At 42.8% G+C, this 56,884-nt stretch carries 52 protein-coding genes, 2 tRNA genes, 1 other RNA gene and 10 pseudogenes (1 of these 65 only partly in view); 46 read left to right on the top strand and 19 right to left on the bottom strand.

Annotated elements, in window-relative coordinates; translation table 11 throughout:
* A protein-coding gene (locus tag BscR1v2_RS06715) for a disulfide bond formation protein B (protein ID WP_078690165.1) crosses the window boundary here: on the bottom strand, positions 1-43 show its beginning. The gene continues 527 nt to the left of window position 1, outside the view; only the first 43 of its 570 coding nucleotides appear in the window; its start codon is at positions 41-43; its stop codon lies beyond the left edge, outside the window.
* A gap of 35 nt (positions 44-78) precedes the next feature.
* A pseudogene (locus tag BscR1v2_RS06710) lies at positions 79-680 on the bottom strand (YqaA family protein).
* Between the two features lie 235 nt (positions 681-915).
* Here BscR1v2_RS06710 and BscR1v2_RS06705 point away from each other — a divergent pair.
* Positions 916-1,000: transfer RNA gene (locus BscR1v2_RS06705), tRNA-Leu, on the top strand.
* 196 nt (positions 1,001-1,196) lie between these two features.
* On the opposite strand, the gene BscR1v2_RS06700 is transcribed toward BscR1v2_RS06705, so the two are convergent.
* From BscR1v2_RS06700 to BscR1v2_RS06685, 3 genes and pseudogenes are all read right to left on the bottom strand, one after another.
* Positions 1,197-1,772, bottom strand: a complete 576-nt coding sequence (locus tag BscR1v2_RS06700; protein WP_078690164.1) for a hypothetical protein — start codon at positions 1,770-1,772, stop codon at positions 1,197-1,199.
* A gap of 486 nt (positions 1,773-2,258) precedes the next feature.
* Positions 2,259-4,215: pseudogene (locus BscR1v2_RS06695) on the bottom strand (toprim domain-containing protein).
* A 1,232-nt stretch (positions 4,216-5,447) separates the two neighbouring features.
* Positions 5,448-5,934 (bottom strand): annotated as a pseudogene (locus tag BscR1v2_RS06685) (YdaU family protein); the annotation flags it as partial.
* Between the two features lie 516 nt (positions 5,935-6,450).
* Here BscR1v2_RS06685 and BscR1v2_RS06680 point away from each other — a divergent pair.
* The 8 genes from BscR1v2_RS06680 to BscR1v2_RS08060 all read left to right on the top strand — a co-directional run bounded on the left by BscR1v2_RS06680 (position 6,451) and on the right by BscR1v2_RS08060 (position 9,336).
* Entirely contained in the window at positions 6,451-6,768 is a 318-nt protein-coding gene (locus BscR1v2_RS06680) for a transcriptional regulator (RefSeq protein WP_010704308.1), read from the top strand.
* Between the two features lie 350 nt (positions 6,769-7,118).
* Positions 7,119-7,508 (top strand): hypothetical protein, encoded by a 390-nt coding sequence (locus tag BscR1v2_RS06675; protein WP_010704307.1) that lies wholly within the window; start codon positions 7,119-7,121, stop codon positions 7,506-7,508.
* A gap of 6 nt (positions 7,509-7,514) precedes the next feature.
* Positions 7,515-7,703: a hypothetical protein gene (locus tag BscR1v2_RS06670; protein ID WP_010704306.1), complete on the top strand. Its 189-nt coding sequence runs from the start codon at positions 7,515-7,517 to the stop codon at positions 7,701-7,703.
* A 59-nt stretch (positions 7,704-7,762) separates the two neighbouring features.
* Positions 7,763-7,945 (top strand): hypothetical protein, encoded by a 183-nt coding sequence (locus BscR1v2_RS06665; RefSeq protein WP_078690163.1) that lies wholly within the window; start codon positions 7,763-7,765, stop codon positions 7,943-7,945.
* A gap of 93 nt (positions 7,946-8,038) precedes the next feature.
* Complete coding sequence (locus BscR1v2_RS06660; protein ID WP_078690162.1) at positions 8,039-8,224, top strand: hypothetical protein; 186 nt, start codon at positions 8,039-8,041, stop codon at positions 8,222-8,224.
* Positions 8,225-8,372: 148 nt separating this feature from the next.
* The gene (locus BscR1v2_RS06655; protein WP_078690161.1) at positions 8,373-9,035 is read left to right on the top strand and encodes a lambda exonuclease family protein; all 663 of its coding nucleotides are present in this window, start codon (positions 8,373-8,375) and stop codon (positions 9,033-9,035) included.
* Between the two features lie 45 nt (positions 9,036-9,080).
* Complete coding sequence (locus BscR1v2_RS08435; protein WP_257787976.1) at positions 9,081-9,206, top strand: hypothetical protein; 126 nt, start codon at positions 9,081-9,083, stop codon at positions 9,204-9,206.
* Positions 9,199-9,336, top strand: a complete 138-nt coding sequence (locus BscR1v2_RS08060; protein WP_153302011.1) for a hypothetical protein — start codon at positions 9,199-9,201, stop codon at positions 9,334-9,336. Before BscR1v2_RS08435 ends, BscR1v2_RS08060 begins: the two co-directional genes overlap by 8 nt.
* On the opposite strand, the gene BscR1v2_RS06650 is transcribed toward BscR1v2_RS08060, so the two are convergent.
* Positions 9,315-9,389, bottom strand: a tRNA-Thr gene (locus BscR1v2_RS06650). The genes BscR1v2_RS08060 and BscR1v2_RS06650 overlap by 22 nt on opposite strands.
* 224 nt (positions 9,390-9,613) lie before the next feature.
* On the opposite strand from BscR1v2_RS06650, the gene BscR1v2_RS06645 reads away from it, so the two are divergent.
* On the top strand, positions 9,614-9,799 hold the full coding sequence (locus BscR1v2_RS06645) for a hypothetical protein (RefSeq protein WP_034990206.1): 186 nt from the start codon (positions 9,614-9,616) through the stop codon (positions 9,797-9,799).
* Between the two features lie 201 nt (positions 9,800-10,000).
* Positions 10,001-11,296 (top strand): UDP-N-acetylglucosamine 1-carboxyvinyltransferase, encoded by a 1,296-nt coding sequence (murA, locus tag BscR1v2_RS06640; RefSeq protein ID WP_010704304.1) that lies wholly within the window; start codon positions 10,001-10,003, stop codon positions 11,294-11,296.
* A gap of 716 nt (positions 11,297-12,012) precedes the next feature.
* Here the strand turns inward: murA and BscR1v2_RS06635 are convergent.
* Positions 12,013-12,876, bottom strand: coding sequence for a TIGR00282 family metallophosphoesterase (locus BscR1v2_RS06635; protein WP_194284943.1), 864 nt, complete (start codon positions 12,874-12,876; stop codon positions 12,013-12,015).
* A gap of 3 nt (positions 12,877-12,879) precedes the next feature.
* On the bottom strand, positions 12,880-13,488 hold the full coding sequence (locus BscR1v2_RS06630) for a 5-formyltetrahydrofolate cyclo-ligase (protein ID WP_078690160.1): 609 nt from the start codon (positions 13,486-13,488) through the stop codon (positions 12,880-12,882).
* 242 nt (positions 13,489-13,730) lie between these two features.
* Here BscR1v2_RS06630 and BscR1v2_RS08055 point away from each other — a divergent pair, with 242 nt between their 5' ends.
* The 4 genes from BscR1v2_RS08055 (at position 13,731) to BscR1v2_RS06615 (ending at position 14,819) form a co-directional block, all read left to right on the top strand.
* Positions 13,731-13,946 (top strand): hypothetical protein, encoded by a 216-nt coding sequence (locus tag BscR1v2_RS08055; protein ID WP_153302010.1) that lies wholly within the window; start codon positions 13,731-13,733, stop codon positions 13,944-13,946.
* Between the two features lie 216 nt (positions 13,947-14,162).
* The gene (locus tag BscR1v2_RS06625; RefSeq protein ID WP_078690159.1) at positions 14,163-14,399 is read left to right on the top strand and encodes a hypothetical protein; all 237 of its coding nucleotides are present in this window, start codon (positions 14,163-14,165) and stop codon (positions 14,397-14,399) included.
* A gap of 40 nt (positions 14,400-14,439) precedes the next feature.
* A complete protein-coding gene (locus BscR1v2_RS06620) occupies positions 14,440-14,643 on the top strand; it encodes a hypothetical protein (protein WP_078690158.1) in 204 nt (67 codons plus the stop codon).
* Positions 14,640-14,819: a hypothetical protein gene (locus BscR1v2_RS06615; RefSeq protein WP_078690157.1), complete on the top strand. Its 180-nt coding sequence runs from the start codon at positions 14,640-14,642 to the stop codon at positions 14,817-14,819. Before BscR1v2_RS06620 ends, BscR1v2_RS06615 begins: the two co-directional genes overlap by 4 nt.
* 59 nt (positions 14,820-14,878) lie before the next feature.
* Here BscR1v2_RS06615 and ssrS read toward each other — a convergent pair.
* Both ssrS and BscR1v2_RS08375 read right to left on the bottom strand, forming a co-directional pair.
* Positions 14,879-15,039, bottom strand: a non-coding RNA gene (gene ssrS, locus BscR1v2_RS06610) — 6S RNA.
* A 68-nt stretch (positions 15,040-15,107) separates the two neighbouring features.
* Positions 15,108-15,761 (bottom strand): annotated as a pseudogene (locus BscR1v2_RS08375) (tetratricopeptide repeat protein); the annotation flags it as partial.
* Between BscR1v2_RS08375 and BscR1v2_RS08370 the strand changes: the two are divergent.
* Entirely contained in the window at positions 15,697-16,035 is a 339-nt protein-coding gene (locus tag BscR1v2_RS08370) for a hypothetical protein (protein ID WP_236829028.1), read from the top strand. The pseudogene BscR1v2_RS08375 and the gene BscR1v2_RS08370 overlap by 65 nt on opposite strands.
* Before the next feature lie 168 nt (positions 16,036-16,203).
* Here BscR1v2_RS08370 and ykgO read toward each other — a convergent pair whose 3' ends face one another.
* A complete protein-coding gene (ykgO, locus tag BscR1v2_RS06600) occupies positions 16,204-16,329 on the bottom strand; it encodes a type B 50S ribosomal protein L36 (RefSeq protein ID WP_034990194.1) in 126 nt (41 codons plus the stop codon).
* 297 nt (positions 16,330-16,626) lie between these two features.
* Between ykgO and BscR1v2_RS08430 the strand changes: the two genes are divergently transcribed.
* Together BscR1v2_RS08430 and BscR1v2_RS08425 are read left to right on the top strand one after the other, a co-directional pair.
* Positions 16,627-16,761: a hypothetical protein gene (locus tag BscR1v2_RS08430; protein WP_257787975.1), complete on the top strand. Its 135-nt coding sequence runs from the start codon at positions 16,627-16,629 to the stop codon at positions 16,759-16,761.
* Between the two features lie 219 nt (positions 16,762-16,980).
* Positions 16,981-17,106, top strand: coding sequence for a hypothetical protein (locus BscR1v2_RS08425; protein WP_257787974.1), 126 nt, complete (start codon positions 16,981-16,983; stop codon positions 17,104-17,106).
* A gap of 749 nt (positions 17,107-17,855) precedes the next feature.
* On the opposite strand, the gene BscR1v2_RS06595 is transcribed toward BscR1v2_RS08425, so the two are convergent.
* Together BscR1v2_RS06595 and purE are read right to left on the bottom strand one after the other, a co-directional pair.
* The gene (locus tag BscR1v2_RS06595) at positions 17,856-18,968 is read right to left on the bottom strand and encodes a 5-(carboxyamino)imidazole ribonucleotide synthase (RefSeq protein ID WP_078690156.1); all 1,113 of its coding nucleotides are present in this window, start codon (positions 18,966-18,968) and stop codon (positions 17,856-17,858) included.
* Positions 18,952-19,467, bottom strand: a complete 516-nt coding sequence (purE, locus tag BscR1v2_RS06590) for a 5-(carboxyamino)imidazole ribonucleotide mutase (RefSeq protein ID WP_078690155.1) — start codon at positions 19,465-19,467, stop codon at positions 18,952-18,954. The genes BscR1v2_RS06595 and purE overlap by 17 nt, the downstream gene beginning before the upstream one ends.
* A gap of 850 nt (positions 19,468-20,317) precedes the next feature.
* Here purE and BscR1v2_RS06580 point away from each other — a divergent pair.
* From BscR1v2_RS06580 to BscR1v2_RS06485, 22 genes and pseudogenes are all read left to right on the top strand, one after another.
* Positions 20,318-20,539 carry a hypothetical protein gene (locus BscR1v2_RS06580; RefSeq protein ID WP_153302009.1) on the top strand — a complete coding sequence of 74 codons (222 nt, stop codon included), beginning with the start codon at positions 20,318-20,320 and terminating at the stop codon, positions 20,537-20,539.
* Positions 20,540-20,814: 275 nt separating this feature from the next.
* Complete coding sequence (gene infA / locus BscR1v2_RS06575; RefSeq protein WP_004857577.1) at positions 20,815-21,033, top strand: translation initiation factor IF-1; 219 nt, start codon at positions 20,815-20,817, stop codon at positions 21,031-21,033.
* 299 nt (positions 21,034-21,332) lie between these two features.
* Complete coding sequence (locus BscR1v2_RS06570; protein ID WP_078690152.1) at positions 21,333-21,962, top strand: Maf family protein; 630 nt, start codon at positions 21,333-21,335, stop codon at positions 21,960-21,962.
* 1,060 nt (positions 21,963-23,022) lie between these two features.
* Positions 23,023-23,187 (top strand): hypothetical protein, encoded by a 165-nt coding sequence (locus BscR1v2_RS08050; protein WP_153302008.1) that lies wholly within the window; start codon positions 23,023-23,025, stop codon positions 23,185-23,187.
* Positions 23,188-23,610: 423 nt separating this feature from the next.
* Complete coding sequence (gene yacG, locus BscR1v2_RS06560; protein ID WP_010704294.1) at positions 23,611-23,790, top strand: DNA gyrase inhibitor YacG; 180 nt, start codon at positions 23,611-23,613, stop codon at positions 23,788-23,790.
* Between the two features lie 601 nt (positions 23,791-24,391).
* A pseudogene (clpB, locus tag BscR1v2_RS06555) lies at positions 24,392-26,973 on the top strand (ATP-dependent chaperone ClpB).
* Between the two features lie 1,564 nt (positions 26,974-28,537).
* Entirely contained in the window at positions 28,538-28,867 is a 330-nt protein-coding gene (locus tag BscR1v2_RS06550) for a hypothetical protein (protein WP_078690150.1), read from the top strand.
* 136 nt (positions 28,868-29,003) lie between these two features.
* On the top strand, positions 29,004-29,189 hold the full coding sequence (locus BscR1v2_RS08045; RefSeq protein WP_153302007.1) for a hypothetical protein: 186 nt from the start codon (positions 29,004-29,006) through the stop codon (positions 29,187-29,189).
* On the top strand, positions 29,179-29,325 hold the full coding sequence (locus BscR1v2_RS08040) for a hypothetical protein (RefSeq protein WP_153302006.1): 147 nt from the start codon (positions 29,179-29,181) through the stop codon (positions 29,323-29,325). Before BscR1v2_RS08045 ends, BscR1v2_RS08040 begins: the two co-directional genes overlap by 11 nt.
* A gap of 291 nt (positions 29,326-29,616) precedes the next feature.
* The gene (locus BscR1v2_RS06545) at positions 29,617-30,942 is read left to right on the top strand and encodes a PBSX family phage terminase large subunit (protein WP_078690149.1); all 1,326 of its coding nucleotides are present in this window, start codon (positions 29,617-29,619) and stop codon (positions 30,940-30,942) included.
* Between the two features lie 517 nt (positions 30,943-31,459).
* Positions 31,460-31,603: a hypothetical protein gene (locus BscR1v2_RS08035; protein WP_153302005.1), complete on the top strand. Its 144-nt coding sequence runs from the start codon at positions 31,460-31,462 to the stop codon at positions 31,601-31,603.
* 78 nt (positions 31,604-31,681) lie between these two features.
* Positions 31,682-33,535, top strand: a complete 1,854-nt coding sequence (locus BscR1v2_RS06540) for a portal protein (protein ID WP_418214931.1) — start codon at positions 31,682-31,684, stop codon at positions 33,533-33,535.
* 587 nt (positions 33,536-34,122) lie between these two features.
* On the top strand, positions 34,123-34,926 hold the full coding sequence (locus tag BscR1v2_RS06535; RefSeq protein WP_078690148.1) for a hypothetical protein: 804 nt from the start codon (positions 34,123-34,125) through the stop codon (positions 34,924-34,926).
* 149 nt (positions 34,927-35,075) lie between these two features.
* Positions 35,076-36,194, top strand: coding sequence for a N4-gp56 family major capsid protein (locus BscR1v2_RS06530; protein ID WP_078690147.1), 1,119 nt, complete (start codon positions 35,076-35,078; stop codon positions 36,192-36,194).
* 270 nt (positions 36,195-36,464) lie between these two features.
* Positions 36,465-37,178: a phage adaptor protein gene (locus BscR1v2_RS06525; RefSeq protein ID WP_078690336.1), complete on the top strand. Its 714-nt coding sequence runs from the start codon at positions 36,465-36,467 to the stop codon at positions 37,176-37,178.
* Positions 37,179-37,367: 189 nt separating this feature from the next.
* Positions 37,368-38,831: a hypothetical protein gene (locus BscR1v2_RS06520; protein ID WP_078690146.1), complete on the top strand. Its 1,464-nt coding sequence runs from the start codon at positions 37,368-37,370 to the stop codon at positions 38,829-38,831.
* 333 nt (positions 38,832-39,164) lie between these two features.
* Complete coding sequence (locus tag BscR1v2_RS06515) at positions 39,165-39,623, top strand: hypothetical protein (RefSeq protein WP_078690335.1); 459 nt, start codon at positions 39,165-39,167, stop codon at positions 39,621-39,623.
* Entirely contained in the window at positions 39,620-40,744 is a 1,125-nt protein-coding gene (locus BscR1v2_RS06510) for a tail fiber domain-containing protein (protein WP_078690145.1), read from the top strand. Before BscR1v2_RS06515 ends, BscR1v2_RS06510 begins: the two co-directional genes overlap by 4 nt.
* Positions 40,741-41,724: a phage tail protein gene (locus tag BscR1v2_RS06505; protein WP_078690144.1), complete on the top strand. Its 984-nt coding sequence runs from the start codon at positions 40,741-40,743 to the stop codon at positions 41,722-41,724. The genes BscR1v2_RS06510 and BscR1v2_RS06505 overlap by 4 nt, the downstream gene beginning before the upstream one ends.
* Positions 41,725-42,088: 364 nt before the next feature.
* Positions 42,089-42,355 (top strand): hypothetical protein, encoded by a 267-nt coding sequence (locus BscR1v2_RS06495; RefSeq protein ID WP_078690142.1) that lies wholly within the window; start codon positions 42,089-42,091, stop codon positions 42,353-42,355.
* Positions 42,356-42,426: 71 nt separating this feature from the next.
* The gene (locus BscR1v2_RS06490) at positions 42,427-43,089 is read left to right on the top strand and encodes a lysozyme (RefSeq protein ID WP_078690141.1); all 663 of its coding nucleotides are present in this window, start codon (positions 42,427-42,429) and stop codon (positions 43,087-43,089) included.
* Positions 43,090-43,898: 809 nt separating this feature from the next.
* The gene (locus tag BscR1v2_RS06485) at positions 43,899-44,345 is read left to right on the top strand and encodes a hypothetical protein (RefSeq protein WP_078690140.1); all 447 of its coding nucleotides are present in this window, start codon (positions 43,899-43,901) and stop codon (positions 44,343-44,345) included.
* 492 nt (positions 44,346-44,837) lie between these two features.
* Here BscR1v2_RS06485 and fdhE read toward each other — a convergent pair whose 3' ends face one another.
* Positions 44,838-45,743 (bottom strand): formate dehydrogenase accessory protein FdhE domain-containing protein, encoded by a 906-nt coding sequence (gene fdhE / locus BscR1v2_RS06480; protein WP_078690139.1) that lies wholly within the window; start codon positions 45,741-45,743, stop codon positions 44,838-44,840.
* Positions 45,744-46,220: 477 nt separating this feature from the next.
* Between fdhE and BscR1v2_RS06475 the strand changes: the two genes are divergently transcribed.
* The 3 genes and pseudogenes from BscR1v2_RS06475 (at position 46,221) to BscR1v2_RS08575 (ending at position 48,696) form a co-directional block, all read left to right on the top strand.
* Positions 46,221-46,709, top strand: coding sequence for an enterotoxin A family protein (locus BscR1v2_RS06475; protein WP_078690138.1), 489 nt, complete (start codon positions 46,221-46,223; stop codon positions 46,707-46,709).
* A gap of 204 nt (positions 46,710-46,913) precedes the next feature.
* Positions 46,914-47,129 carry a hypothetical protein gene (locus BscR1v2_RS06470; protein WP_078690137.1) on the top strand — a complete coding sequence of 72 codons (216 nt, stop codon included), beginning with the start codon at positions 46,914-46,916 and terminating at the stop codon, positions 47,127-47,129.
* 858 nt (positions 47,130-47,987) lie between these two features.
* A pseudogene (locus BscR1v2_RS08575) lies at positions 47,988-48,696 on the top strand (DUF4167 domain-containing protein).
* Between the two features lie 12 nt (positions 48,697-48,708).
* On the opposite strand, the gene BscR1v2_RS06455 reads toward BscR1v2_RS08575, so the two are convergent.
* The 4 genes and pseudogenes from BscR1v2_RS06455 to BscR1v2_RS06440 all read right to left on the bottom strand — a co-directional run bounded on the left by BscR1v2_RS06455 (position 48,709) and on the right by BscR1v2_RS06440 (position 51,727).
* On the bottom strand, positions 48,709-49,179 hold the full coding sequence (locus tag BscR1v2_RS06455) for a hypothetical protein (protein WP_418214930.1): 471 nt from the start codon (positions 49,177-49,179) through the stop codon (positions 48,709-48,711).
* Between the two features lie 82 nt (positions 49,180-49,261).
* Entirely contained in the window at positions 49,262-49,567 is a 306-nt protein-coding gene (locus BscR1v2_RS08355) for a hypothetical protein (protein WP_078690134.1), read from the bottom strand.
* 328 nt (positions 49,568-49,895) lie between these two features.
* Positions 49,896-50,914, bottom strand: a pseudogene (locus tag BscR1v2_RS06445) (sensor histidine kinase).
* A 20-nt stretch (positions 50,915-50,934) separates the two neighbouring features.
* Positions 50,935-51,727, bottom strand: a pseudogene (locus BscR1v2_RS06440) (response regulator).
* 163 nt (positions 51,728-51,890) lie between these two features.
* On the opposite strand from BscR1v2_RS06440, the pseudogene BscR1v2_RS08520 reads away from it, so the two are divergent.
* The 3 genes and pseudogenes from BscR1v2_RS08520 (at position 51,891) to BscR1v2_RS06420 (ending at position 54,311) form a co-directional block, all read left to right on the top strand.
* Positions 51,891-52,093, top strand: a pseudogene (locus tag BscR1v2_RS08520) (NepR family anti-sigma factor).
* 6 nt (positions 52,094-52,099) lie between these two features.
* On the top strand, positions 52,100-52,654 hold the full coding sequence (locus BscR1v2_RS06430) for an RNA polymerase sigma factor (RefSeq protein WP_010704272.1): 555 nt from the start codon (positions 52,100-52,102) through the stop codon (positions 52,652-52,654).
* A gap of 226 nt (positions 52,655-52,880) precedes the next feature.
* Positions 52,881-54,311, top strand: a complete 1,431-nt coding sequence (locus tag BscR1v2_RS06420) for a sensor histidine kinase (RefSeq protein ID WP_078690334.1) — start codon at positions 52,881-52,883, stop codon at positions 54,309-54,311.
* A gap of 322 nt (positions 54,312-54,633) precedes the next feature.
* On the opposite strand, the pseudogene BscR1v2_RS06415 reads toward BscR1v2_RS06420, so the two are convergent.
* Positions 54,634-56,651: pseudogene (locus tag BscR1v2_RS06415) on the bottom strand (M23 family metallopeptidase).
* Positions 56,652-56,884 lie beyond the last annotated feature (233 nt).

Below are 56,884 nucleotides of genomic sequence, written 5' to 3'. Positions count from 1 at the left end.
GATGTTTCTTTATAAAGCATTGGCAAGGCAAAGAGGCATTCATTTTAACAATTCCTTCAAATGGACGAGGAAATGATTTTAAAAAGCAGAGTATAATTTATAAACTAAGAGGTTATAGACTAACAAGAGAAGAATCAAACCAATGGGCACAAACCATGTAAAGTGACGAAGGAGCAGATCGATCGCTTTTTGACCAAAACGTCGGATAAACCAGGCAAAAAGATAAAAACGAGCCCCACGCGCTAAGAGACAGATGACAATAAAAAGCGAGAGAGGTACGCCCATGACCCTGATAAAAGCGTGACAAGCTTGATGGGTGGAAAATGGAAAAGCCCTGATGTGATCAGTAAAATTATGAGAAATTTTAGTGTTGCGCCATTTTGAAATGTCTGAAAACTTTCATATTTACCGTAGAATTCTAAGATTGGTTTGGCGATGGTGTCGTAAGCATAAAAACCTATGATCCAGCCAAATGCCCCGCCTAAAGTGGAACACAATGTGCCAATTAATGCATAGTGATAGGCTTTTTGCGGGCGAACAAGCGCCATTGGAATGCACAAGACATCAGCCGGAACCGGAAAAAAGGAACTTTCAAAAAAAGCAATAAACCCAAGCCAATGTGGCGCTGTGCGACGCTGTGCTAATGATACAACCCATGCTTTTAATTTGTTTAACATCATGGTTTTAAAGCCCCTATAGTATAGTTTCCCCTATAGTTTTTTGCACATACTTTCAAAATTAAAGCAGGTCAATTCAATGGGTTAAACATGATGCATAGACTTAAAAAAACAAAAGTCCAGTTAAAAAATGAAAGTCCAGTGTTGACGAATCTCTACTTCTTCATATAGTGCAAGAGAAAAGGGCACAAGCTTACCTTATGTCTTGATAAATACAGTGTAATAAAAGCTGCAGTGTGCGGGTGTGGTGGAACTGGTAGACGCGCCAGACTCAAAATCTGGTTCCGAGAGGAGTGTCGGTTCGAGTCCGACCACCCGCACCATAGACAAATTTCTTCCAGAGATGGATGTTTACTTGGGTAAATGAACGGGCGCGTTTGCTTAGGGAGCCCGAGGGCGTGTGCTGTTTTTTCAATTTAAGTGAGTGGGGATAGGGGGTAGGGATTTCGCCTCCTTGGTTGAGTAAGGGGGCTGTTTTGGTTGGAGTGGGGGAGTTTTTATGCGTTTATTTAAGGCTATTTAAGTTTTCGCATAACCCCAATAGGTTGCCATTAGGTCTAGACAGTCGCGCAAATGATCGGCAAGAGAATTTTGCCTGCGTTTTACAGGGCTTAAGTCTTTGATTGATTGGTTATAGCCGATTACTTGCTCAACAAGTTGATAGCCAAGAACACCCAGTTGAATCTTAATCGTTTGTAATTGATCTGTTGCTTCCATTTGGCGTTCAAGGGTATCTGTATAATAATGGCCGCCATCGACTTTTTGACGGGTGTAATCGATGCCCATGTGTGTGTTACCTTGTTGTATGTTCCAATAATAATAAAAACGTTCTGCTGCTTTATATTGTGCTTTGCTGATGTGTCCTTTTGCATATAAAAGGGCAATGGGGCGGCTGTGGGCGTTGGCCATTGCAACAATGGTGCGTGGGTTGCTGGGGCTTTCTTGATGGGTTGGTTGAAAATAAGGATTGCTTGTTTCGATAAGCATTTCTTCTGTTTTTAGGTGGCCAATGTGCTGGTGTTTTGTATATGGGTGTGCATAATTTACAGTGTTTTTTTTGAGTGCATTGGTATTTTTATCGTGGTGATATTTCATTGCTTTCCTCCTTTAAGATGAAAAATGTGTCAGAAGATTTTCAAATGAAAATGAAAGGGATTAAATGAGAATGGGTGGGAAGGTCTTTTAAGTGGGAGGGTCTTTTAAATAAGGATGGGGGTTTTAAGAAAATGGGAGGGGATGAGTGAACATAAGAGGGTGGTTGGTAAAAATGATAGGGGGTAAATGAAAATAAGGGGGTAAATGAGGGTGATGAGCATGAGTAAAACGGGGGTGAATGAATGAGACTGAGGGGAATGAATAAAGAATGATGGGGATGGGTGGAAACGGGGTTTTAAGTGAGAAAAAATTACTGAAGTGGTGTGTTAACATGGGCTCTTTATGGTGTGAGTGTTTTTTACGCTGTGGAGTGTTTTTAAGGACGGAGGAATATTCTTTAGGGGATGGTTTTGTTTGTGGATGTTTTTTTGTTTTTAAGGGGTGATTTGTTTTAAAGGTGTGGCGTGTGTTGGGTGGTGGGTTGCTTTAAGGGGTGGGGCAAGGCTGCATTGTTGGGCAGGGTTGTAAGAGAGGGGAGGTTGTGTTTTCCTTTTGTGATTGTAGGGGTTGTGTGTTTGTGTGCTCTTGGGGTTGTGATGAAAAATGGGGTTGTGAGGGGGGATGAGGATAAGGTTGTGATGAGGGGTGTTTGTCTGTGAATTCAAGGTAATGGCGTGGTTCTTGGTGGGGTGTTGAAGAACAACGGTAGCGGTAGGTTTTAGGGTCAAACCAAAGGCCGATTTTTCCTTCAAAATCGCCTGAGCGTTGTTTGGCGATGTTCATAATTACCCCGGGGCGGGCTGCTAGTTCAGCTTTTTCTGTTGCACGTTGGGCTGAAAGAATTTTATCCTCTAAAGAGCGGTTGCGCCAGATTGTAATGATATTAAATGCATTGGCTCCAATTTCTGAGGCTCCTTTTATATCTTCAGTGCCAGGAATATCTTTCTCTATACCACTTTTGCGTGCATGGGCGACAAGGTGAACGTGCACGGCATTTAAAATTGCCCAGTCAACAATTTTATAGACTGCTTGTTCTTGCCCTGTGTAGTCATCTGCAGCGATGCCAAGGCGCATCAAACTATCGATAATAAATTGATCGCAACCATATTTTGCACGGCAATAGTCAAAGACATCAAGCAGGGTTTGGATGTCTGATTTGCCTACGTGCTCATACAAAATGAGACCATCATCTAAAAATGAAGAATTTGTTCGATCATGGTTTTTGTTGGTTGGTTATCTCCCCTGTTTGTCTGATTAAACGGCGAAGCGATTGTTCCCCTTCATTTCGAGTGAGGCTAAACAAAGACGGCTTTTTTGCGCAATCCAATGGACAATACAGTCTGATAACAATTGGCTTTTGCCGGCACCGCTTGCACCGCTCCAGAGGGTTAATTCTGCTGGGCGAAAATACAATTTGCCATTTAACTTTGGATAGGGAAGTGTATAACCAAGATGCTGTTTGGGAGTGGGCCAAAACAGCTCGATCACCTGGTTGTGATAATCAGATGCACGTCTTAATCCCTCTGGTGCAAAGCTTTGGGCTTTTGAAAAAGCGGCTTTTATGGTTGAAGCTTTAACACCTGCTTTTAAACAGTCATTGGCATCTTTACATGGCAAGTGGACACGATAACACCGGTGGCGACCAAGCCTGTGGGCAATTTCAAGGGCGGCTTCTTCACCTGGTTTATCCATGTCGGTTGCTAAGAAAATTTTCTCGAAAGGTTCTAGGTGATCAAATTCATTTTCAATCCAAGCGTGTTTACCCCCTTGCCCCTCCAAAGGGGACTGATAGGGCTGGGTACCCATAGGCTGCTAATGAAAGTGCATCAATTTCTCCTTCGGTGATAACAAGGGTGCGCTGTGTTGGGCAAAGAGCCTGCCAGCCAAATAAAATTGGTTCACAATGAGAAGCTGTGGGTTTTGCTTTTGCACCTTCTTGTGCAGCGCGCGCTTTTACCAATGCAAGCGTACCGTCGGGTTTATAAAATGGAAAAATGATCTGGTTTCCATCTTCTTGGATGCGATAACGTTTTAAGATATCCAAGGGGATATGCCGTTTTGTGTGTAAATAATTTTTCACCTCATGGCGGGGTTCGCCCCCTTTTGGAACAGGGGGAAGGCGATAGGAATGACGCGGGGCCATAAAGGGTTTTGGGCGTGAAAGATTTAAGTAAGAACGGGCTTCATCTAATGCTTGAGAAAGGCTGATTGCTTTAACAGCACACCACAGGTCTAAAAGGTCACCGCCACTTCCTTCTGCAAAATCATACCACAGACCTGCTTTGCTGCCCTTTAAACAAAGCGATAAACTTTGACCCGGTTCACCTTGTGTGCTGCCCACAATCCAATCATTGCCGCGTTTTTTCCCTTGTGGGAGAAGCATTTGTGCAACCGATTCTGCTTGAGATGCAAGCTTTTGTTTGATTTCAAAAATCGTGCTCATGTTCCCCTGCTTGTAGTCGTCTATATCGTGTTTGTGTTGTGTTTGAAGTTTATGTTTGTGTTGTATTTGTATGGCGCTTAAAGTTATGTTTGCATTGGTTTTCTTATGTTGCTTTGTTTGTCTGGTTGTATTGGCTTTGGTTTTTGATTTAGGTTTTTGTTACTTTGCTTGATAATTGATAAGGTTACGGTAAAGGGCATCTTCTTGAGTGCTGTGAGGCAGTGTGTTTGAACCAGATGATAAAGCGCAAAGCCTTTCTTGGTTTTCTCTTAATCGCTCGATTTCACGCCGATACCAATTGCGCCATGTGGCTGACCAGTCGACCTTTAGGGCCTGTTTGCCGCTTTTAGCATGCCAATAGTCGCGAAATTTCTTTTCTTGCCAGCGGGCTTGTTCTTCGCTTAGACCTTCTGAGATTGCTGCGTGAATGTCGCCCACCCAGTTGGCAGGAAGGCGGTGGCCTTTCAAGCTTTTTGCGGAGGAAGAATGCGCGCTGGATGGGCATGGAGCAGTCTGCTCGGTGGGATGCTCGGTGGAATGTTCAGCAGGGTGCTTTGTGGAGTGGGGGTTTGTTTCAGGATATGTGGTAGCAGGATCTGGTGCAAGGAGCCCAGTGGATGAGTGCTCGGTAGGGCAGTGCTCAGTGGATGATGAGAGGGCGGTGGAAGAATGCACGCTGGATGGGCATGGAGCAGTCTGCTTGGTGGGATGCTTGATGGGATGTTCAGCAGGGTGCTTTGTGGAGTGGGGGTTTGTTTCAGGATATGTGGTGGCAGGATCTGGTGCAAGGAGCCCAGTGGATGAGTGCTCGGTAGGGCAGTGCTCAGTGGATGATGAGAGGGCGGTGGAAGAATGCACGCTGGATGGGCATGGAGCAGTCTGCTTGGTGGGATGCTTGATGGGATGTTCAGCAGGGTGCTTTGTGGAGTGGGGGGGTGTTTCAGGATATGTGGTGGCAGGATCTGGTGCGAGGAGCCCAGTGGATGAGAGGGGGGTGGTGGAAGATGAGAGGGTGATGGATGATGAGGAGGAGGAAGAATGCGCAGTGGATGAGTGGGTGATAGATGAGTGGGTGATAGATGAGTGGGTGGTGGATGAGGGGGTGGTGGATGGGCATGAAGCGGTCTGCTTGGTGGGATGCTTGATGGGATGTTCAGCAGGGTGCTTTGTGGAGTGGGATTGTGTGAGGAGATGTTTTGTGGAGTGGGGTTTGGTATCAGAATAGACATCCTTCTTTTGTGAAACACCGTTAGGTGTTTCTTTTTCTTCCTTCTGAGCTTTTGAGTTAAGTTCATCATCTGTAGGGCATGTGTTGAGCAGATGTTGAATTTTTGCATTGATTTTTTTACGTTTTTGTGCCGAAGAGCGACCTGCAGAAGATTTTTGTTCAAGCAATTGTGCACGCTCACGAAACACATTTTCGCATCGCTTATTCCATAATCCACAGGTTAAATTTAAAATCTTGCCTTCTGCAATCAACATTTCTAAAACACTGGTAAAAGTTCGCTTATCACAACCGCAAAGGCGTGCTAAACGTTCTTCTGATAAATCTAAAGGACGGCCCCTTGCATAAATTTCATTAAGAAGAATTGTGTAAATTCCAATTTCGTGCGCACGCATTCCACGTACCCCACCTAAAAAGTCATTTTGATACCAGCAAACATAAGGAAGTGTAGACGATTCATAATTGGGAAATGCAGATTGTTCGGCTTGTTTCATGGGGGATAAGCTTTCTTAAATGAGGGGATAAGCCTTTTTTAAGGTTTCGTTTTTTGTTTAAAAAGTTTTGATTGAGGCGGCTTTTGTGGAAGAAAAAAACTAAAAACAGCCTTTTGCTTCCTCCTTAATGCGCGCAATCAAAATTTACGATTTTGTAAAATGTTTCTGATTTGTTTTGGTTTTGTTTCATTTTGTTCTATTATTTGTTAGAGTGTTGTATTCATTTTTGTATTTCTCTTAAATCATCTGAAAGTCAGTCGTATTTACTAGAAGGGATGGAGTTTGCAATTTGAGGTTGCATAAACTGTAAAGGATAAATAATACATACAGAAGACATACAGGCTTTGGAGGTGGGCTGTTTGTATCTTTTGGGGTGTTTCATTGTTTTTTGATAAAATGTAGAATTCACTCCCTAAATAAAATTTATTTATAATTTTATATCCTCTTTAAAGGATATTGCAAGTCAATTTTATGAAAGACTGTGTATTTTATTGAAGACAGCTAAGGGTGAGACTTATGAATATTGATGGTTGGCGTCATAGATTAAATGAAGCACTTATAAAAAGTGGACGATCAAAGCGCTCTATTTCCCTTGCAGCAGGAAAAGGAGCTGGTTATCTCCACTCTATTCTTTCTGAAGGGAAAGACCCCACGATTGAATCGCTTGCAAACGTGTGTCAGACAATTAATGTGAGTATGAGCTATATTCTTTATGGAGAAAATCCTGCCCCTGAAGATCGGGAATTTATTGATCTTCTTGCAAAGGTTTCTCCTGAGGAACGACAGGCAATTTTAACTCTCTTGCGCAGACCAACTGACGAAGTAAAACCATAACAGCTTTTTGACTTTCAGGCTCAAGATTTCCCCAATACTGTATCAATTTTAAATCACTCATTTCAGCTCTCCCAATCTGTTTGTGTTTATTGACTCATCTGTTTTTGCCTATTTATTGTGCTCTTTTGTTTGTCTTTGTGTCTATTTGGAACAAATAGAGAACAATGTGAAAATGGGATAGAAAATTAGTCAATTTTTGCGCACTGTTAGAATGTTCATAAAAATTAAAAAATATCTTCTATTAAGGATAAAACAATTGACATATCTCCCATAGAGGAGATAAGACTAACGCTATATTTGACTATGTCAAGACAGAGTTTAGCTTTATCAACTGTCTGAGGGAGAAATTTATGAAAGACATTCCATTCGTTAAAGAGGATGAAATCCTCATCATTCTTGGTGAGGATGCAGATGATGATGTTTACGTTGGGCCTATTGATTACCTTGAGGAGGTTTTGGACCTTATGGAGCAATGTGATGCTGTTCAAAGATTTTTACGGCTCGATTTAAAGACTCTCCATGCTGATGATGTGAGTGAGCAAGTTGCTGAAGTGTATATGAAATGTCACGATCTTGATGAGCAAGATGGTTACTTTCATCCCTTTATTCTCGATAGTGATGTGTATCATGAGTATTTAGAAGACAAGGCTACCCGTGTGTATCAGGATAGTGTCTATGGGTCTTATGAAGAGCAGCATCGCTTGCGCCCGTGTGATGTTTTGGACCGTTATTGGAGGTAAATTATTATGGCAAACTATCTTCAAACAATTTATCACGGTGTTCCTCTTTATTATGCTGGAACTCTTCGCAACACGATTAGGCTTGAACCACAAAAACACAAGGCAGTTCCTTTTATTTCGCGAAAGGTTGCTCAGCGTGTTGCTTATAATTTGAGCTGCCGTTCACCCCAAAACGATTTTTATGTAGTGCCATAGGTTGATTGTTTTACCCCCCTCTCTTAAGGGAGATTTTCTTATAAAGAGGGGGGATTTTTATGTATGGGGGTTTTTATAAGGGGCCGTGTTTGGGAGGGTCCTGTTCGAGAGGGTTTTTAAAAGAGCGTATGGTGTGGGGTGTTGAGGCTGGTGCGAGTGGAGAAAGGGGTATGTGGATTGTGTTGGTGAGAAGAGGGTGGCGTTTGGGGGTGAGGGCCCTGTGCATTGGTGGAGGAAGATGAGAGCCAGGTTGGGTTTGCCGCGGTGGTGGGGTGATTGTTTGAAGGTGGTGTTGGTGGGAGGATTAGGTGAAGTGTGATGGTGGCTGTGGGAGGATGGCTGGCTGGGGCATTAGTGTGAGAGGTGGGTTTGGGAGGGCTCTCTTCGAGGGGGTTTTTAAAAGAGCATATGATGTGGAGGATGAGGCTGGTGTGAATGGAGAAAGGGGTATGTGGATTGTGTTGGTGAAAAGAGGGTGGCGTTTGGGGGTGAGTGTTCTGTGCCGTGGTGAAGGAAGATGAGAGCCAGGTTGGGTTTGCCACGGTGGTGGGGTGGTTGTTTGAAGGTGGTGCTGGTGGGAGGATTAGGTGAAGTGTGATGGTGGCTGTGGGGGATGGCCCGGGGGTGTGGGAAGAGAATAGAGAATAAAGAAAGGGAGATGGAGAGACAATGCCAATTATTATTGATTGTGTTCAAGGAACAGATGAATGGCGCCAGGTGCGCAATGGTTTGATTACAGCTTCTTTGTTTGAGATGGTTATGGCGCGCAAAAGAGATGGACAAAAAACACAGAAATATCACTGTGTGATGATGAAACTTGCTGGAGAAAGAATCACAGGAAAATCTGTAGAAGAGGGGACAACACCATCTATGCGACGTGGTACACAGTTGGAACCAAGTGCGCGCCAGCTATATGGGATGTTTACGCAGACAGAGCCTGAATGTATTGGTTTTGTTTTAGCTGATGATCGCAAGAAAGGTTTTTCGCCCGATGCTTTTATTGGGGAAAATGGTTTGTTGGAAATTAAAACGAAAAAACCTGAAATTTTGATCCCTCATTTTTATCAAAATATATTTCCTGTTGAGCATAAGGCACAATGCCAGGGAGGGTTATGGATTGCTCAACGTGAATGGGTGGATTTGATGCTTTATTGGCCTGATATGCCGCCTTTAATTAAACGTGCTTATCGCGATGAACCTTATATTCGTAGGCTTGAAGCTGAAATTGATCGTTTTAATGATGCTTTGGAAAATATGGTGCATAAAATTCAACAAGCCGACAGGGGGTTCTTCACAATAGTGCGAGGAAACGGGCCTAGAGAGATGCGTTAAAAGGTGGATCTGGAAAGGTTTAGCTGTGTCGGTAGTGGGAGGTGGTTGCTTAAAAGTGTGCCAAGGAGGAGAGGGGGAGAGGTTGAGGGTTTGAGTGTAAGAGGTGAGATTGAGGGGATGGGTGTTGGGTGGCGTTTGAGGGTGATGATTGGGTATGGGGGGGATGTTTAGAAAGAGTGTGGAAAGGGGAGTGGGCGGGCAGATTGCGTTGGTAGAGAAAAGGTTGAGGGGGTGGGAAGATTGGGTTGTGCCGGTGGGGGAGAAAAGAGGCTGGTGGAATGGTGCTGCGAGAGAGGATTGAACTCTCGACCTCTCCCTTACCAAGGGAGTGCTCTACCACTGAGCTACCGCAGCACTTGTCAGTCTTTGCGCTGCCTTGTGCCATATTGTTATAAAATAGGCAAGAGAGCATTTATCTCTTCTTGCAAGAAAACGCTTCTTATGGCATGACGTAGACGTTTTTTAAAAGAAATTCTTGACTTAAAATATATTATTCTTCCAAAAGGTTATAAAAGCAAAAAGCTTGTGAAAGCTAAAGGGCTATAAGAGTTATTGCAAGGGTTGTAAAAGTTATTGCTATGACACATCAAAACCAGAATACACAAACAAAAGATGCCCAAAATGATAAGAAAAAACAACGTGAGCAAAGGCTGACAAAGCAATTGCGCGACAATCTGAGACGACGAAAAGAACAAAGTCGAAAACGCTCGCAAGAAGAGTGTACAAAAGAATTTTCAGTTTGCGAAAAAGAACGCGTGGTTTAAAAAGTGTGACGCCATTGTTTACACCATACACCAGTGTGGTTTTAATGAATGAGTGCTAAACCATGAGCAAAGAATCACTGCCCCAAAAATGACATTATTGTGAAAAGAGATCTCAAAAAGATAGAATATATGACAGGATAAGGTAGAGTAGAATAGACAGTAAGGTAGAGTAAGATAACAATAGGATAGAGTACAAATACGATGGATTCGATTAAAATTATTGGAGGAAATACACTCCAGGGGGTTATTCCTATTTCGGGCGCTAAAAATGCTGCTTTGCCTTTGATGATTGCAGCATTGCTTACCGAGGAGACATTGATTTTAGACAATATTCCTCATTTGAGCGATGTTGAGCTTTTGATCCGAATTTTGAATAATCATGGTGTCGGTTATGCTGTTGAAGGACGCAAAGTTCATAAAGATTGTGCCGATTCAAGAACAATCCATTTTACCGCAAAAACAATCACATCAACGCGTGCTCCTTATGAACTTGTGACAAAAATGCGTGCAAGCTTTTGGGTTATTGGGCCTTTGCTGGCACGGTGCCGGGAAGCAAATGTTTCATTGCCTGGGGGATGTGCTATTGGAACAAGGCCGGTTGATTTTGTTCTCGATGGGCTCAAATGTTTAGGCGCACAGATCACCATTGAAAAGGGATATGTTCATGCCACAGCACCCCAGGGATTAAAAGGGGCGCAATATCAATTCCCTAAAATCACTGTTGGGGGAACGCATATTATGCTGATGGCTGCTACCCTGGCACAGGGCACAACTGTTCTTAAAAATGCAGCTTGTGAACCTGAAGTGACAAACCTTATTCAAGCACTCAAAGCGATGGGGGCTAATATCACCGGGGAAGGGACCTCAACCCTTACAATCCATGGGGTTGAAAAATTGCACGGTGCACGGGTTGGTGTGATTGCTGATCGAATCGAGGCAGGAACCTATGCAATGGCTGTGGCAATGACCGGTGGACAAGTGTTGTTGAAACATGCAAACCCTGATCATCTTATTGAAGTGCTTGAAGTGTTGCAAAAGGCGGGGCTTACTATTGAACACAAACCAGATGGTCTTGAAGTTACCCGCGATCATACACAAACAAAGATTACGCCAGTTGATATTACAACTGCCCCTTTTCCTGCTTTCCCAACCGATCTTCAAGCACAATTTATGGCCTTGATGGTGTGTGCTCAAGGGTGTGCGAGGATTACTGAAACCGTTTTTGAAAATCGGTTCATGCATGTGCAAGAATTGGTACGGTTGGGTGCGCAGATTACGCTTGATGGAAACACAGCCATTATTCATGGAACCAATCATTTGCAAGGGGCACCAGTGATGGCTACAGATCTACGTGCTTCTGTTTCTCTTGTTATTGCTGCACTTGCTGCACAAGGAGAGACAATTGTAGGCCGTGTTTATCATCTTGATCGTGGGTTTGAACGGTTGGAAGAGAAATTGTCCAATTGTGGGGCCAATATTCAACGTATAACGGCTTGAGTAATGCTCTCTTTAGGGCGTTCTTTGAGGGGATTTTTTCTTTAATGGGGCCCCTCTTTGAGGGATATTTTTTAAAAGCATGAAAGGCAAGGGTGCAAGGCTCGTGCGAGCGAGGAAGAAGTGCGGGGTATGGGGAACCGTGTTTTGAGGATGAATCTGGCGGGGGCATGAGTGTGGGAGAGGAGCAGGTTTGAGAGGCCGTGTGGGAGAGAGAGGGAGTGAGGGGTTTTAAGTTCAGGAAAGGAGGGGGCGTGAGTGTGGGAGAGGAACAGGTTTAAGAGGCCGTGTGGGAGAGAGAGGTGAGGGATGAATTGGGGATGAGGTGAATAGGATGCTGGAGAGAGCTGGCTAGGGGTTTGAGTGGATGGATGTTGGGTGGCTTTTGAGGGGAAGATTGGTTGGTGTTGGAGGCGTTTAAGTTTAAAGGTATGAAGGGGCAGGGGCAGAGTGCAAGGTTCGTGTGAGCGAGGGAGAAGTGCGGGGTATGGGGAAGCGTGTTTTGAGGATGAATCTGGCGGGGGCGTGAGTGTGGGAGGTTGCATGAGTTGGGGAGAAAGGGAGTGAGGGGTTTTAAGTTCAGGAAAGGAGGGGGCGTGAGTGTGGGAGAGGAGCAGGTTTGAAAGGCCGTGTGGGAGAGAGAGGTGAGGGATGAATTGGGGATGAGGTGAATAGGAGGGTTGGGAGAAGCTAGAGAGGAGCTTGGGAGAAGTGTGGTCTTACAGCTGAAAATTTTCGGGGAGCGCTTCCCAGAAATCTGGAACCTCATTCTTTAAACGGGGGCCTAAGCGTATGGCTGAAACATGTTGGGCAAGGCCTGTGCGATCTGAGAGTTCAACGGCAAATCCACAAAGTGTTACTGGGCCTTGCGCGGGTTCATAACGACCCCGTTTTTTCTTATAAAGAAAACGGTATAAAGGCTCTTCCTTATCCATACCAAGAGAGGAATTGTAATTTCCGCACATTCCTGCGTCTGATAAATAAGCGCTGCCTCCTTCTAAAATCTGTGCATCAGCTGTGGGGATATGTGTATGGGTTCCTACGATGACGCTAACGCGACCGTCAAGAAAATGGCCAAAACATTGCTTTTCACTTGTGGCTTCTGCATGAAAGTCAAAGATAATAGCGTCTGCCTGTTCACGCAAAGGGCAGGCGGAAACAATCTTTTCAGCTGCTTCAAATGGGTCATCGGTGGTACACGGCATAAAGACGCCTCCTAAAACATTGGCGACGAGAACTTGCGCTCCATTTTTTGCTGTTATGAAACAAGAGCCTCTACCAGGGGTGCCTTGGATAAAATTGGCAGGACGTAAAAAACGCTCACTATAAGTGGCAAATTTCAAAGTTTCTTTATGGTGAAAAGCGTGATTGCCTGTGGTGACAACGTCAACGCCTGCTGCTAAGAGGTTTTGATATACATCTTGCGTGATGCCAAAGTCATGAGAAGCGTTTTCACCATTTACAACAACACAGTCAAGTTGCCAATGTTCAATGAGTTGGGGAAGTGTGTGACAAACAGTGGAGCAGCCTATTTCCCCCACAATGTCTCCTAAAAATAAAAATCGCATAAGGGTTTTAAGCATAATTTAGCGTTCTATAAAACCCTTTTCTGTGAAAATTTTCTGTAAAACAAGGTCATGCTTTCTTTCAGGGATAGACTCCACTTCCTGACATGAGAAGCTTAAGCCCCATAAGTGTGCACGGTGCCCATGTTTTTGAAGATGCTCAATGGCGCGATCATAGTAGCCTGCACCATAACCAAGGCGGTGGCACTGGTTGTCAAACGCGCAAAGCGGCACAATGATCACGGTGGGGGCGACAACTGCATTGTTTTCGCTGGGGCCAAATGTGTTAAACCGCATTAGCTCTAGCTGTGTTGTTGATGCAAATGTTCGAAAAACCATTGTTGTTTCATCAATAACAGCGGGCAGTGCTACATGCTCACCACGTGATGAGACAAAATCGAACAAAGGGCGTGGGTCTATTTCTGAGTGGATTGGCCAATAGCCGGCAAGAATTGTATGTGAACAATCCCCAATCATTTGTTCAAGATAATGTGCGATGTGGGAACAGGCACGATGCGAAAAGGCGGTGCGCTCATGTGCACAAAGGGCGTTACGCTGCGATATGCCAAGAGCACGCAAACGTGATCTCTCAGACGAAATGGATTGCAAACGTTGGGAGGTTGTGGGCATTGTTCAGTTTGTTATCTCTTCAATCAATAAAAAGCAATCACATTTGAAAAATGTTTTGGGTGGGGACGAGCTGGTTATTTCAATCAGTATAAAAGAAAGGCTGGGTAAAAGGAAGGTGTTACGAAGACAGATGTGTAAAAGGAAGAGTGGGTGTGGGTTCTTAGGGTGTGGGCTCTTAAGGGGAGGTTTAAGTGTGCTTGTCTGAGGGGATGTTGGCTTAACATTGGTGTGTTGGAGGTTTTGTGGGGGATGGGCGAGGCTGGTGCTGGTGCGAGCAAGGAGGGGGGCAAGATTGTGGGGTGAGGTTGATGCGAAGGGGAGGTTTTGGAAAAGAGAGCTTGAGGGAATGTTTTGGGAGAAAAATAGGCTATGCTGGTGGAGGGGTGAGGGCAAGATTGTGGGGAGGGCATGTGGGTGAGGAGTTGAAACTAGAGGTGTGCGGTGAATGCTCTGGGTGATGGGGACGGCGTTCGTTCGTGTTGTGGAAGAATGTTTGGGAGGAGAGGTGGGAGAGAGTTGTTGGTGATGGGGAGAGGGATGAGTTGGGGAAATTAAGGTTCGCATTGGTAGAAAAGGTGTAGGTTGTGGGTGTAGTGCGAGGCTGGTGCGAGTGGGGGAAGCGTAAGGATTGTGTGTTGTGTGAGGTGGTGAATCTGGTGGAGGGGTGAAGATGTGTGAGAGAAGGCCAAGAGTTTGTGGCTTGTGAGGAAAAGGTGTTGAGTAAAAAGGGAGAGGTGCGTTGTGTGAAGGGGAGAAGAGAGAGCGTGCATTTTGTGTGCTGTATGTGGGGACTTTCTCTCAAGGGTGAGGGAGATTTTGGAAAAGAGAGCTTGAGGGAATGTTTTGGGAGAAAAATAGGCTATGCTGGTGGAGGGGTGAGGGCAAGGTTGTGGGGAGGGCATTGTGGATGAGGAGTTGAAACTAGAGGTGTGCGGTGAATGCTCTGGGTGAATGGGGACGGCGTTCGTTCGTGTTGTGGAAGAATGTTTGGGAGGAGAGGTGGAGAGAGTTGTTGGTGATGGGGAGAGGGATGAGTGTGTACGTGGTGTGAGGAGAAGGCGTTGTAAGGTGAAGGGGATGTTTGGAAAGGAAATGTTGGGTGTTGTGGGGTGCTTTTCTAAAGGTGATTTGGGAGTGTTTTGGGGAGGAAGGTGAGCTACGTTGGTGGAGGTGTGAAGATGCGTGGGAGAGGGCCAAGAGTTTGTGGAAACCAAGTTGATTACACCGGTTGTATAGGAGGCTGGTGTAAAGGTATTAGGGGGGTGGGGGTGCTGGGGGGGTTGGAAGGATGGATGTGTTGGTGTGGAGGAATGCTGGAGGGGGAAAGGTAGCTAGAGGGAAAGGAAGATGGCTAGGGGGGGAGAGAAGATAGCCTGAGTGGAAAGGAAAATGGTGAACCGCAACGACCGATGGAAAAGTTTGATTCCGAGGACCTAGGCTACTAGGTGGGTGCCGTGTGAAAAAGCCCACGAGCCTTTTCAGGGACAGCTCCCTTGGGAATCAATAAGGTCTCAGGAATATGTTATTTCCTATCGAGAAGCGCAGAACACCACCTCTTATTATAAGGTAGTTTAATGATTTCTACTAGAAAAAAATTACTTTATGATTTTTAAAATGGCTCAAATATTTTGATCAAAATCTTTGCTTAAAAGCGTGTCGATACGGTTTTGGACTTGTTGCATTTGTGGGTAAAATGTTAAAGCTGTTTCGTAAGCTTTGATGGCAAGGTCTGGCCTTTCTGTTGCTTCCATGACGATTCCAAGCTCAAAAAATGCAATATAATTGCGAGGTTCAAGTTGAAGGGCGTGATGAAGGTCTAGCATTGCGAGTTTGAAGTCGCTTAATTGGATGTGTATCCATGCACGTCTGCTCCAGGCTTCAGCATAGGTGGGAGAAAGTGCAATTGCTGTGTCAAGATAATCTAAGGCAAGGCCATAATTTTCTGCGCTAATGCCTTGTTCAGCCCATGTCATCAAAAGATCAATGGTTTCGCTGCCAGATTGCGACCATAACCGTTGAATTTGCTGACTTATAGTTTTAGCTTCCTTTGCATTGGCACAGTATTTTAATTTTTTCAGTAAACGCACAATCTCTTTTTCTTTACGCTGTTTGGTTTGATGAGCGTGGCCGTGGTGTGGCGATTCTTGATCTTCTAAAAGAGTTGCGCCCGCATCTGGTTCATGAGGTGTTGTTGACGGTTGATCCGGGATGAGATCATCCAACGGTAGGAGCGATTGTGGGGAAGGTTCTTCAAATGGTGAAGATGGGGAAGATGCAGCAGAAACAAGTGGAGTAGGTGAAAATGAAGAATGCGAAAGTGAAGGCGGTGGCGGTGAAAACGCAGTGAGTAGAGATGGAGTGAGTAGAGATAGTGCGGGTAGAGGTGGAGTGGATAGAGATGATGAGAGAGAGGACGCACTGAGAGAAGATGGGGGTGAAGTTATAATTGGCAAGGAGGGTGAGGTTGTGGGTGAAGATGAGGCAGGAGTGGATGAGACAGGAGTGGATGAGGCGAATGCGAATGGAGGGATATATCCATTACCGTGAGAAAGCAAAAAAAGAGTGCTGACACAGACTGAAATAAATATCTGTTTTTTCAAAGTCTTGAAATACAGAGGGAAAAAATGTGTCATCAAAAAAGATATGTTATAAGAAAAAGCTTTGAGAGCCTTCAAAAAGCAAAGTGCCTGCAAAAAACAGCAGGCCACACCATTATTAACCTTGACGTGCTCTAAAGCGCGGATTGGTTTTATTAAGGATGTAAATACGACCTTTGCGGCGCACCAACCGATTGTGGCGGTGACGTGTTTTGAGTGCTTTGAGCGAATTTTTAATTTTCATAATAATCACCGTTTATAACGCATACTCATGATATGATACCCTTTTGGCATCATCATATAGTTTCTCTCATCACCGCTTTAAAAAAACACCGCGCTTCTCTCAAAGAGATAACACCATTCATCGCTAATGAATAAGAAGAAAGATAAATTTCTAGCAGGGTGTCTTAGTTTTGTCAACTAAGCATTTGCTGTAGAATTAAGGAAAAAGGGAAGGGTATTGAGTGTATTGTTGAGCAGGGGAGGCTGATGTGGGGTGTGAAGGCAAGGAGAGCTTGGGGACAAGTGAGGGGGGGAGGATATGGAGCGTGGGGGTGGAGAAGGTATGGGGTGTGTAGGTGGGTGTTGTGTGGGTGGAGAGGAGTGCTTGAGGGCGTTGGTGGGAGCAGGCTGGTGGGTGAGGTGCGTTGGTAGGGAAGTTTGTGCTGGGTGTTGATAGAGAGGTGCGTGCTGCAGATGTGGTGTGGGGGATAAGTTGTGGGTGCTCTGTTGGGTTAGTGTGCGTGGGAGGGATATTAGGGAAGAAGATGGGGGGAGAGATGCGGGTAAGAGGGAGGATATGGAGCGTGGGGGTGGAGAAGGTATGGGGCGTTGTGTAGGTGGGTGATGTGTAGGTGGAGAGGAGTGCTTGAGGGCGTTGGTGGGAGCATGCTGGTTGTATTGGTATAGGGGAAATGCTGGAGAAGATGTCGAGGGCTTTAGTTTGACGAAGGTGGATCTGGAGGGGAAATGGTGTGCAGATAAGGGGGTGTTGGAAGAAGAGGGCTTGAGAGCGAATTGAGGTGTGCTGAGGGGAGGATTGTTTGCTAGGTTGATAGAGTGGCGCGGGCTGCAGTGTGTGTGGGAGTTTGTGGTGGGAGCAGGCTGGTTGTATTGGTATAGGGGAAATGCTGGAGAAGATGTCGAGGGCTTTGGTTTGAGAAGGCGGGTTTGGAGGGGAATGGTGTGCGAGTGGTAAAGGGAGAGATTGAGAGTAGGTGGTGGTGGGGTGTGCTGGTGGGAAGGATTGTTTGCTAGGTTGATAGAGAGGTGCGGGCTGCGGTGTGGTGTGGGGGGAGTTTGTGGTGGGGGCTCTGTTGGGTTAGTGTAAGTGGGAAGGATATTAGGGAAAGAGGATGGGGGGGAGCGGGGGAGAGAGTGTGTGGGAGGGAGAGGATATGGAGCGTGGGGGTGAAGAAGGTATGGGGCGTTGTGTAGGTGGGTGATGTGTAGGTGGTGGAGAGGAGGGCTTGAGGGCGTTGGTGGGAGCAGGCTGGTTGTATTGGTATAGGGGAAATGCTGGAGAAGATGTCGAGGGCTTTGGTTTGAGAAGGTGGATCTGGAGGGGAATGGTGTGCGAGTGGTAAAGGGAGAGATTGAGAGCAGGTGATGGACGGGGTGTGCTGAGGGGAGGATTGTTTGCTGGGTTGATAAAGGGGTGCGGGCTGCGGTGTGGTGTGGGGCTAAGGAGTGGGAAGGATATAGGGGAAAAGGATGGAAAATGAGAGGGGAGTGCTTGGAAGGGGCTTTATGGGGGAGAAGGGTGGTAGATTATGGAAGATGAGGAGAGGGAGTGGCTGGCCCTGTTAATTGGATGACATGACCCATCTTGCGTTCTGGTTGTACAGAGTTTTTACCATATAGATGGACTGATGTGCGTTCTTGTGTGAGAAAATGTTTGAAGTCATCCAAATTATGGCCAAGAAGATTGGTCATTTCACAATTACTGTGGCGGTATGTGCTACCTAAAGGAAGGCCACAAATGGCACGGATATGCTGTTCAAACTGTGAGGTTATGCATGCTTTTTGCGTCCAATGACCAGAGTTGTGTACACGAGGGGCAAATTCATTCACAAGAAAACGGCCATCTGCTAAAACAAAAAATTCAATGCACAAGACACCAACATAATCAAGCGTGCGCATAACCATAGAGCTTACCTCTTGCGCGGCTTCTTGGATGGCATATGAAACTTTTGATGGAACAAATGTTTTATGAAGAATACCATTTTTGTGCTGATTTTCAGGGCAGTCATAGGCGGCAGAAGCTCCCTGGGGTGAGCGGGATGAGACGACTGAAATTTCCGATGAAAAGGGCACAATTTCTTCTAAAATCGAGGGTTGATAGTGAAGGGCGCTTAAAGCTGCATCAATGGCTTGTTCACTAGGGTGATGAAGGACAACCTGGTTTTTGCCATCATAGCCAAAGCGTCTTGTTTTCAAAATGCCATGTCCACCCAATGCAGACAGCCCTGAAACTAAAGAAGCACGATTATGGACTGCATACCATGAAGCTGTGAGAATGCCTTTTTCATTTAAAAAGGTTTTTTCAAGAACCCGGTCTTGCGCAATTTCCAAAGCTTTAGATGAGGGATAAAGGCGCTTTTCTTTCTCAATATAATGAGCTGTTTGGAGAGGAAGATTTTCAAATTCATATGTGACAACATCACACATTTCAATCAGACGGTCTAACGCTATCTCATCATCATAAGGAGCAACGATATGATGATTGGCTGTTTGCGCTGCTGGGCAATGTGCTTCAGGACAAAGAACAACTGTGCGATAGCCAAGTTCTGCTGCTGCCATCGCTAACATGCGAGCCAATTGCCCGCCACCAATCAGACCAATCATACTTCCTGGTTGTAAACTCTCAGGAGGATGGGGCATCTAAAACCTCATTCATAGGGTATTCAGCAATATTTTCTGTTTGTTGTTTTCGCCATTCTTCAAGGCGCTTAGCAAGGCTTTCATCATAAACAGCCATTACTGCTGCTGACAAAAGCGCTGCGTTAATGGCGCCTGCTTTGCCTATTGCCAATGTGCCAACTGGTATGCCTGCAGGCATTTGCACTATGGAAAGTAAAGAATCTTGACCCGATAAGATGCGTGATTGCACAGGAACGCCAAAAACAGGCAATGGGGTTAAGGCTGCAAGCATGCCGGGAAGATGTGCTGCCCCCCCAGCGCCTGCTATCAAAACTTTAAAGCCTGCTGCTTTTGCCCCTTTTGCAAAATGATAAAGCCGATCAGGGGTGCGGTGGGCGGAAATGATCTGTGAGACATGAGAAATGCCAAGCTGTGTTAAAATATCCGCGCTGTGGCGCATTGTTTGCCAATCTGATTGGCTGCCCATTACAATCGCGACGTCAAATGTGTGTTTGGCCATTCCACATCCTTTTTTGTTGCCAGACTTTATGTGTTGTCAAAGGGACCTGCTTTCTTGCTTGCTTGAAAGATCCACTTTCTTGCTTTTTAAAAGGTTGCTATTCTAAAAGTTTTCCATTTTTTTGCAAAGTTAATTTTTGCACGATCAAAGTAATTTTTTGCAGAGTCGAGTAATAAGCGTCAACTGTTTTTCTTTAATTGACTCATCTCAAATTGTACTTTGTGAGAGGCAAATAGAGATAATGGGGTAAGGTTATTGGGTGATGGCAGTATGCACGGTGTGTGATGGGAGTGTGGGGGTGTTTTTGGGGTGAGTTTAAGGAGATGCGTTGGTGTAGAGAAATGCTGGGGGATATGCCGGGGACTTTTGTTAGAGGGTATGAGTTGTGGGCGCTGTGTGGGGAAGGTTGGATACATTTGTGGAGGGGGAGAGTGCTGAGGGCAAGGTTGTGGAGAGGTCTGGGATATGAGGAGGTAGAGTGATGTGTGAGAGGGGGTGCTGAGTGATGAGAGGCTGGGTTTGTTGTGTTGTGGAAGAGTGTTGGAGAAAGAGGTGGGAGAGAGTTGGGTGATGAAGAGGGAAAGGGTGTGCTTTGTGGGAAAGGTTGGGTGTGTTAGTTGAAGGGGGATGCTGGGGATGAAGATGCCGAGAGCTTGGTTTGAGAGGATGGATCTGGAGGGGTGATAGGGATGTTTGGGAGAGAAATGTTGGGTGCTGTGTGGGGTAGTGCGAGTGGGAAAGTGCTGGGGGCAAGGTTATGGAGAGTGCTTATGGGATATGAGGAGGCAGAGTGATGTGTGAGGGGGGTGCTGAGTGATGAGGAGAGAAAGGGCGTGCTTTGTGGGAAAGGTTGGGTGTGTTAGTTGGAGGGGGATGCTGGGGAGAAGATGCCGAGAGCTTGGTTTTAGAGGATGGATCTGGAGGGGTGATAGGGATGTTTGGGAGAGAGGTGCTGGGCGTTGAGTGTATGCTGGGAGGCTTTGGTTGGAGGGGGTGGGTTTGCAAGGGTGGATCTGAAGGCAGAGTGATGTGCGATAGGGGGATGTTGGAAAGAGGCGGGAGAGAGCGATGAAAATAGGATTTTTAAGATCAAAACTCTTAAATTAAAACAGGCAAGAAAACCCTAAATCAACACTGTTTTGATCATGATTGTTAATAAATGCAAAGGAAAATGTTAAATCCCTGTTCACAAAACCGTAAAAATACGATATGAGTATCGTCCAATAATTTGCGATGTATAAGCAATCAATAAATTTACATTAAATTTGCGTTATAAAATCAGTAAAATAAAAATAAAGTCAGTAAAATAAAATCCAATCAATTCATTATAAAGAAAGCCTTTTATTTATGTCCAAAGAAGAAGTTTTGGAGTTTTCTGGTATTGTAACCGAGCTCTTGCCTAATGCAATGTTTCGCGTGAAACTAGAAAATGATCATGAAATTATTGCTCATACCGCTGGAAGAATGCGTAAAAACCGTATTCGTGTGTTGGCTGGTGATAAAATTATGGTTGAAATGACCCCTTATGATTTGACAAAGGGACGTATTACGTATCGCTATAAATAAAGGGATGCAGGGGCTACTTTCTCAAAACTTTTCCAATTGCTTCAATAAAAGTTCATAGAGTTCTTCAAAAATGCAGAAACTTTAAAACGATTTGGTGCATGTGTTTAAAAAAATTCCAAGTTGTTTGTGGGGGAAAAGCGGGTCGTAAGCAAAGTGGGGTGTGGCATAAAGTTCACACAATAAAGTTTGATGGTTGCTAAAAAGGTCTGGTGGTTCTAAGAGATTCCTTTTGCAGGGGAAAGAGTGTCAAAGTAAAGTCAGGTGATGCGTTTTAACGCAATCTCAAAGGGGTTTTCGCTATGGAAATCGATTTGGTACTTGCTTCTGCTTCTCCACGTCGTTTAGAACTTTTGGCGCAAATTGGTGTTAATCCAAGCCGGGTTTATGCGGCTGTGATCGATGAAACGCCAAAACCAAAAGAGCATCCCGCTCATCTGGCTAAACGCTTGGCATGTGAAAAAGCGCTCAAAGCTTATGAAAGCATGTTATGTTCTGATCATGTTAGCGAACATGCTGTGTTATCGGAAAAATGTCTGATTTTGGCTGCCGATACTGTTGTTGCTGTTGGGCGTGTTATTCTTCCTAAACCTGGTGGAAAAGAGGAAGCTTATGAATATTTGAGCTTTCTGTCTGGGCGTTCTCACAATGTATATAGTGCTGTTTGTGTTGTGAACGAATGTGGGAGGAAAACTGTTCAATTGGTCAAAAGTTGTGTTCGTTTTCGATGTTTGACCCCTTCAATGATTGAGGCTTATCTAGCTTGCCAGGAATGGGAAGGAAAAGCTGGTGGTTATGCTATTCAAGGCAAAGCTGGGGCTTTTGTTACCAATATTTCTGGTTCTTATTCCAATGTGGTTGGTTTGCCATTGGCTCAAACAATGGATCTCTTAACATCTTATCATTACCCTGTTCTCTCCAAGTGGGCTTAAAATATACTTTAAAAATGAGGAGGCTAAGGTGCTGCTTAGATAGCATAAAGAAGGGTGGTAGTGTGGGGTAAGAAGGTATTGTGTGGTGGGGAGTGGTGCACGAAAGGGAGGTGATGTGTGGGAATAAAGGGAAAAGGGAGGTGTGTGCTCTGTGGAGTGGGTTAGTTGCATCAGTGTGGAGAAATGCTGGGGGGATGCCGGGGCTTTGGTTTGAGAGGTAGGTTTGAAGGCAGATTGATGTGCGGGTGGGAAAGTGCTGAGGGCAAGGTTGTAGGGAGGGTTTGTGGATGAGAAGGGGTTGGGGGTGGTGGAAAGTGTGAGAAGAAGAGGCGTTTAGGGTGAAGGGAGTGTTTGAGGGAGAAGCGTTGAGCGCTTGTATGGGGTAGTGGCAGTGAGGGTGGGAGAGTGCTGGGGGATACTGGGGGCTTTGATTTGAGAGGTAGGTTTGAAGGCAGATTGATGTGCGAGAGGGAGAGTGCTGGGGCGGGTTGTAGGAAGGGTTTGTGGATGAGAAGGGGAATGGTGTGCCGTGAATGCTGGGTGATGAGGGTTGGGTTCGTTGTATTGTGGAAGGGTGTTGGAGGAAGGGGCGAGAGAGAGTTGGGGATGAGGAAGGAAAGGGTGCGTTTTGTGTGAGGCAGTGGTAGTGCGGGTGGGAAAGTGCTGAGGGAAAGGTTGTAGGGAGGATCTGTGGATGAGAAGGGGGGTGGTTGTATCAGTGTGTGGGGAATACTGGGGAGAATCGGGGGCTTTGGTTTGAGATGGTTGATCTAGGGGGAGAGTGCTGGGGCGGGTTGTAGGAAGGGTTTGTGGATGAGAAGGGGATCTGCGAGGGGAGGGTTTGTGGATGAAGAGGAGTTGGGGGTGGTGGACAATGTGAGAAAAGGAGGCACTGTAGGGTGAAGAGAGTATTTGTGAAAGAAGTTTTGAGTGCTTGCGTGGGATAATAGGAGTGGGGGAGAGCTGGGGACAAAGTTGTGAAGAGGGGTGTGCTCTGTAGAGTGGGTGAGTTACACCAGTGTGGAGGAATGAATGCTGAGGGGATGCTGGGGGCTTTGATTTGAGAGGTAGATTTGAAGGCAGATTGATGTGCGAGAGGGAGAGTGCTGGGGCGGGTTGTAGGAAGGGTTTTTGGATGAGAAGGGGATCTGCGAGGGGAGGATCTGTGGATGAAGAGGGGTTGGGGGTGGTGGACAATGTGAGAAGAGGAGGCACTGTAGGGTGAAGGGAGTGTTGAGAGAGAAGCGTTGAGTCCTTGTGTGGGGTAGTGGCAGTGAGGGTGGGAGAGTGCTGGGGGGATGCCGGGGGCTTTGGTTTGAGAGGTAGGTTTGAAAGGGGAATGATGCGGGGGGGTGCTTGGGGTGGTGGAAAGTGTGAGTGAGAGAGAGCTGGGGGCAAAGTTGTAAGGAGGGTTTGTGGATGAAGGGGGTGGGAGCTAGAGAAGTGTGGTGTACGTGCTGGTGGCTTTGGAAGAGGAAGCGGGAGAATGATGTGTGGGGTAGGTTTAAGCAGGGAGAAGAGAGATGTGGAGTGTGAGGGTGGTATGAGTGTGTGCTTGTGGGTTTTGATTGGAGAGGATGAATTTGAGGAGGTGAAAAGAAGGAGGATGATGTATAAGGAGAAGCGAAATTTATAAAAAGGAGAAGTGATGCAGGAACAATCAACACCACGGCGCCCATTGCGCCCTTGTCCAGAATGCGGGAAAATGTCACAGCAGGATTCTTATCCTTTCTGTTCTTCACGATGCCGGGCAATTGATTTAAATCGGTGGCTTTCAGGTGCTTATATTTTACCGCCACCGCCGCACAATACAGATGAAGAAGAATAGATGAAAAAGAATAAAAGATTGGCAAAAATTACACGGTTAATTGTTAATGAAGAAGTTGTTAATGGAGGAGTATATACATCACTATAGCGACTGTAGCGGAATTAAGTGAAAGTGATGGAGTTAAATGAAATGTTGAATGAAATAGAGTGGCGTGAAAGTGGAATAAAGTGGAATAGAATGAGAATAGAGTGGAATAGAGTAAAAATTGAATAAAATAAAAATGGAGTAGATTAAAAGAAGTATGCTGGAATAAAAGAAGCGTGTGGGAATAAAAAATATAAAAAGAAAGAACACTTAAGAAAAAGTGCGCTTCTTATGCGTGTTATCATGTTTTTCAATAATGCTATTTCTTATTCTCTTTTTGTTATACTTGTTATTTGCCCGCCTTTTGCCATGATTGGCACATTTCCCTCTTGCCATGATTATTGTGAGAACCCATATTTTAAGGTGTGATAATTTGGTTACAGTGTGTTCATTTGTTACAGTGGGTGATTGCTTAGTGTCATTGTATGTATGAACAATTGGAGTGTGGACTGAAAGAGAGTTCTTTAAGTGGTGTTTTTAGGGATAGGCATGTGAGAGTGCAAGAGAGGGAAAAACAATGAACGTGGACAAATATAGCGAACAGCTGCAGATGTTTCTACAAACAGCACAAGGTAGTGCTCTTGCTTGTGATCATCAGCAATTTATGCCTGAGCATTTGTTGAAAGCACTGTTGGAGGATAGTCAAGGTTTGGCTATTTCTTTGATCCAAAAAGCTGGGGGTAATTTGGCCGCGCTTAAAGATGCGCTTGAAGATGCGCTTAATGCTTTGCCTAAAGTGCAGGGTGGAAATGGCCAGCTCTATATGTCGCAGCCTTTGGCGAAAGTCTTAAAAATGGCTGAGGATTTGGCGCAAAAAGCCGGGGATCAGTTTGTGACTGTGGAGCGTGTATTGCAAGCGCTTGTTATGGAGAAAGCGGCTAAAACTGCCGATATTTTATCCAACGCAGGGGTGACACCACAGGCTCTTAACCAAGCGATTAATGCGATGCGAAAAGGAAAAACGGCGACAAGTGCGCATGCTGAAAGCCAGTATGATGCCTTGGAAAAATATGCGCGCGATTTGACAAAAGATGCACGCGAAGGGAAACTTGACCCTGTTATTGGTCGGGAAGAAGAAATTCGCCGGGCTATTCAGGTTTTATCACGCCGGACTAAAAATAACCCTGTTTTGATTGGGGAGCCTGGTGTTGGAAAAACTGCAATTGTTGAAGGTTTGGCACTGCGTATTGTTAATGGGGATGTCCTGAAACGTTGCGTGATAAACATCTTTATGCGCTTGATATGGGGGCACTGATTGCGGGGGCAAAATATCGCGGTGAATTTGAAGAACGTTTAAAAGCCGTTTTAGCAGATGTGCAAGCTGAAAATGGGCAGATTATTTTGTTTATTGATGAATTGCATAATCTTGTTGGTGCTGGGAAATCTGACGGACCTATGGATGCTTCTAATTTGCTTAAGCCTGCTTTAGCCCGGGGGGAGCTCCACTGTATTGGGGCGACTACGCTTGAGGAGTATCGCAAATATGTGGAAAAGGATGCGGCTTTAGCACGCCGTTTTCAGCCTGTTTTTGTGCCTGAGCCCACACTTGATGATACGATTTCTATTTTACGTGGGATTAAAGAAAAATACGAACAACACCACAAAGTGCGCTTGGCTGATAGTGCTTTGATTGCTGCTGCACGCCTTTCAAACCGGTATATTACGGATCGTTTCCTGCCTGATAAGGCGATTGACCTTATTGATGAGGCTGCGGCGCGGTTGCGTATGCAGGTTGATTCCAAGCCAGAAGAGCTTGATCATATTGATCGGCGAATTTTGCAGTTAAAGATTGAGCGAGAAGCTTTGAAAACGGAAGTTGACCTTACGGCAAAAGAGCGTTTGCAAACGGTGCAAGCTGAGCTTGATACATTAGAAAAACAGTCTTTTGAAATGACGCGGGCTTGGCAGGCTGAAAAGCAAAAATTGGGGCATGCTGCTGATTTGAAAAAAAGGCTTGAAGAGGCGCGAAATGCTTTGGCTATTGCACAGCGCAATGGGCAATTTCAACAAGCTGGGGAATTGGCCTATAGTGTGATTCCTGATCTTGAAAAGCAACTAAGTGCTGCTGAAAATGATGAGCAACGCAACAATTTGATTGAAGAAATTGTGATGGCTGAACATGTGGCACAGATTGTTTCACGCTGGACGGGGGTTCCTGTTGATCGGATGCTTGAGGCAGAACGTGAGCGATTGTTACGTATGGAAGATGAGATCGGCCAACGTGTTGTGGGGCAAAAAGATGCTGTTCAGGCTGTGGCCCGTGCTGTGCGCCGTGCCCGTGCTGGATTGCAAGATCCCAACCGGCCTATTGGGTCTTTCATGTTCTTAGGGCCAACGGGTGTTGGAAAAACCGAATTAACAAAAGCACTTGCGGCTTTTTTATTCCAAGACTCTAATGCAATGCTGCGCATTGATATGTCTGAATATATGGAAAAACATGCCGGTGCACGGCTGATTGGTGCGCCCCCTGGATATGTTGGATATGAAGAAGGCGGTGTATTGACAGAAGCTGTAAGACGCAGACCTTATCAGGTTATTCTTTTTGATGAAATTGAAAAAGCGCATCCTGATATTTTTAATCTCTTATTGCAAGTGCTTGATGAAGGGCGTTTAACCGATAGCCAAGGGCGCACAGTTGATTTTCGTAATACTTTGCTCATTATGACTTCTAACCTTGGGGCTGATATTTTAACGGCTCTACCTGAAGGACAAACAACTGATGCGGCTAGAGATGATGTTATGCGTATTGTTAAAGCAGCGTTTCGGCCTGAGTTTTTAAACCGAGTTGATGAGATTATTCTCTTTGAGCGATTGCAACGTAAAGATATGGAAGCGATCGTTGATATTCAGATCAAACATTTGCAAAATTTGCTTGGTGAGCGCAAAATTACAGTCCAGATCGAGCAAGAAGCAAAAGAATTTTTAGCAAATAAGGGTTATGACCCGCTTTATGGGGCACGGCCTTTAAAGCGCATTATTCAAAAGGAAATTCAAGATCCTTTGGCTGAAGATATTTTGCTTGGGGTTATTGGTGATGAAACAACAGTTGCTATTACAAAAACTGGTGATCGTTTGGCTTTTTCCCCTATTACGGGTTAGCCCACAAGTGTTTAGAATCAAAAGAGAAAAAGTTAATAAGAGTTGACAAGGTGAACGTAAACTGATATTATTATAGCATAATCATAATTGTATCTCTCATCCATAAGTGTTTGAAAATAGGTTTTCGTGGGGATGTATCTGCTGTGTTATCTGCCGCGCAGGGGTGTTGTGTGGTGTGATTGTGGTGCCCTATTATAGGCGAGATTTCATAAGACATGATGATTTATGACAAATGTCTGTCGGTTGAACAAGTGAACACGGTGAATCAGTAAACAAATGTCGGTGAAATGTTGATAATGTAAGAGTTATCGCGAGTGTGGAAACTACCGGCGATATAGGGGTGTTGACGATGGAGGGGAGGAGGTAAGTTTTGTGCCTTTCTTGTGAGAAGGGGCTGAGGGGTGAATTGTGAGGGAGAAGTTGCTTGCAATTGCTTGTTACTTGGGTGAGAGTTTTTAAAGTGAGAGCTTTTTTAAATAAGTTAAGAGCTTTTTGAAGGTGTTTGGGGCGTAGGCGGGCCAGAGAGGTTTTAGTGGCTTATGTCTGGGGTTTGTGCCTTGTGTTTTGTGCGTGGTGTGTTTAGAGCTTTTCTCGCTTATTTCAGATTTATCGTGTTTTTATAATTTGCGTGTCATTTTTTGATTAGGTTTTGCGCTTTTCTTGTTATTTGAGTGGGGTTTTGCTCACGGTTTTATGTGTGATTGAGCTTACGGTTTTCTCAAGCTTTTCTATGATGTGTTGATAGTTTTGCGCCCTGATGGGAGTGCTTTTTGCTTGTTATTTAAGTGGGGTTTTGCTCACGGTTTTATGTGTGATTGAGCTTACGGTTTTCTCAAGCTTTCTTGTGATGGGTTGATAGTTTTGCGCCCTGATGGGAGTGTTGTTTGCTTGTCATTTAAGTGGGGTTTTGCTCACGGTTTTATGTGTGATTGAGATTACAGTTTTCTCAAGCTTTCTTGTGATGGGTTGATAGTTTTGCGCCCTGATGGGAGTGTTGTTTGCTTGTTATTTGAGTGGGGTTTTGCTCACGGTTTTATGTGTGATTGAGATTACAGTTTTCTCAAGCTTTCTTGTGATGGGTTGATGGTTTTGCGCCCTGATGGGGTGTTGTTTGCTTGTCATTTAAGTGTATCTTGTGTGGATTTATGGGGGAGATTATTGTCGTGGTGGGATTGATGAGGAGGAGTGACTGAGGTGGTTTTACAGGTCTTTGGACGTAAGATGCTTTGAGAGGGGAGATTTTTTTACTTTTTCATGCGCGGTTATTTCTTTGTGGGGAAATCGTATTGTTATTAGTGGCGCGTGTGGTTGATACGATGTGTTTGGCAGCATGAAAGAGAGGGGCTTTTTTGTGATTGGGTGGTGCCCATTCTTTATTGTGGGAAGTTCTTATTGTTAGAGGTTATGGAGTTCTTCTTGTTTGGAGACATTAGAACGTTTACTGATTTTTGATTGGTGTTTAGTTTCGAGCTTTTTTACATAAAACAGGTGAATGAGTGGCTTTGTGTTAAGGTTTATGAGGGGCTGCGATAAATTTATTTATAGCCGATAAAGGAATGTTAATGTGACGAAAGAACAGTCTGTTCCTGTGCGTGGAAGAGGGCGGCCTAAAGGCTCATTGAATAAAAACACAAAATTACTCAAAGATGCTCTTTTGGCGGCTGCTACGCAAGCAGGAGATCACTATGGCCGTGATGGCTTGGTGTCTTATCTTGAATATCATGCGATTAATAATCCAGTGTCTTTTTTCTCGCTTTTAGCAAAGGTTTTGCCTTTGCAAGTAAGTGGGGAAGGAGGTAGTGATGTTAAGACAGTGTCGCGTGTTGAAATTGTGCCGGTGACTCCTAAAGCTGCAGTAACGGATGATCGTAAGACATCTGTTTTTGATGTATGACATTCTAAAAATTTTGCTCTGTTGGTTGTGGGTATTTTTGTTGGCTGTGGGTTTGTGTTCAATTTCTCGTGCATTTTAGCACTGAGTTCTGTTTTTTTATGTGGACTCTTGTTGATAGTTGGGCAGTGATTTTTCGGTGCAGCCAGTTTGGCTGGTTGGGATGGTGAGAAACTTTAGTGAAGAAGGCTATGTGTGGCGGGGGGAGTTTTGTGTAGTTGTTGAGGGATTGTGTGTGGTGTTGGAGGAAGCGTGCGTGCAGTGGAGAGGGGCTGTATGGCATAGTGAGGAAGGCCATGTGGTGAGGGGGCTGTGTGATAGCTAGAGAGCTTGTGTGGCAAAAAGGCTCTGGTGTGGCTGATGAAGGTTTGTGCGGTGGAAAGGTTTGTGTGGTGAGGAGAGACCCCCCGTGTGGTGAGGACGCTCACCATGATGGGGGAAGTGTTGCTGTAAGTTGGTGAGGGGTTGTGTGTGGTGTTGGAGGAAGCATGCGTGCAGTGGAGAGGACTGCATGCAGTAGAAAGGGGCTGTATGGCATAGTGAGGAAGGCCACGTGATGAGGGGGCTCTGGTGTGGCTGATGCAGGTCTGTGCGGTGGAAAGGTTTGTGTGGTGAGGAGAGATCCCCGTGTGGTGAGGACGCTCACCATGATGGGGGAAGTGTTGCTGTAAGTTGGTGAGGGGATGGATGGTATTGTGCTTAATCTACTGTGGGGTTGGCTTATTCTCATAATGTTACAATGATATCTCGTAATGACGACTGTTCAAATTGCTCTTATTCCGAAATTGATTCCTGTTTTTTCTGGTCAGGCTGATGTGCGTGCTGCTTGGGGAGGACGTGGATCTGGTAAAACACGCTCTTTTGCCCTGATGTCGGCTGTGGTTGGGTATCGGCATGGAAAGGCAGGGGAGAGAGGTATTATTTTATGTGCAAGACAGTTCCAAAATTCGCTGAATGAAAGTTCGCTAGAGGAAATTAAACGCGCTATTGAATCTTACAGTTTCTTGAGAGACTATTATGAGATTGGTGATAAATACGTTAGATCAAAAGATGGACGTATTATTTATGCATTTGCTGGTTTGGATCGCAATATTGCAAGCATTAAATCAATGGGGCGCATTCTGCTTTGTTGGGTTGATGAGGCTGAGCCTGTTACTGAGACTGCTTGGCAAACATTGATTCCAACTTTGCGGGAAGAAGGGGAAAATTGGCATTGTGAATTATGGGTTACGTGGAACCCTTTACGCGAGAATGCCCCTGTTGAAAAGCGATTTCGTGCTGTGAAGGACCCCCATATCAAGGGAGTTGAAATCAATTGGAGGGATAATCCTCAATTTCCTGATAGGCTCAATCGTGCTAGGGAAGCTGATTTTACACAAAGGCCTGAGCAGTACAATCATATTTGGGAAGGAGAATATTTACAGGCTGTGCAAGGGGCATATTATCAAAAATTATTGCTTGAGGCTGAGCAGGAAGGACGCATTACTCATGTGCCGCGTGACCCGCTCATTCAGATTAAGATCTTTTGGGATATTGGTGGAACGGGAGCAAAGGCTGATGCGACGGCTTTGTGGGTTGCGCAATTTATTGGGCGCGAGATCCGTGTTCTCGATTATTATGAAGCACAAGGGCAACCTTTATCTGAACATATTGGATGGATGTGCCAAAGGGGATATGACAAGGCTTTAATGGTTTTGCCCCATGATGGGGCGACAAAAGATCGTGTTTGTAATGTTAGTTTTGAAAGTGCTCTCCAACACGCTGGTTTTCAGACCAAAATTATTCCAAACCAAGGAGTGGGTGCTGTCAAAATGCGTATTGAAGCTGTGAGGCGTTTATTTCCAGCTATATGGTTTAATCGTGATACGACAACAGCAGGACGAAAAGCACTTGCGTGGTACCATGAAAAGCGCGACGAACAGCGTAATATTGGTTTGGGAGCTGAACATGATTGGGCAAGCCATGGGGCTGATAGTTTTGGGTTGATGTGTGTTGCTTATGAACAGCCCAATATCCAGCCGCGAAAAAATGTTTATCGTTCTTCTCAGAGTTCTTCAACTTCGTGGATGGCTTTTTGAGCGCATAGATGCTTTGAAATACCATGGTGGTTTGTGAGGTTTCATGGGGGTTTGAAGCGTATGAGGGGTGAAAGCTTGTGAGAGGGATGAGAATGGCCGCGAGGGGAGTAAGCGTGAAGGTGAGGATTTGAGCTCGTGGGGGAGAAACCCGTGTGGAAGAGTAGGCGGGATTTGAGCTTGTGGGAAATTGAGGCCGGGAGAAGGGTTGAGGTTGTGAGGGGAATTGAGGCTGTGAGAGGAATTGGGGATATGAGGGGGTTTGTGGATGTATTGGGTGGCTTGAGGGGTTTCATGGGGGGGTGAAGCGTATGAGAGGGGTGAAAGCTTGTGAGAGGGATGAGAATGGCCGCGAGGGGAGTAAGCGTGAAGGTGAGATTTGAGGTTGTGAGGGGGAAACTCGTGTGAAGAGTAGGTGGGATTTGAGCTCGTGGGAAATTGAGGCCGGGAGAAGGGTTGAGGTTGGGAGAAGAGTTTGAGACTGTGAGGGGAATTGAGGCTGGGAGAAGGATTTGAGCATATGAGAGGAATTAAGGATATGAAGGTTCGTGGGTGTATTGGGTGGCTTTTTAAGCTTGTAGCTGTTTTGAAGCACATGGGCGTTTTGAGCGATATTAGGGGAGTGAAGACCACGAAGGGGAAAAATCGTGAAGACGAGGATTGAGTTTGTGAGGGGATAAGGTTTGTGCGAGGTTTTGCACATTGTAAGTGAATTTACCATCGTGGATGGGTTTTTAACATTATGGGTGATTTTTTAATGGACCAACAGACATCTTTCATCGATCCGATCGAGACGCTTCAACATCAGGCACTGTTTAAAAAGCTTGTTGCCTGGTATCAGGAAGATATTGCCCATGTCGAACAGTGGCGAAAAAACGCTCAGGAAGATTATGACTTTTATAATGGGCGCCAATGGAATGAGCAAGATCTTGCTATATTGCGAGAACACAATAGACCTGTGATGACTTTTAACCGCATTGCTCCTTTGGTGAATGCTGTAATTGGGGCTGAGCGCAACAATAAACGGCAAGTTCAATTCATTCCTCGGCAACCAGGAGCAGCTCTGGCCAATCAGATCTTAACGGGAGCGGCTGAATGGTTTCGTGATGAGGCTGATGGGGAATATGAAGATTCTGACGCTTTTCAAGATGCCATTATTTGTGGAATGGGTTGGACTGATACGCGGCTTGATTATGAAGATGACCCTAATGGAAAGCCTGTAATTGCGCGCTTGGATCCTATGAAAATGGTATGGGATGCAAGTGCTGTTAAGCCTAATCTTATTGATGCGCAGCGTTTATGGTATATTGATGAGAAGCCTTTAGAGATTGCGCAAGAAATGTTTCCCGATGTTCATTGGAGTGATCTGCATGCCGATTGGGCACACCACCTTGTTTCAACACGCTCAGGTAGAAGTGGTGCACAAAGTTATGGAGATACAATCGACGATGAATTTAGCTATCATGAGCGCACAATGGTGACACTGGCTGAATGCCGGTGGTTTGAACGTGAGGTTTATTATAAAGTTCTCAACTTAGAAACTGGGCAATATATTGATTATTCTGAGGAAGATTTTCAATTTTTGCGTAAAAATAATCCGCATATTCAAGCAACAAGATTGACAAGAAAAGTTGTTAAACGTGCTTTTTTGGGCAAAAGATTACTTGAAGCACCTGATAAGCCATTGGTGCCATCTAATCAATTGGGGTGGGAGTGCATTACGGGCTATTTTGATAAATTCAGTCGACATTTTTACGGGGTTGTGAAACCTGCAAAAGATCCACAACGGTGGGCTAATAAGTATTTTAGTCAAGTGATGCATTTGCTCAATAGCCAATCCAAAGGTGGGGTGATGGCTGAACGAGATGCTTTTGATGATGATCGCCAGGCTATGGAAAGCTGGGCAAGGGCTGATAGTATTACATGGCTTAAGAGTGGTGCTTTGGCTGGTGGAAGAATACAGCCAAAACCTGCTGGGCAATTCCCCAACGGCTTTTTCCAGCTTTTTAATGAAGCAAAGGGGGCTATTTCTCAAGTTACAGGATTGTCTGCTGAATTTGTTGGAACACGTGCGGTAAACCAACCGGGCGTTCTTGAAGAACAACGCCGCCAATCATCGCTTAATTTGTTGGCATCCTTCTTTGATGGTTTGCGACGCTATCGACAGCGACAGGGAAAAATTATTCTTTATCTTATTCAAAATTATCTCTCTGATGGGCGATTGGTGCGCATTGCTGGGGAAGAAAATGCTCAGTATGTTCCGCTGACACGCGAAGATATTACAAGTTTGGAATATGATATTGTGGTGGATGATGCTCCAACAAGCCCTAATGAAAAAGAGCGTACCTTTGCTGTGATTACGCAGTTGCTTCCTTTGATGCAAAATTTTGCAACACCAGATATTATGCTCGATTTGTTACGCTATTCACCTTTGCCGGCATCGCTCATTCACAAAATTGCTACAAAAGCTGGGCAGCAGCAGGGGCAATTGCAAAGTGACCAACAAGTTGGGACACAAGATGGGAGTGCACAAGAGACAAAGCAAGCGATCCAAGCTCTTTTGCGTATGGCGCAAAATGCCCAACAAACTTCCTAATGGGTAAGAAATGTGTCTTCATTGCTCCTTATGGGTGATGGGGTGGGGTTTTGTTGAGGAGAAAGGTGTTGCCTTTAAAGGGGGAAGGGCACACTGGGTAAGGAAGCGTTGTGTCTGAGGAACGAGGAGGCGTTTGTGGCTGAGGAACGAGGAGGCGTTTGTGGCTGGAAGATGAGGAGTTGTTGTTTTAAAGGGAGGAAGGCTTATTGCCTGGGAGAGGCTGTTTAGTAGGGGTATGCGTGTGAGGCAAGAGCTGGTACCGTGGATGAGGATACTGGATGAGGGGGGCGTTTGTGTCTGAGGAATGAGGGGGCATTGTGGCTGGAAGATGAGAAGGTGTTGTTTTGAGGCGATGAAGAGGCGTTGAAGTTGGTGAGGGGGAGCATTGTGGCTGGAAGATGAGCAGGACAAACGCATGCGGGTTTTTTTTGAAAGACAAGTGGAGAGAGTGAAGCGATAGGGAAAGGCAGAGGCACACCTTATTGTTTTAAGAAGAAGGGCATTGTTTTTAGAAGCATTGCCTGAGAAGCCGGCATTACAAGCATTATTTGAGAAGCAAGCATTATTGAAGAAAGAAGGTTAGCACAATGGATGAAGAAATATTAACGCCAGAAGAGCAAAGCCAACTCATACAAGATCCTCTTCAAGAAAATGGAGAGGGTGGAGCGATAGAGGAAAACGAGAGCATATCTTTTGATGACAATTCTCAAAAGGGCGAAGTTTCTCAAGAAGCACTAAGACTTCAGGGGGGTGAGGTTCAGCCAGACCCCAATGCAGATTTTATGGGTTATGTGCAGTGGCTGGGGAAAAAAACTCAGGCACAGCAGGATCAAACACAACAGGAATTGGTGCAAGCGCAAGACGACAAAAACACCTCTGCCCCCTCAGAGGCAGAGCAGCTGCGTTCCTTTTTTAGTCAGTCTGTTGCGACTATTAAGCACAAGCATCATGATTTTGATCAAGCTGCTGATTTTGTTTATGATATGCGTGCAAAACAGCTGGCTTCTTGCGCTTCTCTCTACCCTGAAAGAGCCGATCCCAAAGTTATTGATACATTGATTGGTAATGAGTTGAAGCAGATTTTGCGTGATTGTGCGCAAAACAAACAAAACCCTGCGCAAGTGATCTACTCTATTGCGCACAATATGGGATATACAAACAAGCAAGGCAACACTGTTAACACTGTTGCCCCTATGCAAAATGTTGTTGAGCATGTGCAGGAAAGGCAAAATTCTGCACGTACACTTTCTGCTTATAATGGTTTGAATCCAAAGGGCTCTATGTCTTTGGAAATGCTCGACAAAATGTCTGAGGCAGAGTTTAGTACTTGGATTGATGATCCTAACAATAAAGCTGCTTTTAATCGTTTAATGGGCGATGTGGATCTTTAAAAAGAGAGGTAGAAATCTGCCAAAAAACACAACGCATCATTAAGTGACCGCTGTTCTGGTTATCAGGTATCTGATTATCAGATAGGGGGAACACTCGGCAACCGGCTTTTGGCCGGATTTTTAATCAAGACTATATATAAGAGGAAATAATGGCTGTAACTAGTATCGACGTCAATAATGCATTGACTGTAAAAGCATGGTCCAAATTACTTAATGGGGAAATTTCAAAGGCGACTTCTATCGCTCCATTAATTGGGAGAGATTCCAATAGCATCATACAGTTGAAAGATGAGACCACTAAAGCAAGTGGTGATTCCATTACCTTTGGTTTACGTATGCATTTGTGTGGTGAAGGTGTGAGTGAAGGGGAGGAACTTGAAGGTAAAGAAGAGGCCTTGAAATTTACAAACGATCGCTTGGTTATTAATGAACTTTCTCATGCTGTGCGTGTTAGAAATGAAGGAACAATCGATCAGCAACGTATTTTATATAATTTACGTGCAGAAGCTAAAAATGCTTTGGTTGATTGGTATGCTGACCGTTTAAGCATGATGTTCTTCATTCAGGTGTGTGGATATTCGGCAGAAAAGATAGACTTTGAAGGACAAGAGTTTGAGCTAAAACCTGTCCATTATGGGTTTAACAAGCCAACTGCTCCAACCAATAAACGCATCATCCGCCCTAATGGGAAAGAGAAAGATGAGGATCTGAAAAAAGAGGATGTGTTTACTCTACAGTTAATTGATCAAGCGGTGGAACGTGCTAAGCTTGCAATGCCAAAAATTAGACCAGTGCGTGTTGATGGGGAAAGTGTTTATGTGATGTATCTTCACCCAACACAAGTGACACAATTGCGTACCAATACAGAGCCTGGTCAGTGGCTTGATATTACCAAAGCGATTTATAGTGGAAGCCGCATGAAGAACCCTATCTATAATGGGTCTCTTGGTATGTATAATGGCGTTATTTTGCGTGAAGCTGCACATGTGACAGCAGGTGTGGAGACAGTTTTAAATAATAATTATGTTAAGAATACACGCCGTGCTGTTTTACTTGGGGCGCAAAGTGCTGTTATTGCCTTTGGTAAAGACCGTGGGGCGACACGCTATAAATTGGTGGAAGAGCTCTTTGACTATGAACGTGAGTTTGGTGTGGCTGCCAAAACGATTATTGGGATGAAAAAACCTGTCTTTCAGTTGCCAGGAAGCTCCCAAGGAAAGCAAGATTTTGGAACGATCGTTATTTCAACTTATTCAGAACCTGTTTGAGGTTATTTAGAACCTGCTTGAGACCTTTAAGATTAGCCTTGTGCTTAATTGATGAGGCTTGGGGTGCGCCTATTAAAGTGGCCTTGTGAGGGCTGTTTTACACCTATTTGAAAGGTGAAGGCGCACCTATTTTTAAGAGGCTTTTTTAAGGTGAGGGTGCGCTTTTATGCACCTATTTGGGTACCTTAAGGCGTTTTTGACATTGTTCTTTCCCAACAGAGCATTTTGTTGGGGGAGAAGATAACACGTATAAAGAGATTGTTTATGCCAATGACTATTCCAGCTGTCGATACTCATCCTTTTGATTTCAAATCAGGTTGTGCAACAACTTTTTCTCGCATGGTTGAGCTTATTCAAGATGAGATTGATGATACAACGGGTGAATATTATGTTCAAATTTATGATTCCATTTGTGCTGCTTTGCGCATATGTGAACGGGAACCTTTTTTCTTTAATGAGCACAAAGAGGTGACTTTCAAAACACGAAGTGGGCAAACGTGGTATGGGCAAGAAGACGATGTTTTGATTAAGACGGTGGAGGGCTTAATTAAAACAGTAGGGGCTCTTGAAGGTGTGTTTTTAGAACATGGTGGTGCAACACGAACACAACTTATCTATAAAACTGCTAAGACGTTGCAAAAAGATTATGGGGCCAACCCACCGCAGGGGATGCCTGTTTTTTATACTTATTGTCAGCGCAAAATAGGCCTTTTTCCGACGCCTGAAACTGTTGGAACAGTTCGTCTTTCCTATAGTGCTTTGCGTTTTGTTGAAGGGGGCATGGAGGGGGAAGATCATCCTTGGTTTGTTCATGCTTTTGATTTTATTAAAGCGCGGGCAAAATACGAACTTTATAAAAATATCCTTAAAGATCCTGAATGTGCTGCTGTTTCTTTGGGCGATTTTCAAGAACAGCTTCAGATTTTGCGTTATGAAACATCGCGCAAAAAGGGTTGCTCACAAATTATGCCAACAGGGTTTTAGATGCTTAAGGTTAGGTACTTGGGTTTGGGTGCTTGGGTTTGGGTGCTTGGGTTTGGGTGCTTGGGTTTGGGTGCTTGGGTTTGAGTGCTTGGGTTTGAGTGCTTGGGTTTGAGTGCTTGGCGAAAGTTTTGATGGCTGTGGGTTTTAAGTGATTGTGGGGTTTAGATGATTGGGTTTATGGGGTTTTAAATGGCTTTTTTTTCAGTTGCTGAATATAGACCTGATATTGCTGATATTAATGGTCTTTTTACTGATGAGCTTGTCAATGTGCTGCCTGCTGATGGGTCTTATATTCCTATGCCAAGCTTTAGTTCTTTGTCTCAGCCTTGCCCTGATACGATTTTAGGCGCTATTGCTGTGAGGACAAAAAATGGTGTGTCTATTATTGTTGGGACGGAACAAAAAATCTACCTTCTCGATAATACAAGCATGCAGTGGAAAGATATTAGCCAAAAGGGAAAAACTTATTTTGCTAATATCGATGCGCCTTGGTCATTTGCTTTGTTTGGTGATTATGTCATTGCTGTTAATGCTAACGATAAACCACAGGTTATTGATATTGATCATGATGAAACTTTTAGAGATTTAGGAGGAAACCCGCCACAGGCTGGGATTGTACGTGTTTGGGGTGATTTTGTTTGTTTGATGAAATTAACTGAGCACCCACGACGTGTGCATTGGTCTGGGTTAAATGATGCAGAATTTTGGACTGTGGGCAAAAAAAGCTGCGATTATCAAGATTTTCCTGATGGTGGATATGTGCAAGGGGCAACAGAGACTACCAATCCACTGATCTTTATGCGTTCGGCTATTTATGCTGGGTCCTTTATTCCTGGGTCTAAGATTATTTTTAGTTTTCAAAAGATCCACGATAAACGAGGTGCAAAGACTTCTGAATCAATTGTGTGTCGAGGTGATCTTGCTTTCTTCATTGATGAGGGGGGATTTTACCAAATTACCATTGATGGACACATTACACCCATTGGCTTTGAAAAAGTCGATCGGACTATGATTACAAGAATTAATCAAAGTAGCCTACCTATTTTGTGGTCTGCGATTGATGGTGTTTATACGCGTGTTTATTGGATGATTGATCTTGATGAGAATACGCAAGAACGCACCTTGCTGATTTATGATTGGGGTTTGCAAAAGTGGTCTGTGGCGACTGTTAATATTGCAGTGATTTTGCCTATTTTTTCTGCTGGATACAGCTTGGAAGGGCTTGATCGGGTTTCTTGTAGTTTGGATGATTTGCCATTTTCTCTCGACAGTAAAGTTTGGCAAAATGAAGCACCTGTTCTTGGTGCGTTTGATCAACAAGGCAGGCTTGGGTCATTTTCTGGTGAACCAATGGCGTGTGTGGTGACATCGCAAGAAATGGGACAGACAAGTGGCATAATGACCCGTGTGAGCAATATTATGCCCCAGGTTAATAGTACAGAATTTTACGTGTCTGTGGGGATGCGTTTGCGCCAATCGATCGAGGAAAAAATTGTTTGGTTTCCAGAACGGCAACCTTCCTCTCATACAGGTCAGGTTCGTTGTCGTGTGAGGGCGCGGTTTTATCGCTTTAAATTGCGGATTCCTGAAGGGGCTAACTGGTCACATATAACCGGATTTGATGTGGCGTTAAAATCTGCTGGCCTGCGGTGAGCTGTTAAACAAGAGTGTGGGTGAGCCAAGTAAGTAAGGGGCTAGTAAGTGGGCAAGTAATAGGCTGGCGAGTAGGCAAGAAATGGGTTGGCGAGTAGGCAGACAAAAGTGCCGGTGCGCAAGAAAAAAGTGCGGGTGAGTGAGTAAGGAGCTGGCGGGTAGGAAAGTAAGGGATTGGTAAGTGGGCAAGTAATGGGCTGGCGAGTGGGCAGACAAGAGTGTGGGAGCGGATGGATGGGTAGAAGATGTTGGAGGAAAGTGCAACAAATGGTGAAGGCAGTTGGACGAAAAGATGTTAAGATTGACTGCCAAAAGGGTAAAAAAGCTCAAAATGTGACTGCTCAACAAGACAGTCAAAATTTATATTCTATTCATCTTACAAATCAATGGCCGTGGGAAAAAATAGCTCTTTATCAAGAGGCTATTAATGCGGCGATGCAAAAATATGCCAAGCGGTTTCCTGATGATGTGTGTTTGGACACTATTGCAAAAGAGATTGCTGGTGGACAAGCACAATTATGGTTGATCTTAAAAAATGAAACTCAATTTAGTGCTTTCGTGATCACTAAAATTGAAATGACGCACACTGGGAAAAAACGCGTTGTCATTTTAGACCTGGCTGGAAAGGGCGGGCTGAAATTGGTCAAATTAATTGATCAAATTGAAAAATGGGCTCGAACAATTCACGCTGATGAAATGCTGACTATGGGAAGGTTTGGGTGGTCTAAAATGCTTAGACAACGTGGGCATGCTATCAATCTTATTCATTATAGAAAGGTTCTCACCCTATGAGTAGACGAAAAACTCCGCAAGTTCAAACAACAACACAAACAAATGCTCCACCGGTATGGTCGCAAGGTATTTTGCAACAAGCAAGTTCTGATGCTCTTGATTTATATAATCAAGGTATTGGAGGAAATGTTTATGAAGGTGATCGCCATGCCGGTTTGAGTGATGCAACGCTCAATGCTATCCAGGGGTTGGGAAATGCTGCCAACCAGTTTAACAACCCAATGATCAATCAGTTGTTAAATAGCCCCACGCAAAGTCAACAAAATCTTAGCAATATGGCAAGTGGTGGTTGGATTGGAAACAATAGCAAATTTAATGATGCGCTGGACAATGCACTTTCTAAAACTTCTGATGCTGTTAATCAGTCTATGGCAGGCGCTGGGCGCTATGGTTCTGGGGCGCATACTGGTGTGTTAACTGATGAGTTGGGAGCTTTGGCAACAAATGCAGCAGCACAACAATATAATCAAGATGTGCTCAATATGATGAATGCCAATCAGATGATTGATAAGGCTACGCAAAATCAGATTAATGCTGCAAACAACTTCTATCAAGGGCAAAGTAATGCTCAAAGCAATGCTTTAAAGGGTGGTATGGTGCAAGATGCCAATAACCAGCATGCTTTGGATGTTGAGCGCGAAAAATGGATGGAACAAGACAATCAGGCGTGGAATCGATTAGAGCAGTTGCTAAAAGTGGGTACAACAGCAGCTGGAAATTATGGTACTCAGACAGGGCAGAGTGTGACAGTGCCTTCAGTTACCAAAGATCCTTTACGTGATGCACAGCAAGTGCTTGGATTAATTGGTGGCATTATGGGCCTTTCTGATGCCAGAGTTAAAGACAATATCGTGTCTGTGGGGGAGAAGAATGGTTACCCACTTTATGAATTTAATTATAAAGGAGATCCTCAGCGTTATCGTGGGGTGATGGCGCAAGATCTGGTGCGTTTGAAGCCTGATGCTGTTCATATGGATGACAAAACACAGTTGTTGTATGTCGATTATGATAAAATTGGCTTTGAGATGGAAAAAGTTACACCAGCTGAAAGTAACCACTCTTCCCCTTCATCTCCCCTTTTTTCTGGTATTGATTTGGTGCAAGAAGGACAAGCTCTATGAGTTCGATTTATGATTGGTCGCTGGTTGCGCACGAAAATGCACGTGCTGATGACATCATTAACTGGGCAGAAGGACAACCACCAAGCTCAGTCAATGATAGTGCGCGTGCAATGATGCAACGTATTAGAGAATATTTAACGGATAATGGCGGGGCAATTGAGGCAAAATTTACCACAGAAAAAGATGGGAATGAAACATCTATTCATCTGGTTACTAAGTCTCCTATTAAGGAGTATCAGAACGATATTGTTGTTCGCTTTAAGGCGCAAGAGGCTAATACTAAAACAACAAGTGTTGTGTTAAATCAATTGCCTGCTCAGCCTGTTTATAAGGTAACACCAAATGGATTGGTGCCTTTAAGTGGTGGAGAGATTCGAAAGAACGGTCTTTATGAACTTGTTTATCAATGTGGTATTGATGGAGAAGATAAAGATGGGTGGTATTTAACCAATCCCACACCTGCGGCTGCTCCAAAACCAGTAAGTAGTTTTCCATCAGGTTTTATTGCGACTTTTGCTATGGAAAAAATTCCTGAAGGGTGGCTTTTATGTGATGGTAAAGCTTATTCGCGCAAGGATTATGCAAGTCTTTTTGCAGCCATTGGTGAAACATGGGGCAGCGGTGATGAAAGCACTACGTTTAATGTACCTGATTTACGTGGAATGTTTTTGCGTGGGCTTGATAGTCAAAGAGGGATTGATAAAGACCGCGTTTTAGGAAGCAGGCAAAATGATGCCATTAAATCTCATACGCATACAGGAACAATTGATAGTGCGGGTGAGCATAAGCATGAATTTGCAGAACAAGTTTTCACGGTGGATGCGGCTAAAGGAAGTGCTTTGCCCAGATATCATAGTTATGAGAAGCGGGTTTTGACAAAGCCTGCGGGTACTCACACGCACACATTTACAATCAATAAAACAGGTGGTCCTGAAATACGCCCTGTCAATGTTGCAGTTGTTTACGCCATTAAGGTATAAGGTATGAGAACCCAATAAAGGTATGAGAACTTAAATATATTGCAAATATGTGAAGATTCTTCACCACACTGTTTTCATGCACTATTTCCATTAAGATATTAGGCCATACAGAAAATTGGTGGATGACACCCTCATTTGATAAAATGACAGGCCCGTATTTTGAAGGCTTCTTTCCTTTTTTTGCGAAAGAGGAGGGATGTATGTTTTGTTTGAACGGTTGGGTTGAGGGGTTTCTGGTTTGTTTAAACGTTTGGGCAGCTTCTTTGTTTGACTTGAGTGGTTGGGTGGCTGGTTTGTGTTTGTGAGCATTTTAAGCATTTTCCAAAAGAGTTGTTTTTTAGCGCTAAAAGGATGAGAGAACGAAATGGCACTTTTTCCATTTTCTATTGCTGATATTGATGATCCTGAACATATTCGCTTGGTTCTTTATGCAAGTGGAAGGATGGGCCATGCTCCTTTAAATGCTCTTTTAAAAAATATGCAGCAAGAAATGCAGCAAGAAATGAGGCGTGAAGATAAAAGGAATACTCAAGTTACTGCACAGTTGTTGCAGCGTGTTTGTGCTTTAGAAGAACAATTGACGACAATTCTCCAGGACAATGAAAACAGAGGCACTAAAAGCAAGGCATAAGGCAATTGTGTGTTGGCCAATAATCTGAGGTGGTGAACATTAACGCCTGGGAGAAATTTAAGGATTAAAAAATGCGGACAATATCAAACGAAGGGTTAGAGTTGATTAAAAAATGGGAAGGTTTGCGTTTGGAAGCCTACCGAGATGCCATGGATGTGTGGGCAATTGGTTATGGACACACAACCAAGGCGGGTGCGCCCGTTGTACAAAAGGGTATGAAGATCACAAAAGATGAAGCAGAAGCCATTTTGCGAAAAGATTTAGCGCAATTTGAACAAACGGTTGAACAGGCGGTTTCTCAACCTTTAACCGATGAGCAATTCGCAGCTCTTGTTTCCTTTTGCTATAATGTGGGAACAAGCGCTTTTTGTAACTCTGCACTTTTAAGAAAGCTCAATAAAGGTGATTATGAAGCTGTGCCGGCTGAATTGCAAAAATGGACAAAATCAGAAGGGCAACGCTTGCAAGGCCTTGTACACCGACGTGCTGCTGAAGCGGGGTTGTGGGCTAAAGGGGCTTATGTTTGTTCCAATTATCAAGCGGTGGAAGCTACAAGCGGTGTTTCTATTTTGACAGCAGAGTTTTTAGCACCAGTCATTGGGGCTTTTTCAGGTGTAACAGGGCTTTTTACCGGATATGGGCCTGTACAATGGGCTTTAGCAGCCATTATGATTATCGCGATGATGGTAGGTGTTTTTGTGTATCTTTCTCGGATAAAAGAAGAAAAATTGTGACCTTGTTATTCTATTAGAGCTTGGTTGTTGTTTGTATTGTTGCCTCGTATGAGGCTTTTTTTATGAACGCTCTTTTGAGCAGATAAAAATGCTTATCCAAACCATGTTGGCTTTTTAAACGTGAGAAAATCAATGATGAAGTTTTTTTGCTTTCTCTCTTTCATGTCTGTCGTTTTCTTTTTTGTTTTCTTGGCGGGGTGCCAAATGAATGATCCACTGTCTTGCGCAGATTGGATGAAACCACCTCTCACTAACAAGCCAGCACATTTGCTTCAAACAGAGTCGTTATTGTCACACTGGATTTGTGGGCACAAACCATTTTGATCAAATGCAAAGATGTTGGCAAAGCATAGATAGCACAAACGATGAATTTGATTTAGATGGGTGAGGTGATATGGTGTTTAAGACAAGCTATCTTTGATCTTTATAGGGTTTTAAAATATGCACCAATGTCTTTAGTGGTGTTTTTATATTCTTTATGTATATTTGCCATTTTTAAAAAGAGAGTGGGTCCTACAAGAAGATGGAGAGAAAATGGGGAGTGCACGCTTGTTTCATTAAATGATGAGTAAAAAAGGTTGAGGATACTTAAAAGAGCTACAGAATAATTTAAAGCTTTATCTTCTCTTGATTATGAAAAGGGCGGTGGCTTTATAGAACGAGTGATTGCTTTTTGGTGCAAGACAATTCATAATGCGATTGATTGTTCATGGATCTTTATGGATCGTTATGCTCGTCGCACTATTTACTGTTCAAAAATTGCCATGATCGATTAAAATTTGCCATAGTCGGTTAAAGGCAGACAGTTCATGGACAAAAAAATCCAAACAAGGTTAAGGTATTATCGTAGAAAAGCATATCGTAAGATTGCTGTTGTTCTTTTTGCATTTTTTTTGTGTTTGTTGATTTTTTATCTTGCAGTTCAAAAAATTGCTGATCACTTTTTTTCCACAAAACAGGTTCCACAGCATGCGCCTGTTAAGCTCGTTATTCCGGAATTTGATTTGTACATTTATTGTAAAGAAATTGCTGCTTCGGTTCTGCCTGATATAAGGGGTGAGGTTTATTCACGCTGCTTGCGCTCAGAGAGTGAAGCCTATTTTACAGTTCGCGAAATGTGGGAAGAGGTCTCTGATAACTCAAAGGAAAAATGTATCAAAATGATCAGACCGGGGGATGGAAATTATTTTCTCTTACGGGATTGTTTAATCAATGAACAAGATGAAAGTAGTAATAAAGTGCGCAATCATTTTTAGATTATTTAATGAAGAATTGAGAACATATAAAATACGATGAAAGGCAGATGTGTGAGCCAAGGGGAGTATTGCTCAATTTAATTTTAAGCTGCTTAATTTTAAGTGGTAGGCATGGTGAGTGAGAGTCGCTAGTTTTTTAAATAATGCTGTAAGTGAATGTTTATTTTAAAGAATATTAGTTAAGTAAAAAGGCTGGCTTGAAGCATAAAAAATTATAGGCTTATCTTTTGCTTGTTTTTTTAAAATGATTATTGGGCTTTTTATATTAGGAAGTGCACTGATATGTGGACCATTTCTTTACAAGGTGGTGCGTTTGTTTTGGGATAAAAATCTTTTTAAAAGATGCCAGGTGTTTTGATATTTTAATTTTTGATGGCTGTGATAGTGCAACGGCCATGAAGAGGTGCAAGGTGAACACTTTCTATTGATGCAAATGAGATGGTTGAGAAAAGGGGAACACTTAACCGTTTGTGCTTTTTAGCTTTAAAAGGGTTAGAGTTCTTCTGCTTCAAATGAGAGTGAGTTTTCAAGAAAAAATCTGGGATGAGTTTGCTCATTATCATGAGCACAAACATTGAGAGATGAATTTTCGTGTTGGTTGAATTGATTGTCGTCGTGTTCATGTCTACACACTTCACAGGCTTCAATGAGAATGTTGTCTAGTAGAATGTTTTTTGGATCTTTTTCATACTTATGATGAAGTGTACTGTGTGCTGCGTTACAAACAGTGCATTGAAAATGTGCAGAGCGCCATAATGTGCCACAATAAAGGCAAGAACAAAGCTGTGGTTTTTCTTCCCCTTTCCAGTCACATACGATGTTGACCAGGTATGTACCTGCACAGGCTGGGCAAAGGTTATTTTGTTGTGGGGTCAGTGTTTGAGGATCAAGCTGTGAAGAGGTGAGGCAATAGATAATTTGCAAAGCACCGGTGATGAAAATATGTTCTGCTAAATGTTGATGGGAAAGCGGATGATTTAACAGATTATGCCCCCATAAGCGCCATTGGTCTTGCTGCTGTTGTGCTTTATTGAAAGCTTCTTGATATTTCACAGGGAGTGCGCTGGTTGAAATATGGTTTAAAAAATTATGCACAACGCTATCATAAAATCCTAAGCTCAATATTTTTGATCGATCAAAAGGAGGGGTAGACACCATCGTAAAACGGCTAAGTGCTGTGGAAAAATTTTTAAATGTGTTTGTTAATTGTTGCTGTGCATTGCAAAAATGAGCCCAAAATAAGAGATCCTCTTTATTGGGGTTGGTTGTGGCTAAATGCATAAAACGATGTGCACGCTTTTCGAACAAAGTTTCCCTGTCAGGTAGTTTGACCCAAGGGGAGGGGTGAACAGCATTACTCTCGCTCTTCTTTTCTAAAAGAGTATTGCGTTGTAGCATGATAATTATTCCCCTTGTTTATTTGAACGCTTATGCTTTTCTTTTTTCATCATTTAAGTGTGTTTTTATAAGTGCGTTTTTTAGCACTCTAGAATTTACATTAAGAAACCACTGCTGATTTTCAGTATGCATCATGATTTTATTGGGTACTAAGTCTTATGATGAATCACTGACTAAACCACATTATATAGTGATCATATTTATAACACAATTAAAGAGTTTCACTAAAAGTTTCAATTTGTGAGGAAAGTATTACTTAAGTAACACCATTGGTTATGTGATTCACACATAATAAGTTATTGAAGATTTCACGCACAAGAAATTATATCGGGCAGCTATTGATCACCCTAAAAATGTAAAAAGGCTGGTGGTTTCTATCTTAAGGGTATGGGTGGATTATTTATTGCCTATCAACCGCCACCACATATCAACTTATGAGATCCGTGTGCGTGAGCTTATAGGATTTATGTGCGTGAAATGCCTGCTGGCCTGCCAGGCTTTGGTTCCGGTTATGTTGTAACAATAACTTCTCAAGGATTCGCGATGAGTTGGGTTAATAGTGACCTTAATTATAATGGTTATATTTATCCTATTAAAGCTACCCCTCATTTTATTGATGTTAATGCATCATTAGGGGGATATTTCCCACATTTGGAGGAACGAGAAGGAGTTGATTGGTGTTATTCATTGTGGAATCAAATTATTGGATGGGGCAGAGTAAGCTGTGAGCATGTTGATCCATTTATTCTCAATCTAGATACAGTAAGTGATTATGTGCAAGTTTTTTATCATCAAGTGTACAATCACAACGAATTGGTTTTCCTGATAAACATCAAGCTTAGCAAGGATACCCATAGTTCGAATCCGCTAGTTGTATATCGAGGTCGTTTTATTTTCTTATTAAATCAGCGCAAGAATTTTGAGAAGAATTATTGTGGAAAGTTCAATGTTTTATACTTTGAATAGTAGTTTCTATTATTTCTTAAAGATAAGTATTATAAGTATAGTTCTTGCATAAGAAATAAAAAACAATTTTATTTTATTGTATAGGAAGAAAATTATTATGAAAATTAAACAAAAAATATTCCTGTTTTTAAGCATGATGGTTTTAATGGTAGGAACAGCTTTCGCTGGACCGTATGGAGCTACGGGGGCAATATAGATTGGGTTATGATTAGTGAAGGATCACGGTGTCTGTTAGCAGTATCATATGGCCCATATACACAGGAGTTAGGAGAATGGCAGTGTGATGATCCACGTGGAGAAATGATTATGGATTTGGCTAAAACAGCACTCATTCTGGACAGGCCAGTAGTGGTAACTTTTAAGGATAATGGAAAAAATGGAAAGAAAGTAAAACCGGTATTAAGCATTAGTTTAAAATAATATAACAAGTTATAATTTTAGAGAGTGCTCTAGAGAGTTTGAAACGCGGGAAAACTTCTCATTGTTCATTCAATTAGGTGGAAAGAGAAAATTTATGGCGGGTGGCGTGTACTGCAAGAAAGCTACTGCTTAGCTTTGTATCAACTCAAGAAACAATTTATATAAAAACGCCAATGAGCAGTGAAAATAGAAAGCGAGAAATGCTTTTTTCTTTGTTTGATTTGGCTCTTGATATTCTTGATTATGCTTGTAATTATAAGGGTGTTACAAACCGTGATATGGTGTGTGAAAATTGATACAAGCCTTAATATGCTTAAAGCGCAACCTTTACATCATTGGTTAAAGAAGGTCATTTAATGCATTGTGGTTAAGGGTGATCCACTTGATTTTTGGCTTGTTATCTTAAAATGGCGCTCTCATTTGCGAGGTTGCAAGGAGTAGGAATGGCAGCGTTTTGTGCTGCCTTTAAGGGAAGTGTTGGTAATAGGAAAGTTAGAGAAAACATTAGAAAAAACTATGCTTGTTTTTACTTTTTTTCCACAAGATTGATCACTTTTTTTAAGAAATATGGGCTTTTTTTAAAAAAAACACTTGGAATTTTATGAGAACATCGTTACGCTCTTTGTTTATTAGCAGGCAAATTGGGAATTATGCTGAGATATTCCCTGCTGTGTTGGGTGATTTTCAAAAAATATGTGCTTTTGATATGATATCAATTCAATATCATTTAAGTTAAATAAAACGGGGATAGTCTCATAACCGTATTTTAAACATGATCAGCATTATTAAAGAAATAATGCGATGAGAAAAATCAATTAAAAATATAATCCAAGAGGAATACATATAAAAGGGATACATATGAGGTCACAGCAAAATAGACGGGTGCGCAATCGTAATAATAACAATAATCGTCGTGGCCCTAATCCATTGTCCCGTAATTATGAAAGTAATGGACCGGATGTTAAAATTCGTGGTAATGCCCAGCAGATTGCTGATAAATACATAAGTCTTGCACGTGATGCACAAGGTGCTGGTGACCGCGTTATGTCAGAAAATTATCTGCAACATGCTGAACATTATTTACGTATTATCCTTGCAGCAGTTGGGCATATAGCTCTCAACTAGTTCAGTGTGATGAAAATGGCGAGAAGAGTTGCGAAGAAACAGGTGCTGAAAATATTAAAATAGATGATAGCAATGATGAAAAGTCTGTGACGCACACGCAACAACAAAAACACAATGAAAGACGAAAAGGTAGCAAAAAAATATACGCTCATCTGATGCTCCAGAAGCCAAGAGTTCTGAATTAACTGAAACTGTTGAACAAAAAAAACGAACTGCTGAAGAGGGGGGTGAAGCCGCCAAAAAATCGCGTCGTTTGCCACGTCGTCATGCTCAAACTCAAGAGTCTTCTTCTGGTGAGTCGTCTCAAGTAGCGGCACTTTCTGAAAAAAGGAATGAATCTGCAAAAAAAGTTTCTTCCCTTCCTTTATCTGGTGAAGAGGCATCAAAAAAGCCACGTAGACGCAAAACAACTCCAACGCGTTCAGTGGGGGAAAAAGGCTAAGCTTGTGTTGATTTATTGCGCTTGAAAAGGCTTTGTGAGAGGTGTTTCTTGTGTCATTGTCATGGCAAGATTTGCAATAAGAGCACCTGTGCGATAATTATAAATCATGAAATGTGTTTGCCCGTTTGGCATTAAAACTCTTAGTGCGATGTGATGGTCTGACAGGCTTTGCGATATGATTTGCGCTTTTGGTGGCAGTGAGAGTGTGTGATGAGCAAAGGGTAGGTTCTCGCCTTGAAGGGCAAGAGGCTTTGTTTGTTTGGAGGCTGTTTCAGGTGTTATAATTTTATAGATTACGCCCGCCAACACAAAAAGAATAAGAATGATTGTAATTGAAATGGATATGATCATTAAACGCATGAGTTTTTTTCTCACCCGTTCTACTGCAGGATCTAAAGGTTCATCTTGGGGCAGGGTGCGTGGTTCTTTATGGTTTTCTTGAAAAGCATGCGTATTATTATAGGTCATGGTGCATTTTTCCATTGTTCTTTTTTAAGCTTAAAGGATTTATGCTTTAAATGATTTTTTTACAATGGATAAGTGTTTTTAAAAAACAAGAAAGAAGTCACAAAGCGTTTGTTTTAAGATCTGTTTGCTCGTTATCGTTGTTATGGAGACTTTGAAGCAGAAAATTGCCTTGGCTTGTAACAGACCAAACAAGAGAGACTTTTTGTTGAGTTGAGTTTATTGGTATGTTTGTGCATTGGGCAAAAATTTGCTGCCCGGATGTGAGTTTCTTGATTGATGGTACAATATCTTGCTCACATATTTGTGCTGTTGGGTAGAACTTCACCATGGAGTCATTGGAATAACAGCTGTTCAAATTATCGTTACATGAAACAAGCAGCAGGACGGTAACAATAGGGTTCATAAAATACTTTCTAGAAAAAATGTTTATCGCTTCTTTAAGCAATCTTTTGACAAGAGAGGTTTGCAGCTTAAACGCTTATACATTTGGTTTGTTCCAAAAGATGAGTAAAGCTCGATTTATTCTAAAGAGAGTGATGGCGTAAATTTAATGGCATAAATTTATTGCCAAGAGGATTGGTTGTATCGATTTGATTTAAAGAAACTGGTAGTGCAAACTTTAAATTTTTGCTTCAAAAATGGTGCAATGGATATTGATGGGCATCAAAGTCATTCATCATGTCGGGAATGGTGAGGGGGCTTTGTATATTTCTTTGTGTTTGAAATGTTCTTTAAGAAAACGTATCAAGATCAAAATAAGTATCAGGCACAGATAAACAATAAACCACTCCTTCTTCTGTTACTTTTAAAGAGGCTGATCCATTTACGCAAATGGGAACAATTTTTTCTAAAACTGTACTACCAAAACAGGCTTTATTGTGCTCAGAAAGAGTGGTTCCGGGTTCAAAATTTTCATGCCAAGTAATTAAGAGGTTTGCTGGTTTATTGGTATTTGTGTGGATTTCACAGCGCACAGACACACTTCCCCTTTCTTGCGACAGGGCACCAAAAGAGAGTGAATTGACAATTAATTCATGAAAAGCCAAACCAATATGCAAAGCCGCATTTGGAAAGAGGTAAGGGTCAGCACCTTCAATGGAAAATCGCTTTATTTCTTTTACAAGATAACCCAAAGCTTGCGATTGTACCAATTCGCGAAATTGTGCTCCACGCCAGTTGGAATCGGTAATGAGATCTTGAGAATGGGAAAGAGAATGTAGACGCCCTTGGAATTTGCGCAAAAAACTGGGAGAGATTCTGTATAGCGTGCAGTTTGGCTAGCAATACTTTGAATGATAGCCAAAAGATTTTTAGAACGATGACTGACTTCTCTAAGCAAAATTTTCAATACTTGTTCGCGTCGGCGCAGGCCTGAAATTTCAACACCAGTCGTGATCACGCCGATAATTTCTCCACGATCATTACGGTCACAATCAATTGAGAATTTATACCAAATTTCTTGTTTTGCCATATCTTCAAATTGCACTTCAATGGTTTGCATTTTGCCAGTGGCTAAGACCTGCAATTTGATCGTTTCCATATTATCGGCAAGATCAGGTGAAAAAAAATCATTATCTCGGCAACCCACTCGCCACTTATTGTGCAAATGCTGAGGCAAGTTTTCAGCCCATAAATGGATCAGATTTGTTGTCTGATAGAAAACACAAATATCAGCGCTGCGGATGGCCTGCATGAGGGCGCTGAGATGAGATCTGTCCATAGGCAGAGTAGAAACAGGGTTGATGCTCATAATTGAAATATTGCTTTCCATTATGCGGCTTTGGAAGCATTTTCTTGAAAAAATAAAGCCTGCGAAATAAGTGCTTTTACCATATCAGGATTAAAGGGTTTGGTGACCAAAAAGTCGGTTCAGGACGTTCCCCTGTCAGCAATCTTTCTGGAAAAGCAGTGATAAAGATTACAGGTATGTGGTCATTTTTCAAGATGTCATTAACCGCATCAATACCTGAACTATTATCTGCCAATTGAATATCGGCTAAAACCATCCGAGGTTTTTTTTGATGATACATAACAACAGCTTCATCACGGGTGCGTGCAATCCCACAACTTGATGGCCAAGATTTGCCACCATTTGTTCAATGTCCATCGCAATGAGGGGTTCGTCTTCAATAATCATAATTTGTGTGGCTATTTGTGCTGAAATATCGATAGATGCTTGGTTGAGAAATTGGTGAAACTGTTGTGCATCAATATTCATAATCTCGCTTGCCTCACGCTCATTAAAGCCTTCTACAGCAATCAGCAAAAATGCTTGGCGTGCACGCGGTGTAAGGTATGATAATTTTGCATTTGCCTTTTGTTCAAGACCAAATTGCGGCAATGGCTCGGCGATATTGGGCGTGGTTTGATCAAAAAGGTGGCAAAAAAGCCGATAGGTTCCAATGCGATCGCTTGATGCTTTTGGAAAAATGGAGATATCGGTAATAAGCGCTTCCAACATTGCTGCTACATAAGCATCACCAGACGATTGGCTGCCTGTAACAGACCTTGCAAAACGTCGAAGATAAGGAAGATGTGGGGCAATACGCATTGATAATGACATGATTGATAACTCCTTCTGTCTTTAAAAGCGCTTTTGAAAATTAAAATTCCCAACATACGAAAAAGTTCCTTCCCTCATATGGAACTTTTTAAGCGCAACTATATTTACAACCATGAAGAGAAAAATCTTCTTTGAGTTAATATATGGGTTAAGGGACTGAAAAATGAACGACTGTGGTGAAAAAATCTCACCGATCCTTCTGCGCTTGGCGATAATCTTTTTGGTGTTAACAGCGAGATTGTTCTAAAATTGCGCCAATTTTATATGGGGATTCAGGAAGAAGCTATTCCTGTTCGTTTTCTAGAACTTTTGGAAAGATTGGATCAAGCAGAACGCGCCTCTTTAAACAGCGCAGAAGAGGTTTGATCCTTTATGATGACGGGTACGAAAAATTTTAAACAAGAATTGCTTTTGATTCTGCCGGCATTGCGCGCTTTTGCTATTTCTTTAAGTGGTAAGCACGATAAGGCAGAAGATCTTGTCCAAGACACTATTATGAAAGCATGGGCTAAGCAAGACAGTTTTGAAATGGGTACAAATATCAAAGCTTGGCTTTTTACCATTTTGCGTAATGAATTTTACAGTCAGATGCGCAAAAGAGGTAGAGAGGTTCAAGACAGTGATGGCCTTTTGTCTAAAAATGTAGCTGTTCACCCTGCTCAATATGGATCGTTGGATTTGCAAGATTTTAAAAAGGCCTTAGACATGCTTTCTGCTGATCAGAAGGAAGCGATTATTTTAATTGGTGCGTCTGGTTTTTCATATGAAGATGCTGCAGTTATTTGTGACTGTGCTGTGGGGACAATTAAAAGCCGTGTCAGCAGAGCGCGCAATCGTTTGCAAGAACTTCTCAAGGTAGATGGTGAATCCGATTATGGCCCCGATGCTTATTCGGCTGGAAGTACATTGTGCTCATTTAATAGTTAAAGAGCGTCACCATGATGGTTAAAAGCTTTGTTTTTTGTCTTTCCATTACAACTTTTACAGGAAATCATCACTTGGAGGATCTTCTAAACGATTTAGCCTGCATTTTTTGGAAAAATAAAAAAGGCCTGCACCAGGTATCTGCCAGGGTTTTTATATCAATGATCAGAAAAACCCTTCTCCTATACACTGAAGAATGATGATTGTCAGGTTTATTGATGGAAATTCTATGACAACACAGACGGATTTTCTTCCTCAAATATCTTCTTCTGGTTCAACGATTACACGTTGGCGGTGGGTGGCAATTATCATCTCTCTTTTGATGGCCTTTTTAGCTGCAATCTTTATTATGTTGTTATCCAACGCAGTGGATCGGGAAGTTGCACGGTTAAATACAAGTTCACAATTGCGAGAACAAGCTGATTTGGTATTGATTAATTTAATTGATATGGCGGCAGCCGACCGTCGCTATGAAAGTAACCGCAGGGAGGAAGATAAAACCCATTTTACAAATGCAGCTCGTGATCTTGATGATATTCTTGAGTATACTAGCCTTATTGTCTATTCCAAGCCGCAATGGTATGAATGGTTTAACGCTTTTAAAAAAGAAGTCGAAGCGCGTAAAGCCATTATGATTGCGCATATGGTTTCTCTCGATTCTTTTAGCGATTCATCAGTTAGGCTGCCATCTTCTCCTGAAATTTCAAAACTTCAAGTTGCACGTTTAGCTCAGTTAATGACAAATTTTATCAATGGTGATAATGCTACACGGCAAAAACAACGCAAAGACATAGCTATGATGCGTGCTGCTTTAACATTGGCAGCAATTGTTGCTGTTGTTAGCACTTTTGTTTCAGCTTATTTTGTGATTAACCGATTTCGTCGTGATGTTCGTTACTTAAAAACATATCAATTGTTGCTTCATAGCGAAAATGCTGCTCTTGAAGCACGTGTGAAAGAGCGAACGCAAGAATTGGAAAAGGCACGCAACCATGCTGAAAAAGAACGCCAGCGTGTTGAAATGCTTTTGCAAGATGCAAGTCACCGCATTGGAAATTCGCTCAGTACAGTATCTTCTTTGCTTGCATTGCAATTAAATCGAAGCAAAAATGCAGAAGTGCGTTCTGTTCTTGGTGCTGCACGCGATCGTATTCAAACAATCTCTACTGCACACCGACGTTTGCGTTTGTGTGATGATATGGAAACAACTTTAGTGGCTGAATTTCTAAGTTCAGTTGTTCATGATGTTGAATTGGCGGTGCCCCTTGAATTGCGCGAAAATATCACCATTCATACAGATTTCAAAGAGTGTCAATTATCATCAAGAGATGCTACAACACTTGGGATTATTCTTGGTGAATTGCTGACAAATGCTTTAAAACACGCTTTCCCCGACCAACGGTGTGGAAATATTTATGTTTCTTTTATTCCTCAAGATAATGATCAAATGATCTTGATCGTTGAAGATGATGGTGTGGGCATCAACAGCCAAAATTTAGAAGAAAAAGCAGGCCTTGGCCATTTGGTTATCGAACAACTTTGTATGCAGTTTGGTGAAAAACCATCGTTTGAAACATCTGATTTAGGTGGAACAAAGGTGATCATTCCTTTGCCAAAATTGAAAACCCGTAGCACAAAGGATTCATCATCTGTCTGTTAAAGGTGCTATTAAAATGGTTCCTCTCTCCTTTATGCTACTTTATTTTATATATTACTTTACTTTATTTGTGTTGTTCCTTGTGTAAGGTAAGGGAAAGCCAAGCGTTGCTTTTTATGGAGGTTTTAAAATATTTCCCTTTATGTGTTTTTAAGCGCTTTTCTGTATGACCTGATTTTCTTTATATATTTTTCTCTATATATGCTTTTAACATGCTTATTTGAGCGTTTTGTTTGTATAAGCTCTTTTACTCTTTTTATGGTTTTTAAAAATTGAAAAAGTGTGTTTAAGCATTTTTCTAATCATTGGAATCTTAAAGCCTTATTTAAGAATCATTGGTTGATTTTGTGGTGCTATTGATTAAAGAATCAATATTGCGTTTTTCTCGCAAGAATGTTTGCAGATCTTGATTGAGCAATTCTTTACTGTTGGGTATGCGGATGCGCATGGGGTCAACTTTTGTGCCGTTAACAATAATTTCAAAATGGCAATGAGGCCCCGTTGCAAGCCCAGTTGATCCAACATATCCAATTACTTGCCCTTGCCGGACTTTCACCCCTGGTTTAATGCCTGGTGCGTGATTATTTTGGTGAGCATAACTGCTCACATAACCATTGGCATGTCGAATAACTACATGGTTTCCATAGCCATTGGCTACACCCACTTTGGTTACAACACCATCACCAACGGCAATGATGGGTGATCCTTTTGGTGCGATCCAATCAACCCCAGTATGCATGCGCACATAGCCTAAAATAGGGTGTTTGCGTGGCCCAAAGGGCGAGCCGAAAGTGCCATTTGGAGTAGGCTTGCGGAGCAGAAAAGGCTTTGAACTTTTTCCTTCTGAATCATAATAATCAACGCTGCCGTCTTTAGATTGATAACGATAATATTTATAGGTTACATTACCAAAAGTGGCACTGATATAGCGAATTTCAGGATCTACATTATTAATGGGTGATTCTTGATTAATGGGGGTTTCTTGAGTGTTTTGGCTCTGTTGCTCACTTTGTGTGCTTTTTTTGTCTTTTTCATTGCTGTTTTCTTTGGGTACAGCATAAAATATTTCAAGCTGATCAGTTGGTGTGATGCGGCTTTTCATGTCAATATTGGTTGCGAGCAGGCGAATAAGGCGCTGTGAGACAGAAGGTGACATATCGTGGCTAAGAACAGCACGATAGATGGCATCATAAACTGTTGGCAATCGCCCGGCGTTAATTAAAGAATGGGAAAGGCCATTTTGGAACGCAGTTTGAAGAATAGGAGACATTTCTGGCTCTGTGCTTTCAACAAATTGATTGTCATCATTTAAAGCAACTGTGAGAACATGATATTTTTTGCGATAAATACTCGCCCGCACAATGTGGTCTTCTTCACCATGTTGCGTGACGATCCCAAGGCGTAAGAGACTTTCTTCTTTTAGAAAATCTGAATTGTTCAATGTGGCTAAAGCTTGTGCAACTTGTTCAATTTGCTCTGTGTTATAATCAGATTCAAATTCTTGAAGTATTTCCAATATTGTTTGTTTTTTATGAACGGGGATAATGTCTTCAACATAATTTTTTGTAAAGTCGATTCGGTTTTTTTGAGATGAAACAGTGAGATTTTCTTGGGTAATACGCACTTCAGGATTGTCTGATAATTTAAGGGTAGATGATAAGTTATTTGCCTTTAAAAGCTCACCCAATGTGAGAATTGAAAGAAATTCATTTTTTGTGTCCACTGCTAATCCAGCGTTTTGTATTTCTTGTTGCGCTTTATCATCAGTAAACGTATCTGTACCATCAAAATTAATCTCATTAACAATGAAATTACGACTACGTAAGGTCATTTTTGTTTGCGTTTTTGCTCCATAAATTTGCCCACTTCCTAGGGGGGTTGGGGGTTGTTTTTCCCAATCTCTGGTAAACATGCTTAAAGCATCAAATTGAGGATAGGTATATTGATGAGGGCGCTCTTCTGCCAAGGCCATGCGAATCCACTCAAATTTCTGTGTTTCAATAATCTTTGCATCGCCTTTGTTTTGGAGAATTGATAACTCAAATTGACGCTTACTATCAAAGCTTTGACGCACGCGTGTGGGGGCAATACGGTCACTTTTGTTTCTATCAAAATCGGGGATATCTGCATCAACATTGAACCATTGTAACGGGGTGATAAGTTGCTGCTGCCCCTCTAAAGCTGTGAAAAGTGCAATGGCCATAAGAATATAAGATGCCAATCCAGTCAGAATAGTTCCTATAAGCCAACGCAAAGAAACTTGTCTAAGACCAGGTTTCAAGCGTTTGACGACAAGAGCATGTTCTTGCCCAGGATCTTTTTTTGATATTGGTTATCCCACATAGAGTTTCATCGTATTCTTTAAATATTCCAACGTCAAAAGCTAGTAAATTTGAGTTGTTTTTACAACAGTATTACAAATTATCGTACAGCAAACGTACATCCTTTTCATTGAAAGAAAAGACTCTTCTTTGTATAAAGCAACGAAAGATAAGAATGCAATTCATCTAACGAAAATACAAGTTTATATAAAAATATCACAAGCCAATTTATTGTTTAGAAGGCACTATTCTTTA

Origin of the sequence: Bartonella schoenbuchensis R1, assembly GCF_002022685.1 — a bacterium.
GTDB classification, from domain to species: Bacteria; Pseudomonadota; Alphaproteobacteria; order Rhizobiales; family Rhizobiaceae; genus Bartonella; species Bartonella schoenbuchensis.
Note: the sequence above shows the minus strand (reverse complement) of the source record. Positions and strands in the feature narration are given on the sequence as shown.

Bases quoted from the DNA above. Each gene is read 5' to 3' on its own strand.
- BscR1v2_RS06700 (WP_078690164.1), bottom strand. From the start codon at position 1,772: ATGAAATATCACCACGATAAAAATACCAATGCACTCAAAAAAAACACT.
- BscR1v2_RS06680 (WP_010704308.1), top strand. From the start codon at position 6,451: ATGAATATTGATGGTTGGCGTCATAGATTAAATGAAGCACTTATAAAA.
- BscR1v2_RS06675 (WP_010704307.1), top strand. From the start codon at position 7,119: ATGAAAGACATTCCATTCGTTAAAGAGGATGAAATCCTCATCATTCTT.
- BscR1v2_RS06670 (WP_010704306.1), top strand. From the start codon at position 7,515: ATGGCAAACTATCTTCAAACAATTTATCACGGTGTTCCTCTTTATTAT.
- BscR1v2_RS06665 (WP_078690163.1), top strand. From the start codon at position 7,763: ATGTATGGGGGTTTTTATAAGGGGCCGTGTTTGGGAGGGTCCTGTTCG.
- BscR1v2_RS06660 (WP_078690162.1), top strand. From the start codon at position 8,039: ATGGCTGGCTGGGGCATTAGTGTGAGAGGTGGGTTTGGGAGGGCTCTC.
- BscR1v2_RS06655 (WP_078690161.1), top strand. From the start codon at position 8,373: ATGCCAATTATTATTGATTGTGTTCAAGGAACAGATGAATGGCGCCAG.
- BscR1v2_RS08060 (WP_153302011.1), top strand. From the start codon at position 9,199: ATGTTTAGAAAGAGTGTGGAAAGGGGAGTGGGCGGGCAGATTGCGTTG.
- BscR1v2_RS06645 (WP_034990206.1), top strand. From the start codon at position 9,614: ATGACACATCAAAACCAGAATACACAAACAAAAGATGCCCAAAATGAT.
- murA (WP_010704304.1), top strand. From the start codon at position 10,001: ATGGATTCGATTAAAATTATTGGAGGAAATACACTCCAGGGGGTTATT.
- BscR1v2_RS06635 (WP_194284943.1), bottom strand. From the start codon at position 12,876: ATGCTTAAAACCCTTATGCGATTTTTATTTTTAGGAGACATTGTGGGG.
- BscR1v2_RS06630 (WP_078690160.1), bottom strand. From the start codon at position 13,488: ATGCCCACAACCTCCCAACGTTTGCAATCCATTTCGTCTGAGAGATCA.
- BscR1v2_RS06620 (WP_078690158.1), top strand. From the start codon at position 14,440: ATGGGGACGGCGTTCGTTCGTGTTGTGGAAGAATGTTTGGGAGGAGAG.
- BscR1v2_RS08370 (WP_236829028.1), top strand. From the start codon at position 15,697: ATGAGATCATCCAACGGTAGGAGCGATTGTGGGGAAGGTTCTTCAAAT.
- ykgO (WP_034990194.1), bottom strand. From the start codon at position 16,329: ATGAAAATTAAAAATTCGCTCAAAGCACTCAAAACACGTCACCGCCAC.
- BscR1v2_RS08430 (WP_257787975.1), top strand. From the start codon at position 16,627: ATGGAGCGTGGGGGTGGAGAAGGTATGGGGTGTGTAGGTGGGTGTTGT.
- BscR1v2_RS06595 (WP_078690156.1), bottom strand. From the start codon at position 18,968: ATGCCCCATCCTCCTGAGAGTTTACAACCAGGAAGTATGATTGGTCTG.
- purE (WP_078690155.1), bottom strand. From the start codon at position 19,467: ATGGCCAAACACACATTTGACGTCGCGATTGTAATGGGCAGCCAATCA.
- infA (WP_004857577.1), top strand. From the start codon at position 20,815: ATGTCCAAAGAAGAAGTTTTGGAGTTTTCTGGTATTGTAACCGAGCTC.
- BscR1v2_RS06570 (WP_078690152.1), top strand. From the start codon at position 21,333: ATGGAAATCGATTTGGTACTTGCTTCTGCTTCTCCACGTCGTTTAGAA.
- yacG (WP_010704294.1), top strand. From the start codon at position 23,611: ATGCAGGAACAATCAACACCACGGCGCCCATTGCGCCCTTGTCCAGAA.
- BscR1v2_RS06545 (WP_078690149.1), top strand. From the start codon at position 29,617: ATGACGACTGTTCAAATTGCTCTTATTCCGAAATTGATTCCTGTTTTT.
- BscR1v2_RS08035 (WP_153302005.1), top strand. From the start codon at position 31,460: ATGAGAGGAATTAAGGATATGAAGGTTCGTGGGTGTATTGGGTGGCTT.
- BscR1v2_RS06540 (WP_418214931.1), top strand. From the start codon at position 31,682: ATGGGTGATTTTTTAATGGACCAACAGACATCTTTCATCGATCCGATC.
- BscR1v2_RS06535 (WP_078690148.1), top strand. From the start codon at position 34,123: ATGGATGAAGAAATATTAACGCCAGAAGAGCAAAGCCAACTCATACAA.
- BscR1v2_RS06530 (WP_078690147.1), top strand. From the start codon at position 35,076: ATGGCTGTAACTAGTATCGACGTCAATAATGCATTGACTGTAAAAGCA.
- BscR1v2_RS06525 (WP_078690336.1), top strand. From the start codon at position 36,465: ATGACTATTCCAGCTGTCGATACTCATCCTTTTGATTTCAAATCAGGT.
- BscR1v2_RS06520 (WP_078690146.1), top strand. From the start codon at position 37,368: ATGGCTTTTTTTTCAGTTGCTGAATATAGACCTGATATTGCTGATATT.
- BscR1v2_RS06510 (WP_078690145.1), top strand. From the start codon at position 39,620: ATGAGTAGACGAAAAACTCCGCAAGTTCAAACAACAACACAAACAAAT.
- BscR1v2_RS06505 (WP_078690144.1), top strand. From the start codon at position 40,741: ATGAGTTCGATTTATGATTGGTCGCTGGTTGCGCACGAAAATGCACGT.
- BscR1v2_RS06495 (WP_078690142.1), top strand. From the start codon at position 42,089: ATGGCACTTTTTCCATTTTCTATTGCTGATATTGATGATCCTGAACAT.
- BscR1v2_RS06490 (WP_078690141.1), top strand. From the start codon at position 42,427: ATGCGGACAATATCAAACGAAGGGTTAGAGTTGATTAAAAAATGGGAA.
- BscR1v2_RS06485 (WP_078690140.1), top strand. From the start codon at position 43,899: ATGGACAAAAAAATCCAAACAAGGTTAAGGTATTATCGTAGAAAAGCA.
- fdhE (WP_078690139.1), bottom strand. From the start codon at position 45,743: ATGCTACAACGCAATACTCTTTTAGAAAAGAAGAGCGAGAGTAATGCT.
- BscR1v2_RS06475 (WP_078690138.1), top strand. From the start codon at position 46,221: ATGCCTGCTGGCCTGCCAGGCTTTGGTTCCGGTTATGTTGTAACAATA.
- BscR1v2_RS06470 (WP_078690137.1), top strand. From the start codon at position 46,914: ATGATTAGTGAAGGATCACGGTGTCTGTTAGCAGTATCATATGGCCCA.
- BscR1v2_RS06455 (WP_418214930.1), bottom strand. From the start codon at position 49,179: ATGGAAAAATGCACCATGACCTATAATAATACGCATGCTTTTCAAGAA.
- BscR1v2_RS08355 (WP_078690134.1), bottom strand. From the start codon at position 49,567: ATGAACCCTATTGTTACCGTCCTGCTGCTTGTTTCATGTAACGATAAT.
- BscR1v2_RS06430 (WP_010704272.1), top strand. From the start codon at position 52,100: ATGATGACGGGTACGAAAAATTTTAAACAAGAATTGCTTTTGATTCTG.
- BscR1v2_RS06420 (WP_078690334.1), top strand. From the start codon at position 52,881: ATGACAACACAGACGGATTTTCTTCCTCAAATATCTTCTTCTGGTTCA.